Source organism: Pedobacter rhizosphaerae, from assembly GCF_900111155.1.
Classification (GTDB): Bacteria; Bacteroidota; Bacteroidia; order Sphingobacteriales; family Sphingobacteriaceae; genus Pedobacter; species Pedobacter rhizosphaerae.
This window is the reverse complement of record NZ_FOGG01000011.1, coordinates 57,672-115,342: the sequence shown is the minus strand read 5'-3', so window position 1 is coordinate 115,342 and position 57,671 is coordinate 57,672. Positions and strand designations below refer to the sequence as shown.

Genomic DNA, 57,671 nt, shown 5'->3' with positions numbered 1-57,671 from the left:
AGTTGGCAGTTTTCAGTTCAACAGTTCAACAATTAAGCAATTGGTCAATTAAACAGCTCACCGATTAACGGCTCACCAACTAAGCAATTTTTCAGTTACATTTTTCAGTTCAACAGTTCAACAATTAAGCACTTAGTCAATAAACACCTCACCAATCAAGCAATTAGTCACTTAAACAACTCACCAAACTACCCTTTACCCACATTATAACACGCCCTGCATCTAGGCTCGTAACTTTCTTTTTCACCCAAAAGCACAGTTGATTCATCGGCCACCGTGCGGTAGCTGTAGAGCGCTGGATTTCCGCAACAAACGCAAACTGCATTTACCTTGGTTACATGTTCTGCAATAGCCATAAGTGCAGGCATCGGGCCAAATGGTTTACCTGTAAAATCCATATCCAAACCTGCAACAATTACGCGTATGCCTCTTAAAGCAAGCTTATTACATACTTCAGGTAGTTCATTATCGAAAAATTGTGCCTCATCAATACCTACCACTTGCGTATTGGTTCCTAATAATAAAATAGCTGAGGAGCTATCAACAGGCGTAGAGGAAATAGAGTTTAAATCGTGAGAAACTACGGCCGATTCATGGTAGCGGGTATCTGTGCGGGGCTTAAAGATTTCGACGTTCAATTTAGCAATTTGGGCTCTTTTTAATCTTCTGATTAACTCTTCTGTTTTACCAGAAAACATGGAACCGCACACTACTTCTATGCTTCCAGAAAATTCGCCCCTTCTTCTAAAATTTTGTTCGCTAAATAACATTCCCGATCGTTTGTTGCCCTACGTAATTTCTATGAATTTTAAACCGAACAAATATGAGAATTATGTGTTATTTTTGAATACATAGTTACCAACATAAATCGATCAAAAATTCGTTTATAATTTATGATGAACCAGCAAGATATTTTCAAGAAGATAGGCCACATTTTAGCGGAATTGAATGAGCAGTACCAATTTTTAGCCCAAAATCCTCAACAATTAAATGATTTAGAGGTAGAACTTTTCCTCGCTAACGCCAATTTCCTTTCTGATCATGTCCACATCGTTAAAAAGTTAAATACACAGAATAAAGAAGCGGCTGTTGAACGTCCAGCGCCAATCGCTCAAGTCCCTACCATAGCAGAAGAGATTCTCGCAGAAAAACAACCTACACCCGCGCTTGTAGAAGAGCAAAACACACTCTCAGAATTAGAAGAAATTGCTACTGCCGAAGAAGAAGAGGAACGGGTAGACATCAAGCCTGAGCAGGAAGTACTGGAAGAACAGCATATTCAGGAAGAAACTGCAGATGCAGTTTTAAATAAGGACTTTTTTAAACCAGATCAGGACGATCATACTTTTGAATTTGTTCTCGGTACCCATAGCGAAAACGATCAGTTCGATTATGAAGCAAAGCCTGTAGAGGAAATTTTCGACCGCAAGTTGAGTAAAGAAGAAGAAGAAATTTTAGCGCAGAAGAAAAAGATTCAGGAGAAAGAATTGCTACCTGAGGCCGTACAATATGAAGCTTCGGTAACTGAGGATGATGAGATTGGACCAGAACCCTTTTTGATCGCCCAGGAAGAAGATGAAGAGCCTGATACGGTTGTAGAATCTAGGATAGAAGAAGATGTTGAGGCAGAAAAGGTTACAGTTGCAGAACCTATTGAAGCGCTAAAAGGTGTTGACCTGGATGAGCCTGTTATTTCAGCTCCAGTTGAAGAGCGACCAGTTTTTACACCTCAGGCTGTACCTGTTAAGCCAACGGTAGCGCCCATTGAAACAAAGGCAATTCCTACCTTAAATGACCTTTTGGCTAAGAGCAATAGCCCACAGGAAACTGTTAAAGCACCAATAGCAGATTTGAAACAAGCCATTAACTTGAACGAAAAGCTATTGTTTATTAAAGATCTATTTAACGGATATAATCTGGCTTATTCGGAAGCAATAGATATTGTAAATAAGATGAACAGCTTCGAAGCCGCAGATAGTTTCCTGCAAAGTAATTATGCTGCCAAGAATAACTGGGCGAATAAGCAATCTACTGTTGATCAGTTTTATGAAGTGTTGAATAGGAGATTTGCTAAATAACAGTTTTCAGTTGGCAGTTTTCAGTTGACAGTCTTTAGATAGCAGTTTTCAGGCCGTAGTTAACAGTTTACGCTGCATTCGGGAACTTTAATGTGATGAAACCATACTGGTCTAATCACCGCAAATGCATAATCCAATATCCCCTGCTTTGAAAAGTAGGGGGACAACAAATTTCCCTGCTTACTTTTGCTAAATATCCACCCTGTTGAAGTAGATTGCTTCAGCCCACACCACCCAGCTTCGCAATGACGTGATGGACTTTCTGTGCGCTTGTTTTCAGGAATTAAACAATTCAACAACAGATCCCCAGCTTCGCAACGATATTAAACGCTTTATTTACGCCTGGGTTTTCAACAATTAAACAGTTAAACAATTCAGCAATTAAACAATAGATCAATGGTCAACAATTAAGCAGGTGAACAAAACAACTCAGCACCTACACATCTCCCAACTCAGCCCCTAAATAAAACCCATCCTGTTAGAATCCAGTTTCAGGAAGATGAACAACAAGATGGTAAAGCTCCAGAGTGAAGAACCACCATAACTGATGAGTGGAAGAGGTATCCCGATTACGGGGATAATCCCGATGGTCATGCCGATGTTGATGAATACGTGGAAGAATAAAATACAAGCCACACTATAGCCGTAAACACGAGAAAAGGTAGATCGTTGACGCTCGGCCAGGTTGATGAGCCTTAAGAGCAGAAATATGTACAAGCCTATCACAACAGAGCAACCCGCAAAACCCCACTCTTCACCAATAGTAGAGAAAATAAAGTCTGTACTTTGTTCCGGAACATAACCATATTTTGTTTGGGTTCCCTGTAAAAAACCACGTCCGGTAGCTTGCCCCGAACCAATAGCAATCTGCGATTGGATCACATTGTATCCAGCGCCTTTATTATCCGTTTTTAAGCCCAGCATCAGCTCAATACGACTCCTCTGGTGCGGTGCCAGAACCTTTTCGTACGCTACTTTAATCAGAAATAAATAACCTATAGCCAGTACCGTAACCAAAATGGTCGAGAAAATAATTTTCTGCTTTCTTTGGTTATTGTAAATAAAAAGTCCGGCTATGAGGGCAATAATACTGATGAGTATGTAGGTTGGTACCAGGAAATCAGCAATAAACAACACAATCATTCCTAAAAATATCAATAGGAAATATCCCGATAAACCTTCGCGATAAAGTGGGAACATAAACGCTAAAAACACGAGCGCAGAACCTGTATCGGGCTGGAGCATAATGAGTAACAAAGGCGCACCAACAATCAACGCAGCAATGGCAATAGATTTAAAGTCTCTAAACTTGGGATTGAAGCTCCCCACATACCTGGCGAGGAGCAAGGCGGTTCCGAATTTAGCAAATTCTGCTGGCTGCAGTTTAAATGAGCCTATTGCAATCCAGGCCTGATTTCCGGCTACTTTATTTCCGATTACCAAAACGGCCATTAACAGTACAAGGGTACCCCCGTATATAAAAGGGGAAAAGACATTAAAGAGTCTTCCATCAAATAATAAAATGGACAATCCTAAAATTAATCCGGTAATTACATAAATAAGTTGCTTGCCATACAACGCATTAAAGCTGAAAACAGCAGATTGTTCAGGCGGAACAGATGCAAAAATGTTGATAAAACCGACTGAGCAGAGGGCCAGGTAGATAAGTACCGTAATCCAGTCTACATTAAAAAAGAACCGATTGCCTTGTTGTTGCATCATTGTTTTTGAATTTCGGTTTTAACTGCACTTAAATCAGGCGCTTTGAGCATGTTCGGTTTGGCTACCGAAGAGGTTTTTAAATTTGCCGATTTTATTTTTAAACTGTCTTTTAACCTTTTAAGTGAATCTGTTTTTTTAATGATTAAACTATCCGCCTTGGTTAATTTCATTTTTTTAGCTTTATCAATCAATGCTGGAAGTAAGTTTTGGTTTTTCATCCATTCTACCTGCGATGCCCTTGAACCGCTAACATTTCGCTTGATGTATTTTTCTACCATATAACTGGCTATAGGAGCAGCATAAGTACTTCCATATCCAGCATTTTCTACAATAACAGCAATGGCAATTTTCGGATTATCCCTTGGCGCAAAACCAATAAATACCGAGTGGTTTTTACCATGAGGGTTCTGTACTGTACCTGTTTTACCACAAAGAATGATATCCGGGATACGAGAAAGTGTTGCGGTTCCCCATGGACTGTTTACGCAATCTTGCATGCCATCAATTACTGGCTCAAAGTGTTTTGCATCAACACCCACATAATTTTTGGCCACATAATCCTTTTTAATCAGATTTTTATCGCCCATGGCCTTTATTAAATGTGGCTTGATGTAATAGCCCCTGTTGGCGATAATTGCCATGGCATTAGCAATTTGTAAAGGTGTAGCCGTAATTTCCCCTTGTCCAATGGCTTGAGAAATTACCGTTGTGTATCCCCAGCGCTTACCATAAATTTTGTCGTAATGATCGGCATTATAAAAATACCCTTTTCGTTCAAAAGGAATATCTACTTCCAGTTTACTGCCAAAGCCGAATTTAGCAATTTTGTCTCGCCATTCCTGATAAGTCTGCCTTTGGTTCTTCATGCCATTTTTGGTAATCAGCTTCTGGAAAACATTACAGAAATAGGTGTTGCAACTTCTGGCTATACCTTTTCTCATACTGATACTACCATCAACGTGCTCGCATTTAACCTTATGGTTTCCGGCCATATAATAGCCTGGGCAGAAGAAAGTGGTATTAGGATCAATTACACCATCTTGCAAGCCAATTAAGGCATCGATTGGCTTAAAAGACGATCCCGGAGGGTAGTATCCTTGTATAGGTCTAACTAAAGAAGGACGGTAGGGATTACCAATCAAATCCATGTAATTATTGCCCTGGTCGCGGCCCACCAGTAAATTAGGGTCGTAACCGGGACTGCTTACCAATGCCAGAATTTCTCCGGAAGAAGGTTCAATAGCTACAATAGCGCCAACCTTATTCTTCATAAGTTCTTCGCCTAATTTTTGGACTTGAATATCAATTCCTGAAATCAAGCGTTCGCCGGAAACGGCGTTAATATCATATTTCCCATCAGCATAACTTCCCTGTGGGGTATTTCGGGCATCGTAAACCGTATTAATCACCCCTCTTTCACCCCTTAAAACTTCTTCATAGGAGCGTTCCAATCCACTTTTACCTTTGTAATCGCCTGGTTTATAATACCCATCAGATTTTTCGATATCATCATCACTCACCTCCCTTACGTAGCCAAAAAGCTGACCAGCAACACTATCGGGGTAGTGGCGAACCGTTCTGTCCTGAGTTCTAAATCCTGGAAAACGATACATAATTTCCTGAAGACGGGCATAACTCTGAACAGAGATTTGCTTTAAGAAGGGGGTAGATTGATAACTGGACTTGCCTCTGGCTTTGCGTAAATTTTTGCGCACATCCTCAATGGTAATATCCAATGCTTTGGCTAAGGCTAAAGTATCAAAAGGCTTTACTTCGTTAGGGATAACCATTAAATCATAAACAGGCTCGTTTTGCACGATAACCTTCATGTTCCGGTCTAAAATGGCACCACGGGCAGGGTATTTATATATTTTGCGCAATACATTACTCTCGGCAGAAAGAAAATATTTATCACTTACAATCTGTATATAAAATAGCTTCCCCAATAAAATTAGGGCAACAATAATGAATAATCCTTGTACGGTATATTTTCGGTTAAATAATTGATCCATTAGCGCGCTGTTCTCCTATAGAATATAAACTCCACCAATAAAATAATAAGTAGCGTAAAGATACAACTTAAGCCGCATCTCATTAAGGTATAGCCAATTTCGGTTAACCTGAATGTTTCTAAGAAGAAAAGAACCAAATGGTGTGCTAAAACACAAAGTAGAGCATAAAGCGCAAACCATTGAAAGCCCATATAGCTCAACGAAGGTTCGGGATCGTCAATTGCATCCCGGTTTAAGCTAATGGAAATAAAGGCTATTCTTACAAAAGCCAGAACCACACAGGCTGTAGCATGTACACCCATGGTGTCGTAAAAAGCATCGAGCGTTAAACCTGTTCCAAATGCCAATAAATAGAGTAGGATATTCGGCATCCCAAAGGGAAGCAAAAGTAGAAAAAGCACATAAATAAACGGTGTAGACAGGTCGTAAAAACCCATATTCTTGAGTAAGAATATCTGCACAAAGAGCAAGATAAACCAACGGATTACATTTACGATTAATAGTCTACTGTTCATTGGTTTTTGCTACATTTTCAAGGTTCTTTTGTTCCGTTGCCAGTTTATCCTTAACTACATATACATACTGCAGGGTGCTAAAATCGGTAAAAAGATTTAGCTCTGCAGATAAGAAGTTATCGTTAGTTGCAACATTTGTTTTACTGATTCTCCCTACCAGTATTCCAGCCGGAAATGATGCATAACCAGAAGTGATCACCGTATCTCCAACCGACATTTTAATGTGGTTGGGTACCTCTTTGATGAAGGCTTTCTTAATATCAAAATTTCCATCTCCCCAAACCAAAGAGCCTAATGCGTGATTCTTTTTAAGGGTTACGCTAATTCTTGCATCTTTATGTAAAAGCGATTGGATGGTGGCTAAATGCTCGGAAACATCACGAATAAAGCCAACTATCCCTTTCTGAGGCGCAAGTACAGCCATGCCGCTCTCTATGCCGTCTAACGAGCCTTTATTAATCGTAATGATGTTATTCCTCAGTGTTATGGAGTTTTTAATCACTTTTGCCGGTAAGTAGGTGTACTGTTGTTGGGTGATGGTATCAACCACTTTTACATTTTTAGCCGTATCAATTGTGGTTAAAGCTAAAATTTGTGTTTTAAGCTTGGCATTTTCAGCCGCTAAGCTGTCATTTACCATTCCCAGATTTAAATACCTTTTAAAAATGTTTAACCGTTCATAAGCACTACCTACCACCTCATTGGTTGAGTTGAGTGTTACACTACGCTGATAGGCATTGTTTTTTACCGTGAGATAGATCCCAATCGTGAAAAAGATGATAAACAGGAAAAATGCGTTGTATCTGCTGATGAAAATCCAAAGGTTACGCATTTGAGTTGGGAGTTGTGAGTTAAAAGCTTGGAGTTTTGACTGGTTACTCCCAACTCAAAACCCCAAACTCCAAACTAAAGGTTATTGCATTAAAAATTTATATCCACCGATATTTTTAAGGGCGATACCTGTACCGCGAACTACGGCACGTAATGGATCTTCAGCAACGTGAACTGGTAATTTGGTTTTAGCAGCAACACGTTTGTCTAAGCCTCTTAATAAAGCACCACCACCTGTTAAATAAATACCAGTTTGATAAATATCTGCAGAAAGTTCTGGCGGAGTAATCTCTAAAGCTTTTAAAATCGCTTCCTCAATCTTCGAGATCGATTTATCTAAGCAGTGTGCAATTTCGGTATAAGAAACGGTGATCTGTTTTGGAACCCCTGTCATCAAATCACGGCCCTGAACAGCAAAATCTCCTGGAGCATCTTGCAACTCAGGAAGAGCTGCACCAACTTCGATTTTAATTTTCTCTGCTGTACGGTCACCAATCATGATATTGTGCTGGCGGCGGATGTAGTTAACAATGTCAGAATCGAAGTTATCTCCAGCCACGCGGATAGATTGATCGCAAACGATACCTGACAAAGCGATAACAGCAATTTCTGTTGTTCCACCACCGATATCGATGATCATGTTACCCATTGGCTCCTCCACATCAATACCAATACCTACAGCAGCAGCCATTGGCTCGTGGATTAAGTAAACTTCTTTTGCTCCGGCTATTTCAGCTGAGTCACGTACGGCACGTTTTTCTACCTCTGTAATACCTGAAGGAATACAGATTACCATTCGTAAAGAAGGGAACATCCATCCCTTGCCACCATTTAGCATGCGAATCATGCCTTTAATCATGGCTTCAGCAGCGTTAAAATCGGCAATTACACCATCCTTCAATGGCCTAACAGTTTTAATATTATCGTGGGTTTTACCCTCCATCTGCATCGCTTGGCGACCGATGGCAATTACTTTATTTGTAGTGCGATCAAAAGCAACAATCGAAGGTTCATCAACTACTACTTTATCGTTATGTATAATCAGGGTGTTCGCAGTGCCTAAATCGATGGCAACTTCTTGCGTAAACCAATTGAATAATCCCATGTAAGGTATGTTTCTTTGTTTTTAGTTTAAAACTATACTATTCCTAATGTAAAAATAGGCTTTTTATTGTATTAAGTTTTATTTTCTTCAGTCATTAAATTGTTTTTAAGGCAATTAAAATCTTTAGAAAATTAAAACCAGGCATCTTTTGTTTGTCGTGTCTCGTTATTCGGTGTTCATCCGCCCAAACTTTCAATTTTAAACTTAGGACTTAGAACTTTCAACTTAGAACGCCTTATACCTCTACTAGTGTTTAAAGTGCCTCACACCTGTAGTTACCATGGCAATACCTTTTTCATTAGCTTTCGCTACAGAATCAGCATCTTTAATAGAACCACCTGGTTGTAGAACCACGGCAATACCAGCATCAGCAGCAATTTCAACGCAGTCTGGGAAAGGGAAGAAGGCATCAGAAGCCATAGCAGCACCTTCAACACTAAATCCGAATGAAGCTGCTTTCTCAATCGCTTGTCTTAATGCATCCACACGTGAAGTTTGTCCAACACCACTGGAAATTAATACATCATCCTTAACTAACACAATCGTATTAGATTTAGTATGTTTAACAATTTTATTAGCGAAATATAAATCTTTTAATTCCTGAGCGGTAGGGGCTTTATCCGTTACAGTAGTCATTTGCTCAGGACCTTCGATAATCAAATCTTTATCCTGCTCAATTACGCCGTTCAATAAAGTTTTGAATTGTTTTTTGCTCAATTCAACTTCATTACGTTTTAATATTACACGGTTTTTCTTCTTGCTGAATAACTCAACAGCTTCTGCCTGATAAGAAGGAGCAATTAACACCTCAAAGAATAAATTGTTAATTTCTTCAGCAGTTGCCAAATCAACTTCACGGTTGGTAATTAAAACACCACCGAAAGCAGAAACAGGATCGCATGCTAAGGCATCAATCCAGGCTTGTTTAACTGTTGGGCGAGAAGCCACACCGCAAGCATTGGTATGTTTTAAGATCGCAAAAGTAGGCTCTTCAAATTCATCGATAAGTGCTACAGCAGCGTCAACATCTACTAAATTGTTGTAAGAAAGTTCTTTTCCGTTCAATTTGGTAAACATTGCATCTAAATCGCCGTAAAATACACCACCTTGATGAGGGTTTTCACCATAACGCAAAGTTTTAGCTTCGGTTACGCTCTGTTTGAAAACGTCTAGAGGCTCCTCTGTATTAAAATAGTTGAAGATTGCAGTGTCGTAGTGTGAAGAAGTATGGAAAGCTTTTTTAGCAAAGGCTTTACGCTGAGCTAAGGTGGTTTCTCCATTCTGTTCTTCCAACTGTGCCTGTAAAGTTGGATAATCGTTTTTAGAGGCAATAATCACTACATCGTTGAAGTTTTTCGCAGCAGCACGAATTAAAGAGATACCACCGATATCAATTTTCTCGATGATTTCTTCAGGTGTTCCGCCTGCTTTTACGGTTTCTTCAAAAGGATATAAATCTACAATTACCAGGTCAATCTCAGGGATTTCATATTCGGCAATTTGTTGTTGATCGCCTTCCAAACCTCTACGGTTTAAAATACCACCAAATACTTTTGGATGTAAAGTTTTTACTCTTCCACCTAAAATAGAGGGATAACCCGTTAAATCTTCAACAGCCGTAACCGGAAGATTTAAGTCTTTGATAAATTGCTCAGTTCCACCTGTGGAAAACAACTGTACACCTTGTGCGGCTAACAATTTTACCAATGGCGCTAAACCATCTTTATAATATACTGAAATTAAAGCGTTTTTGATTTTAATGGGTTGACTCATTCTACTCGAAATTTTGAGCCGCAAAGGTAGTAAAACAGTATGGTTTTTGAAATGGAAAGCCTATCAATATTTAATTTTTTTAATGTTTTAAATATTGATAGGCCGTTATTGTGCTAAGATACTGTGTAATCGCCTCAAATATTGAGTATTAACAGTCTTATTTCTTTATTTTTTTGACTAAAGTTTCTACAATGCGAGGGTAGTGCAGGTGTTCTAATTGTTGTCCTTTAAACTTAACCATTTCTAGATTGTCAGATTTATCAATCTTGTACCGCGCCTGGTAAATGTATTCTCCCTCATCATAGTTTTCATCAACATAATGGATGGTGATTCCTCCCTCGGGTTCGCCGGCAGCAATTACAGCATTATGAACATGATCTCCATACATGCCTTTGCCGCCAAACTTGGGAAGGATAGCAGGATGGATGTTAACAATACGGCCTGGATAAGCCTGAATCAAATTTTGAGGTACCAGCCAAAGGAAGCCTGCAAGTACAATAAAGTCAATATCTAAATTTTTAAGTAAATCAATAACCTCATCTGTTTTGTAGAATTCGTGCTTATCAAAAATGTGGCTCGGAATTTCGAAGTTGTCGGCTCTTTGCAATACATAAGCTTCTGCATTATTAGTTAAAACCAAAGAGATTTCGATTTCGTTACTTCTTTTAAAATGCTCCATAAGCTTTTGGGCATTAGACCCAGAGCCGGAAGCGAAAATGGCTATTCGTTTTTTCACTCAAAAATCGTTTTTCCCAAAAATAGTATTTTAATGTTTTAGTTGTAATACAAAATCCGTTTTTATTAAATTATGACCAGTTTACTTATGCCATAATTAAACTGTATTTTAGCGGCTTCTTAAGCGCTTTTATTTTTTCTTGAAAAAAAGTTAAAAGTGTTTTGTAAATTAAAAACATTACTCCTATATTTGCAACCCGAATTATAGGAAACGATTAAAAGAAAAATAAAGGCTAATAAAAATGGCAAATCATAAATCTTCATTAAAAAGAATTAGAGCAAACGCTACAAAACGTTTACGTAACAGGTATCAGGCAAAAACTACTCGTACTTTCATCAAAAGGTTACGTGCAGCTGAAGATAAAAATTCTGCTTCAGAGTTATTGCCTAAAGTAATTTCTATGTTAGATCGTTTAGCTAAAAAGAACGTTATTCATAAAAACAAAGCAGCTAACAATAAATCAAAATTAACGAAATTTGTTAACGGTTTAAAATAAGCTAACTTTTTACGATATTAGTAAAGGCATCCCAACCAAAAGTTGGGATGCCTTTTTATTTTGTAAAAAATGGCAAACTACGATCAGAAATTAGGCATTAAGCTTTGGGCAGAGGAAGACCGCCCTCGGGAAAAACTTTTACAGCATGGCCGAAGGCATTTAACAGATGCAGAGTTAATCGCAATCCTAATTGGCTCTGGTAATAAAACAGAAACTGCTGTTGATCTGAGTAAAAGGATTCTGCTTTTCTACGAAAACAATCTCGCCAGGCTGGGGAAGGCATCCATCCAGGATTTATCTAAATTTAAGGGGATTGGCGAGGCTAAGGCTTTAGCCATTGTTGCGGGTTTAGAATTAGGATTAAGGCGTAAGGAAACCCCAACGGAAGAAAGGGTTAAAGTAGTGGCTTCCAGAGACGCATATTTATACCTGCAAAATACTTTCTCCGATCTTAACCACGAAGAGTTCTGGGTGCTTTTACTCGATCGCTCCAATCACATTATGGGTAAGCACCTCATCAGTAAAGGTGGGCAGGCAGGAACAATTGCTGATCCCAAAATGATTTTTAAAGTCGCTTTAGAACATAATGCGGCAAGCATTGTTGTAGCTCATAATCATCCTTCAGGTAATTTAAATCCCAGTGAGAGTGATGATAGGATTACCCGATCATTGGTTGCATCCGGACAAATGCTCAATCTTTTAATCGCTGATCATCTGATATTCGGGCATAATAGCTACTATAGTTACCGGGATCAGGAACGGATCTGATAGTTGCTTGTCTCAATTATGTGATGTTTACACAGATTTAATGGGAAATCCGTATTATCGCATCAAACGAAACATGTAATGAACGCAGCAAAATTATCTATCCTTTTCTTATTCCTGAGCCTGTTTGCTTTTGCTCAGAAAAAGGCGGCACCAATTAATGTAATCACTTATAATATTAGGCTAAATGTAGCTTCTGATGGTGTTAATGCCTGGCCCAATCGCAAAGACAATGTTAAAGCGTTGGTTAAATTTCACGACGCAGATATTCTATGCGTACAAGAGGCGCTGCCAGAACAATTTGATGCCTTATTGGAAAATTCAAACTTTGATGTAGTGGGTGTTGGACGAGAAGATGGTAAGCGTAAGGGAGAGTTTTCTGCTGTTTATTTCGATAAGGACCGATTCACTAAGAAGGATGGAGGAACCTTTTGGCTTTCTCAAACACCCGATGTGCCTTCGAAAGGATGGGATGCGGCCTTAAATAGGGTGTGTAGCTGGGTAAAGCTTTACGATAAAATAAATAAGAAGGAGTTTATCATTTTTAATACCCACTATGATCATATTGGCGTACAAGCCAGAATCGAATCGGCTAAATTGCTTAAACAGAAAATTCAGCAAATAGCACCGAACCTTCCTGTAATATTTACCGGCGATTTAAATGTAACACCAGAAACTGAAGCCATTGCTACAATCAAATCCTTTCTCTCTGATGCCAAAGCTGTTTCCATTGAAGCACCATACGGGCCAGAAGGTACTTTCAATGCTTTCGATTTCAACAGCGACCTGAAAAACAGGATCGATTACGTTTTTGTGAATCAAAAATTCCAGGTTCAGAAATTTGCGGTGTTAACAGATAGTAAAGACAAACGTTATTTTTCTGATCATCTGCCAGTTTTTGTAAGGCTTTATATCAAGTAATCAGTTGAACTCAGCCCATCTCTTTCCTTTTAAGTTCGAACTTTTTGGTCAATCTTTTCACTACCACTATTTGTTCGAAACACTCGCCTTTATCATTGGTATAAGGGTTTATTATTATTTGAAGAAGGGAATAGTTGATCTCATTTCAGATGAGCACCGCCTTTGGATTATGCTTGGTGCCATGCTCGGAGCCCTGATAGGATCTCGGGTTATAGCCATATTGGAAACACCAGAAAACTTAAATCAGCTTAGTTTTTTAATGCTTTACCAAAGCAAAACCATTGTTGGGGGATTATTCGGTGGACTATTCGGGGTAGAGTTGATGAAAAAGATGATCGGTGTTACGGTTGCTTCGGGTGATATTTACGTTTTTCCTATTATCATAGCCTTATTTATTGGTAGAATTGGTTGCTTTTCTATGGGTATCGATGAACCAACTTATGGTATTCACACTTCTTTTTTTATGGGTATGGATCTTGGCGATGGTATTCGTAGACACCCGATAATGCTGTACGAAATGATTTTTCTAATTATCCTTTCCTTATTATTTATTTCCATAAAACGAGTGCCGCTAATCAATGGAGATCGGTTTAAACTCTTTATGGTTTTGTATTTTATGTTCCGTTTCTGGATTGAATTTTTGAAACCTTATCAACCCCTATTTCTAAATTTAAGCAGTATACATTGGTCGGGTTTATTTATTTTTCTGTATTATTATAAATTCATTCTTCGGATTGTCAGAACTACTTTTTACCCTAAAATTTTGAAACATGGCTAATACGAGAGATTATATCTATTACGATTACACCAAAAGTCTCTGTCCCGAATGTTTGCAACTCTGCGATGCAAAAATTGTTTTTCAGGATGCTAAGGTGTTTATGTTGAAGCAATGCAGAACTCATGGGGCAAGTAAAGTGATGATTGCCGATGATGTTGAATATTATAAACAGATCCGGAATTACAATAAGCAATCGGAAATTCCGCTAAAATTTAATACCAAAACCCATTATGGTTGCCCCTACGATTGTGGTCTTTGTACCGATCATGAGCAACATTCCTGCTTAACGGTTATAGAAGTTACCGATCGTTGCAACCTGGCTTGTCCCACTTGCTATGCCATGTCTTCACCCAACTACGGCAGGCACCGAACGTTAGAAGAGATCGAACGAATGATGGATATTGTGGTAGCCAATGAGGGTGAACCCGATGTGGTGCAGCTCTCTGGGGGCGAGCCAACAGTTCATCCGGAATTTTTTAAGATATTGGATTTAGCGAAAACAAAGCCAATCAAACACCTCATGGTGAACACCAATGGAATAAGGATAGCCAAAGATATTCACTTTGTAGAAAAGCTTGCCAGTTACATGCCCGACTTTGAGATTTATTTACAGTTCGATAGTTTCAGTGCTGAAGTGCTAACCAAGATGAGGGGAGAAGATTTAACTGCCGTGAGGCGAAAAGCCATTGACCATCTTAATCAGTTTAACATCTCTACAACCCTTGTTGTTACGCTTCAAAAAGGGCTAAATGATGGAGAAATTGGCAATATTTTAGATTATGCCTTGAAACAAAAATGTGTACGGGGAGTAACTTTCCAACCTACGCAGGTGGCTGGCAGGAACGATGATTATAACGACCAGCAAGGACGAATAACCCTAACAGAGGTAAGAAGGAAGATTTACGAACAATCGCCGGTTTTTACTCCGCAAGATTTAATACCCGTGCCTTGTAACCCAGACGCATTGTGTATGGCTTATGCCTTGAAAATAGGAGATGAGGTATTTCCGATGACCCATTTAATTAATCCCGAGGATTTATTGAACAATTCTAAAAATACCATTGTGTTCGAACACGACGAGAAGCTCAAGGAACATATGCTCAACTTATTCAGTACCGGAGTTTCGGTAGATTGTGCGGAAGATACTTTTGGAGAATTAATGTGTTGCTTGCCAAGGGTAAAATCAGACAGCCTGAGTTATGATAACCTGTTTAGGATCATTATCATGAACTTCATGGATCCCCTGGATTTTGATGTCAGGGCGGTAAAGAAATCATGCGTTCATATTGTAAGCGATAAATATAAGCTGGTTCCTTTTGAAACCATGAATATTTTTTATCGTGACAACAAAATTGATGCAATTAGAGAGAAATTAAACCTTAACTAATATGATTGTGCTTTTAATTTTCTATGCATTGGCCATTATTGGGCTATTTATCGGGGGGATTATCACCATTATCGTTAAGTCGTCACGAAATGAGCCTGTGAAACTTGGTGTTCAAATGCTTATTGCTTCGGTTATTTTGGTAATTGTTGGTTTTGGGGCATGCGTAGCCTTATTGTCAAATGGTTAATATTTAAATAAACTGAGGATGGAACTATTTATACTTTACTGGATCGCTGTAGTGGGTTTGTTTATTGTTGGAATCATTACCATGATTGTTAAGGCTTCAAAGAGCGAACCCATTAAAACAGGACTTAAAATGGTTATTGCATCTGTAATATTGTTCGTAATTGGTGCAGGAGCCTGTGCGCTTATGCTTTCTAACCTGGGAGGAATGCACTAACCTTAAATATTTACAGCATATAAATAAGGCTCTTTTCTTAATGAGGCAAAAACCGCGTCATATTTCAATTATTAATCACCTTTTGTAGAACGTTTACTTTAAACCTTTCGGCATTAATATTATCTTTGCGCATTATTTAACGGTATTGCATAAAGTGTAGGTCGATGCGCAATAAAATCTCGGTACTCATTACTCAATACGTCATACTTTTCAACAAATGAAAATATCATATAACTGGTTAAAACAATTCGTTCAAATAGACAAAACCCCTCAGGAACTCTCCCTGATTTTGACTAATATAGGCTTAGAGGTAGAAAGCGTAGAAAAGGTACAGCCTGTGGTTGGTGGATTAGAAGGTTTGGTTATTGGCGAAGTATTAACCCGTGTTCAACATCCAAATGCTGATCGTTTAAGCGTAACGACTGTGAGTGTTGGTGGGCCAGAAAACCTGCAGATTGTTTGTGGTGCACCCAATGTAGCTGCAGGCCAAAAGGTTGTGGTGGCTACTGTAGGTACAACTGTATATCCCTTAGAAGGAGAACCCTTCAAAATAAAAGAATCAAAAATTAGAGGCGAAGTTTCTAAAGGGATGATCTGTGCGGAAGATGAAATTGGTTTGGGTAAATCTCATGATGGAATTATGGTACTCCCTTCTGATGTGGAGATTGGTATACCGGCCAAAGAATACTTCCAAATGGAGGATGATTTTGTTTTTGAAATCGGATTGACCCCAAATAGGGCAGATGCTGCTTCTCACTTAGGTGTGGCCAGAGATCTAGCCGCCTATTTCAGGAGTGAATATGAAATGCCTGATTTGGCATCCTTCCAGGTCGAAAATGAGAATCTGGTTATCCCGGTAACCGTTGAAGATCTTGATGCTTGTCCACGTTACAGCAGCATAACGGTTTCTGGAGTTACCGTTAAAGAATCACCAGAGTGGTTAAAAGATAAATTGAAAGTAATTGGATTACGTCCGATTAATAATATAGTAGATATTACCAACTATGTATTGCATGGATTGGGGCAGCCATTGCATGCCTTTGATGCCGATAAAATCAGCGGTGGGAAGGTGATTGTTAAGAAGGTAGCCGAAGGAACTCCTTTTGTAACACTTGATGATGTAGAGCGTAAGCTGAGCGCAGAAGATTTAATGATCTGTAACGCAGAAGCACCGATGTGTATTGCTGGTGTTTTTGGAGGTAAAAGCTCTGGAGTAGATGCAGAAACTAAAAATGTATTCTTAGAAAGTGCTTATTTTAATTCCGTTTCAGTACGTAAAACGGCTAAAAGACATGGGTTAAAAACTGATGCTTCTTTCCGCTTCGAGCGTGGAACAGATCCGGAAATTACGGTTACCGCTTTAAAATATGCAGCTATTTTAATTAAGGAACTTGCAGGTGGCGAAATTTCTTCATCTATATCGGATATTTACCCAAGCCACATTAAACCATTTGAGTTTGAGGTGAGCTTTGCCAATATCAATAAGTTAATCGGAGCAAATATTCCATCAACTGAAATTAAACATATTATTACCGCTTTAGGGATTTCCGCTACGAATACCTCTCTGGATACTTTAGCATTAAGAGTACCTTCTTATAAAGTTGATGTAACCCGTGAGTGTGATATTACGGAGGAAGTATTGCGTATTTACGGATATAACAATATCGAAATTCCAACAAAGGTGAATGCTTCGTTATCTTATACGAACAGACCTGATAAAGAGAATACACAAAATGTAATTGCAGATATGCTTGCAGCCAATGGCTATGCAGAAATCTGGTGCAATTCATTAACCAAATCAGCTTATTCTAAGAATCTGGATGAAGCAGTATTCATTTTAAATCCTTTAAGCAGCGATTTAAATGTAATGCGTCAAAGCTTATTAATGCCCGCTTTAGAAAGCGTGGTGTATAACCAGAACCGTAAAAATGCTGATGTTAAGTTTTACGAATTTGGAAAAACCTATCACTTAATAAACGAGAAGTACGTTGAACGTCCACGCTTATTATTATTGATATCTGGTGCAAAACAAAACGAGCAATGGAACCAAAGCACTAAACCGGTAACTTTTTACAATTTAAAGGCTGCGGTAGATGCCATTATCTCTCGTTTAGGTATTTCAGCTTACCAAACAGATGTTTTAAACGACGAGAATTTTGCTTACGGCATTAAATATTTCAGAGGAGATAAAACGTTAGTGAGTTTTGGAGCGGCAAGCAAAGCCGATAGAAAATTGGCTGATGTGAATGCAGAAGTTTTTTATGCCGATTTCGATTGGGCTGGTTTGTTGGATATTGTAAGGAAGAATAAAATCGTCAATAAGGAAGTGTCTAAATACCCTCAGGTAAGAAGAGATTTATCACTACTGATTGATAAAGATGTTACCTTCGAATCATTAAAGAGCATTGCCTTTAAAACAGATAAAAAGCTGATTAAGGAAGTTGGTGTGTTCGATGTATACGAAGGAGACAAGCTGCCGGAAGGTAAAAAATCTTATGCTTTAAATTTTATTCTTCAAGATGAAGAGCAAACCCTTACTGATAAGCAGATTGAAAGCACCATGCAGAAATTGATGGCGAATTTAACCCAACAAGCAGGCGCAGAAATTAGGAAATAAAATATTAATTCGTATTTTTAGAAATAAATTCATGACTTCTGTTGCAGATCAATTAGATAAGGTACTACATAAAACGGCTCAGTTAATAGAGTTGTGTAATGCGTTGCAGGAAGAAAATGATTTATTAAAGCTTGAAAATCAATCGTTAAAGGTGGCGTTTGATACATCGAAAGTTAAAAATGCAGATCTTGAGGAAAAACTCAGGGTTACCAAATTGGCTAAGAGTATTGAAGGTACAAGCGAAAAATCGCTTGACATTAAACAAAAAATTAACGATTTTGTGCGGGAGATAGATAAAAGTATCGCACTGCTGAAGAAATAATAAGTAGTGTGGAAAATCGAAACTAAGCTAAACAATGGGAGAAATCTCGATTAAGATAACCATTTCCGACCGCATTTACCCTTTAAAGGTAAATATGGAAGAGGAAGAGATTGTGAGACGGGCAGCAAAAATGATCAATGAGCGCATAAAAGACTATCAGGAAAATTATGCGGTTAGAGATAAGCAAGATCTGCTTTCAATGGCTGTGCTGCATTATGCAACGGCTGTTTTAAGAACAGAGAATAAGGTGCAAAGCCAGGATACTGCAGTTGCTGATAAAGTAGAAGAGTTGGATGGTTTATTAAACGATTTCTTTAAGAAATAAAAAAGGTACGTTCTTTCGAAGTTTTATCAAGGCAGATTAAATTTAGCAGGATAACACTTCAATATATTAGCACAAAAATATAGCCGCAGCTAGTTTTTGAGTTTCAAAATTTATAAAACTTAACACTTCAATATCTATAGGGTTAAGAGGGCGGATTTCATTTGTTTTACATCTGAAAATGGCTTAAATCCTAATTATGCTTAGTTGAGGTTTAAAATGATGAGACTTTAAAAAATTAGATGCGGTTTTTTTTTACTTAAAAAACAAAATGGAAACAGTTGAAATATTAGGATACATATTTGCCTTAATAGCAGGCCTGGGTATCGGAATAGTGGTGGGGAGATTCCTGCTTCGCAACCTGTTAAAACAACAGGAAATTGCAGCTCAAAACAAAGTGAAGAAGATTTTAAAAGATGCAGAAAACAATGCTGAAATCTTAAAAAAGAATAAACTTTTAGAAGCAAAAGAGAAATTTTTACAATTAAAAGCAGAACACGAACAAGAAGTTAATGCAAAAAACAACAGCATTAATCAACGTGACAATACCATCAAACAAAAAGAACAATCGGTAAATCAACGTACTGAGAATTTACATAAAAAGGAGCAGGAATTAGATAAGGTTAAAGCTAATTTAGAAAAGCAAACCGATCTGGCTCTAAAGAAACAGGATGAGGTAGAGGTATTGAAAAACCAACACCTTAAACAATTAGAAAGTATCGCTGGCTTATCGGCCGAAGAAGCTAAAGATCAGTTGGTAGAAAACCTGAAGCAAGAGGCCCGTACGCAGGCGATGATGCAGGTTAAGGACATTGTTGATGAAGCTAAGCTTACTGCAAGTAAAGAGGCTAAGAAGGTGGTTATTCAAACCATTCAACGTACAGCTACAGAGGCTGCTATTGAAAACTCAGTATCTATCTTTCATATTGAAAGCGATGAAATCAAAGGTCGTGTAATTGGTAGAGAAGGTAGAAACATCAGGGCTTTAGAAGCGGCTACAGGTATCGAAATTATCGTTGATGATACGCCTGAAGCCATCATCCTATCTGGTTTCGATCCGGTAAGAAGAGAAATTGCGCGTTTAGCCTTACACCGTTTGGTTACCGATGGACGTATCCACCCGGCCAGAATTGAAGAGATTGTTGCCAAAACAAAGAAACAAATTGAAGATGAGATTATCGAAATCGGTGAACGTACCGTTATCGATTTAGGTATTCATGGTTTGCATCCGGAACTCATCCGTATGGTTGGCCGTATGCGTTACCGTTCATCTTATGGTCAGAACTTATTACATCACTCTCGTGAAGTAGCCAATTTCTGTGCTACTATGGCTGCAGAGTTAGGTTTAAATGCAAAGTTAGCCAAACGTGCAGGTTTACTACACGATATTGGTAAAGTTCCTGACGATAATCCTGAATTGCCACACGCTATCTTAGGTATGCAGCTGGCAGAGAAATATAAGGAGCATCCTGAAGTTTGTAACGCTATTGGAGCGCACCATGATGAAATCGAAATGACCTCATTAATTTCTCCAATTGTACAAGCTTGTGATGCCATTTCTGGCGCGCGCCCTGGTGCACGTAGAGAGGTAGTAGAAAGTTATATCAAGCGTTTAAAGGATTTAGAAGAACTGGCGCTTTCTTACCCGGGAGTAGAGAAAACATTCGCTATTCAGGCAGGAAGAGAGCTTCGTGTAGTAGTAGAAAGCGAACGCGTAACTGATGCTCAAGCAGAATTATTAGCAGCAGATATCTCTACCCGTATTCAAACCGAAATGACTTATCCTGGTCAGATCAAGGTTACAGTAATTAGAGAAACACGTTCTGTAGCCTTTGCAAAATAGGCAAGTTACTTATTTAGAATAAATGAAAGCGATGGTTAACCCCATCGCTTTTTTATTTTAGCTACAGGAGCATGATCAATACTAAAGAAAACAAGATTTAGCCACTACAATCCATGTAATATGCTTTGCTTTTGTTAATTTTACCGTAAATGAGCAAACCCAGTATGAAAACAGTAGAAGAGAAGCGCCCGGTAGACGTCCTTTTTGATAAATATGCAGAAAGCCATCAAAACCCAACCAATAAATTATTTCACTGGATTTGTGTGCCCTTAATTGTTTTTAGTTTACTCGGATTGGTTTGGCAAATTCCCTTTCCACATTTGAATTTCCTGGGAAGCTACAATGGCTACTTTAACTGGGCTTCATTTTTGTTGGCCTTCAGTTTATATTATTATTTCAGCCTCTCGCCAGTACTGTTTTTTTTAATGATTTGGGTAGTTGGGATCATGAGTTATGGGATTGTTCAACTCGAATATTGGGAAGCAGCTGGCGGACCATCGGTATGGCTGGTTTGCTTAATCATATTTGTACTCTCCTGGATCGGTCAATTTATCGGTCATAAAATTGAAGGAAAGAAACCATCATTTTTAGACGACATTAAGTTTTTGTTAATAGGTCCTATATGGTTATTGCACTTCATTTGCAAGAAAGTAGGAATTCGTTATTAATCTTTGACTTGGTAACATTAAGTTAACCTTTAGCTAAACAAATCTTAATTAACATCTAACATACAGCTAACATTGTGGTAATAGCTTTGCCTAAAATTAAATACAGGCAAATTGAACTCAATCACAATTCTTAAAAAATCGGCACTAACAGTTCTGATTTTATTTCTCGGCATAGTATCCTATGCGCAAACAGGTAAAATTTCAGGTACAGTAACGGATAAGAAAACTGGCGAAACTTTAATCGGGGTAACCGTTAAAATTAAAGGTACCACAAAAGGTATGGCTACAGATGTCGATGGTAAGTATACCATAGCAGGCGTTGCTACAGGTAAATATGCGCTGGTTTATCAGTACGTTGGTTATACAGGCAAGGAAATTAGTGATGTTGAAGTAACCAATGGTAAAATCACCACATTAAATGTAATTTTAGAAGAATCTAATTCACAAAACTTATCAGAAGTTGTAATTAAAGGATCTTTCAAAAAGGAAAGTATCAATGCTTTATATGCACAACAAAAGAATAGTATCAGTATTTCAAGTGGTATTTCAGCAGAAATTATCCAAAAGTCTCCAGATAGAAATACCTCTGAGGTTTTAAAAAGAGTTAGTGGGGCTAGTATTCAGAATAACAAATTTGTTGTTATCAGGGGTTTGGCAGATAGATACAATACATCTATGTTAAACAACTCTTTACTTCCATCGACTGAGCCGGATAAAAAAGCGTTTTCTTTCGACATTATCCCTGCTAACCTTATCGATAACTTGATCGTTTATAAAACAGCTTCTCCTGATCTGCCAGGTGATTTCGCCGGAGGTATTATCCAGGTGATTACTAAAGATGTACCAGATCAGAGTTACTTAAGCCTTTCTACAAGCTGGGGATACAACACTCAATCTACCTTTAAAGATTTTGTTTCAAATGAAAGAAGTGGAATCAATTATTTGGGTCTTGTTGATGGTGATCGTAAATTTCCTTCAAACTTCCCGAAATCTTTTCAAGATTATAATCCTCTGCCTGCTCAGCAAAAAGCTAATTTTTCTAAACTTTTGCCTAATCCATACGCAGAAAGAGTATATACAGCATTACCTTCACAAAATCACCAGATTACCTGGGGAAATCGTAAGGATTTCGAAAATGGTGGTTCTTTGGGTAGTGTGATTTCATTATCTTACAGGAACTCTCAAAATATTAATCCCGTTGAAAGAAATGACTATCAAAATGGTTTTAAGGATGTTTACTATGACTATAATGATACTCAAAATATTTTTAATACTAGTGTAGGGGTATTAGCAAATGTTACCTATAAAAAAGGTAAGAACAAGTTTGGTTTCAAGAATCTATTAAATAATGTTCTTGAAGATATATACACACAAAGAACAGGTTTCAATACGAACATTGATGCAAATCTGCGTTTTAATAACTCAGACCAAACTCGGAAAACCATCTATAATACCCAATTGGAGGGTGAACATCAATTTGGTAAGGCAGATCAAAAAATCAACTGGAATTTAAGTTATTCAAATATCAGCCGTGATCAGCCAGATCTTCGTTCAATCTACTATCGTCAGGTTGGCGGAAGCAACTCTTCTACTTATTCTTTAGTCGATAGAAATAGCCGTCGCTTCTTCGCTGATATGAAAGAGGATAATTATTCTGCATTGGCAAACTATACCTTGCCGTTTACTTTATTCAAAAAGAAAAGCACGTTTAAGTCAGGTTTCTTAAGTATGTATAAAACCAGAGATTTCAATGCTAGAATCTTCAATTATCTATACAATTCTTCGGGATCAGCTAGTTTTGACGAAAGTATCCTATCTATGCCAAAGGAAACGATCTTCTCACAAAACAATATTTCTACCAACGGAGGCTTCTACTTAAACGACTTTACCAGCAATACAGATTCTTATCAGGCACAAACGATGTTAAATGCAGGTTATGTAATGCTTGATAATCACATTGGTGAGAAATCTAGATTGACTTGGGGTGCAAGGGTAGAACACTATTTTCAAAACATTGATTATACCGATTTAAGCGGTACTGCTAGAAGCTTTGATCAGACTTTCTTTGATGTGCTGCCATCCGTTAATTACACTTACTCTATCAATGATAAAAGTAATTTCAGGATATCAGGTTCAAGAACGGTATCAAGACCAGAATTAAGAGAGTTAGCTCCTTTTACATTCTATGATTTTGTTAGTCAAACTTCAACGTTAGGTAATCCGATGCTGAAACGTGGTACAATCAATAACGGTGATTTGCGTTATGAAATTTATCCTGAAGCTGGTGAGGCGATAACATTCTCTGTTTTCTATAAGGATTTTAATAATGCTATTGAGCAAACACTTGATGAAGGCGGAACACCGGAGCGTCGTCAGGTTAATTATACTAATGTTTCAAAAGCATATTCGTTTGGTGCCGAGCTTGATGTAAGAAAGAAATTTGATTTTATCAGTGATGCTGAGTTCTTTAAAGACCTGACTTTCTTTGCTAATTTAAGTTATATCAAATCAGAAGTAAAACTTAATAGCATTGGCTTGCCTGCACGCCCATTACAAGGACAATCGCCTTATTTGATTAATGCAGGTTTACAATATTCAAATGTTCCTACAGGAATTACATTAACCGCGCTTTATAATCGTGTAGGTCAAAGAATTGCTTTTGTAGGTAATACACTAATTCCAAGTATTTGGGAGAACTCCAGAGATGTTGTGGATTTCCAGATCAGTAAAAAATTGCTTAAAAACAAGGCAGAGTTAAAGCTTAACGCTGGCGATATTTTTAACCAGAAAAGTATCTTTTATTTAAACATGGATGATAAGACAAGTTTTGACAGCAATGTTGATAAACAGTATATATCATCACGTTTCGGAAGTAATTTCACACTAAGCTTTAGCTATAATTTTTCATTCGCTAAATAATAACTTAACATAAACACTGGTAAAACTTAACCTTAGGTTAATCGACTCCTAACATTGTAAATATAATTTTGAAAAAAATAACAAACATGAAAATTAAAAACTCATTTGTTGCACTAGCACTTATTGCCTTTTCTTTTACAGCATGTAAAAAAGGTAACAATGGAACTGAAACAGGTACTGGTCAGGTAGAAATTGCAAATGGCGGGACGCTCTCAGGAACTTACAAGTCTGGTCAAAACGTTGTGGTTCGTAAAGGAACAATCACATTATCTGGTTATACATATTTTGAAGAAGGTTCTACCTTAACTATCGAGCCAGGAACAGTTATTAAATCTAGCGTAGCTAACAAAGGAGCTCTAATTATTGAGAGAGGTGCTAAGTTAATGGCAGAAGGAAGCGCTACTCAACCAATTGTTTTTACATCAGGAAAAGTTCCTGCTGAAAGAGCTCCTGGTGATTGGGGTGGAATTATCATTTTAGGTAAAGCTACCGTGAATGCAACTAACCCAACTATTGAAGGCGGAGTTGGTAAACAATATGGTGGTACTGTTGATAACGATAATTCTGGAATCTTAAGATATATTCGTATCGAATTCGCTGGTATTGCTGCAGAACCAAACTCAGAAATTAATGGTTTAACACTAGGTGGTGTGGGTTCTGGTACTACAATTGATCACATCATGGTTGCTTATGGTAATGATGACGCTTATGAATTCTTTGGTGGTACTGTAAACGCAAAATACTTAATCGCTTATGCAACTGCTGATGATGACTTCGATTTTGATAATGGATATAGCGGTAAAATTCAGTTTGCTATGTCATTAAGAGATCCTGCTTTCGTTGATGGTGGTGATGCTGGTAACGGTATCGAGTGTGATAACAACTCAACTGGTTCTGATGCTACTCCAAGAACAAAACCTAATCTTTCTAACTTTACTATCTTAGGTCCTAATGGAGCTGCTAACACTGCTGCTAACCATAACTTTGCTAACAGATGGAGAAGAAATACGGCCTTTATCTTGAATAACTCTATCATGTTAGGTCATCCAAAAGGAGGTTTGTCGTTAGAATCTAATGGTACATACAATTCATTTATTGATGGTACTTCACAATTCAATAATAATATTGTTTATGCTTTAACAGCCCCTTCCAAATTAGGATCTGACGTAACTGTTGCTGGCGCTTCTGTTGCTGCAATCGAAGCTAAAGCAACTGCATCTGGTACTGTAAGCATCACTTCTGCTGCCGCTGCTGGTTTAACTAGCGCATTCAACCTAACTGCTCCTAATTTATTGCCTGCTACAGGTTCAATCGCACTTACTGGTGCTGCATTTACTGGCGCTCAAACAGATGCTTTCTTTGATAAAGTAACTTACAAAGGAGCTTTTGGTGCTACAAACTGGACAACCGGTTGGGCTAGCTGGACACCTAAAACTAATGTTTACTAGTTTTAAGTTGCAGTAGAAAAATATAATAAAAAAGAGCCAGAAGAAATTCTGGCTCTTTTTGTTATAGGTTGCTATATCGAAAATATGTTTTTTGATTTTGCTGATAACATAGTGATAAAATTACCTTAATCTAAGTATGCTATAATTGTTATTATGAAAAATCTAAAAACAAGCGTAATCAAAATTGCAATAGTTGCAGTTGTGTTATCAACAACTCTAGATAGCTGTAAAAAAGATGAGGTTATTACACCCAACTCAACGACAGAAATTAAAGATAGTGTTAGTATTAATACACTGAAAGAATTTATGTCCAAAACTGGTGGGATACCAGTAGAATCCATCGGGTATAATGAAACTACAGAGCAATTTACCTGGCGAGGAAAAGATCAGATTAGTAAAACAGATCTAGTATATGCTTATAAACAAAGCCAATTAAAATAATTGTATTAAACTAAAGTTTGGAGTTCTTCATATCTTCATCGTAATATATATATATATCAACTCTGCATGCTTGGTGCCTTCCTCTTAGCGGCCTCTGCGGTAAAAAATAAAAGAAATAAAAAGGTGTCTATTTTATGGACACCTTTTTTGTGATATTATCTCATTAATACCGATAAAATTACGCTAATTCAATTGTTAAAATTAACTATCTTTCTTAACAGGGGCTTGCTTTTTAGCCTTAGGTTTAGCAATTTCCTCAATAGTTGCCAAAGGAATTACCGCTTCTGCAACAGGAGTATTTGCAGCTTGTTGCGCGGGAATGCTTATTTTTTTGGAGAGTTGTTTAGCAAATTTCTCAATCAATTTATCTGCCTTTTTAGCTTTGCCGTAGGTACTAACCACTTCGTTAAATGCAACTGCTAATTTTGATTCTAATTCTTTACGTTCTTTTTTGCTTGCCGAATGATTTTTCGACTTGGATTTGTTCTTTTTCATTAACTACCTCTGGGTTTTCCCAAAGATAGCCGATTGAGATATTAAATTAATATTATGATTATGTTAACTAAGTAAGTGATACTTAACATATAATAATTTTAAACTATCTTGGGTATAAGCAGTGATCAATCTTAAAAATAGAACTATGAATTACCCAATATTGATAGGTGTAGCGGTATTGATTGTATTGCTAATAGGCTACCTGATCAGAAAGAATCAGAAGGATAAAAAGGAATTTGAGGAGGAGTCTATTCAATCAGAACTACCTCCAGAGAAGGATGATAAAGAAAACCTTTAGAAATTAACACCAGGTGCAACATCTCCACCTAAATCTATAGTGTTTTGAAAGGCTTCCAAATAGCCGAATAGGTGCCTTTCTGCATTCGCATAAGAAGTAAATGTTGATGCAGGTACATTGGCCTCGCTATCACTATTTTTCTTAAAATAAGAACTAACCTGGAAGGTAAAGGTATTTTCATCTTGTATAGGCGAGATAATTCTAGCCTTAACAGGATGGCCATGAATTTCAGCATAAAACTCTTTGATAATAGAATAGATAGTGGCAGGCATACTTTTGTTTTAGTTTATTTAAACACAAAAATACTTTAAATAGGGCGAGATATAACTTGTTATCAGTAAGATAATGTTTTGTTAAAGTTAACTTAACATTGGGTTGGGTTTATTAGCGCCGGGGTTCATAGGCGTATACAATTTCAAACTTGATGTTTTTAAGATTATGCGGTAATTGTCCGATCTTTAGATCTTCTGTTTGGGGGGTAGGTTCGCAGAATGAATATTTATTACCATTGTAGACAATGAAATTTCCTAAGGGCTTATCAAACTGTACAGCCATGGTGAGGTGGGTAGGGTAGAGCACAGCAATCATGGGCAAATTGTAAATCTCCTTTACCAGGTAGAAAAATAAGGCTGCCCGATCATCACAATCACTGTACTTATTTAATAGGGTTTGTTCTGGAGACAACCTTTTTTCTTTTCCGAAGTTTTGTCCATCGTCTTCATAAAGGAATGCATATCGCGTAAACCGCATTAAATAGTCAACACCCTTTTTTTGATCCATCTTTTTTAAGTTTTCTCTCAAAATAGGAATCAGTGAACTATAGGTTTCTCTGCTCAAGGGTATGTTAAAATAGCTCTCGAAATCAACTACCGGATAATTTTTAAATAAGGTTTGAACATCATCATTAACTTTGAGTTGAAAGTGATATGTTTTTTGCTTGTAGTTAAAGGCGATATCTTTTACCTGATAATCTTCAGGTTTAAAATCAGGCATCTTGGTTACCTTATAAGAGAAGGCATTTTTTCCTTCGGGGATGGATATTTTTACCGGCAAATAAACTGATTGTTTAAAGAGCTTTCCGTAATCATGATAGTTTAAGCAGCTGTACTTCTTATTATCAATCATGAAAAATGGAATATCGCTGATATCCTCCTCGTTACGCACGTAAAATACGATCTGATCATTGCCAACCGCAATTCTGGCATCATAACCACACTTGTTTAATAAATACCATTTGTATAGGGTGTAACGGAAATAGTTCTCTGCCTTCGGACTAATCTGCTCTGCCGCTTTCCGAATCAGTTGATAATAAATCCAATCATTTAAATGGTATTGATTGCGATACCTCTGAAGCGCAGTAATGAGTGCTGTATCTTTGCTTTTACTTATTTTAGTGTAAAACTCAGCTACATCAGTATAGTTTGCGGTTTTCGAAACTTGAATAACAAAGGTTTCGTCGGCACTGAAATTAAATGTGCCATCATAAAAATCAAAAGAGTAGTTCTGTCCATTCGCTTTAATAGCAGGTATTGCCATCAAACAAATGAAGGAAATAATTGTGATATAATATTTAAGCATCCTACTTTTCAAACCGCACGATATTTGGTTATATTAAATTTACTTATTATTAACATAAAAGCAACAATTTCTTTATGTCAAGGTTTAAGTAGTTGGTTAACATTTTCTTAATATTCGACTATTTTTAAAGGAACTTTGTCTGTTAAATCGTAACCTAGGCTTAATATATCCTTAATGTGGTAGACTTACTTTTGCGGTATAAATATTTGGTTAGTATTTATAAAGTTTAGGTTAGTTGATAATAAAAAACCTCAGATGGATGTCTGAGGTTTTTTTGTTTTAATTATAAATTCTTTCCAAGCTTTTCCAGCATTTCTGGTGGAATATTATGGGTGTCTACCACCAAGAAACCATCCAAACAATCTGAGAACTTAGGGTCGATATTAAACGATATGATCTTAGCATTTAAGTTCATGTATTGTCTCAACAGCACTGGAATTTTAATATGTGTATTTTCAATATCGCCGATGATACTGTCTAAATCTTTGAATGATTCACTGCTGTCTACCAAAGCATCTGTTGCAATGGGTAATAAATCAGCTTTGAATTTGTTGCGGGGTTTAACATATTTGGCCATTTCATAATCGAAATGGTTTTTAGTAATGTAATCCACAATTAAGGCTTTGCTAAATTTAGAAAAGTTATTGCTGATACTTACCGGACCAAACATATAACGGTACTGTGGATTATCCAGAAGATACTTAAGAATACCTTTCCATAACAAGAATAGTGGTAAGGGTTTGCCCTGATATTCCTTTCTGATCCATGAACGACCTAATTCAATTCCTTGTTTTAACATCGGGTAGAACTGATCTTTCATTTTAAATAATTCTGAAAGATAAAAGCCACGACGCCCCATGCTCTCTAAAATTTCATCGCCCTTTCCTATGCGGTATGCACCAACAATATTTTCTAAATCTTTATCCCAAATAAAAAGGTGGTTATAATATATGTCGTAATTGTCGAGGTCGATTTTTTTATTGGTGCCTTCGCCAACTTCACGGAAGGTAATTTCCCGCAATCGGCCAATCTCCCTTAATACATTTGGGATTTTTAGCGTAGGTACGATGTAGACTTCATAATTTTTTTCGGTCCATACACGGAAATCCTCTAAATCCTGAACTTCGTTTTTAATTAAAGTCCTGGAGGTTTCTTCAATAATTTCTGCGGGTTTTTTCTTGATTTTGAAGAGTTTTAAAGGGTTGAAGAGTTTTTTCTCTGTATCTAAGCCCACACCCAATGCGTAAGTACGTGCACGCAAATAGTCCATGAGTTTATTCCCGCCACTCATTGCCGAAATCTCAGAAACAGTGATGGCTTTTCCGACCCTCACTTTAATGGTACGGCCGTGTTTATTCAAAAACTCCGAAGGCAATTTCGCTGTACGTAAAGTAGGGTGAATAAAACTCAATATATTAAAGAAAACACCATTGTTGCCATGGAAATAGATCGGCACAACCGGAACTTTTGCTTTGGCAATTAACTTTCCTACCACGGGATGCCACATCCTGTCAGTAACCTGTTGGGCATCTATTTTAAAGGTTGAAACTTCTCCCGCTGGGAAAATCCCGATAGGGACACCATTTCTTAATAAATCAAAGGTTGTTTTTAAACCGCTTATACTAGAAGAATGCTGTACATTTTCGAAAGGGTTAACCGCAACAAAGAATTCATTGAGGTTAGGGATTTTCTGTAATATAAAGTTAACCATAACCTTAGCATCTGGTCTTACGGTACATAAAAGCTTAACCAATGCTAAGCCTTCAACGCCACCGTAAGGATGGTTGGCTATGGCAATAAATGGACCTGTTTTAGGAATGGAATTTAAATCATCCTCATCAAATTCGATCGAAACGCCAATGGTTTCTAATATTTTATCTACAAACTCTAAACCTTTAAAGTGTTGATTTTGAGCGAAAACATCATTGATGTCGTTCAATTTCATAATCTCCATCAACAAACCTGCTAATCCGGGTACTCCAAGCTTATCAATCTTCGTCGCCTTAGCAAATTCTGAGGTAGTAATGATCTTCATATAAATAATTCGTTAGGTTGTTGCAACGAAACCGCTCCGTTTCGCAATCCCAAAAATAAGATTTATATTTATAATAAGGTATCTTAAAAATTGCATGTGAGAACTTGGCTCAATAAATACTTTGGTTTTAGTAAAGGAGAATTCAATGGATTGTTGTTTTTGGTCTTTATTATTATTGTATTGAAAAGCATACCTATTATATATGTATATATTAAACCGGTAGAAATAGACAGCCCTAATCTTATGGCTGAGATTAAAAGAATTAGCATTACAGAACAAGATAGATACGCTTCGGTAAGAGAAGACATATTAGATCTTGAGGCTAAGAAGGAGGCCCGGCTCTTCAGTTTTGATCCGAATACGCTCCCACAGTCAGGTTGGGAAACATTGGGACTTTCTCCTAAACAGGCCAAATCAATTGTAAATTATACCAGTAAAGGTGGGAGGTTTTATCAGCCTGAAGATCTTAAAAAAATGTATACCATTTCTCCAGATATGTATATCAAGCTTTTACCTTATGTAAAAATAGCAGATAAGGGTAATTCGCATAAGAGTTTGGTGTTCGAAAGGAAGGAGTTTGCAAAGAAGGTTTCTGTAATTGTAGATATTAATCGTGCAGATTCTGTTCAATTGGATGCTGTGAAAGGAATAGGACCTGCGTTCGCAAAACGGATCTTAAAATACCGCGAACGATTGGGCGGCTTTTACAAAAAGGAACAACTGTTAGAAGTTTATGGTCTGGATTCTGCAAAATATGCGGAGATTAAAGATCAGCTGATTCTTTCTAAAATTGATTTAAACACGGTAAATATCAATACAGCTACTTTTAATGAATTAAGAACGAATCCATACCTTTCCTATAAACAGATCAATGCGATATTGCAATATAGAAAACAACATGGGGATTATACGAGTAAGGAGGATTTAAGAAAAATAGTGATCCTAAACCCCGAGCTCATTGAAAAAATATTACCTTATATTTCTTTCAAGTAGCAAATTCAACTTTTTCTCAGGAGACTAAAAAAATATTTACTAAAAAAAATAAATACCTTTCAATCTTTTTATCAAGCTTTAAAATTAACAGGTTCAGTAATTATACTAAATACCATTTCATTCTAGGTTTTGCCTAATATTTAATGGTAACTAACTATCAAATAATTGATTATAATTGTCGAAACCAAAGCTATAATATATGAGCGTAAGCTTTAATTTTTCGGAAACAGAAACCCAACAAAGCGTGAGAGATATGGTTCGCGATTTTGCGGAGAAACACATTAGACCAAACGTGATGGAATGGGATGAGGCGCAACACTTTCCAATCCCCTTGTTTAAACAATTAGGAGAGTTGGGGCTGATGGGGGTATTGGTTCCTGAAGAATATGGTGGCTCAGGTTTAGGCTACCATGAATATGTAGATGTAATTGTAGAGGTTGCCAGAGTATGTGGTTCTATTGGTTTGTCTTTAGCTGCACACAATTCACTCTGTACTGGCCATATTCTGGCTTTTGCAAATGAAGAGCAAAAGCAAAAATGGTTACCTAAACTGGCGTCTGCAGAATGGATAGGTGCATGGGGATTAACAGAGGCCAATACGGGGTCGGATGCATTACGAATGATGACGACTGCTGTTGAAGATGGCGATGATTATATTATTAATGGTTCTAAAAACTGGATTACACACGGTAAAAGTGGCGATATAGCAGTGGTAATGGTTAGAACAGGAGAACAGGGGAGTTCGAAAGGAATTTCGGCAATTGTGGTAGAAAGGGGAACACCGGGTTTTGCCGCTGGCAAGAAAGAAAATAAATTAGGTATGAGGGCTTCTGAAACTACAGAAATGATATTTGATAACTGTAGGGTTCCTAAAGCTAATTTATTAGGTAATGTAGGAGAGGGGTTTAAACAGGCCATGAAGGTGTTAGATGGAGGGCGTATTTCTATTGCCGCATTAGGTTTAGGAATTGCAAAAGGAGCTTACGATGCCGCAGTTGCCTATTCTAAACAACGTCAGCAATTCGGGAAGCCAATTTCGAGTTACCAGGCCATTAGCTTTAAGCTGGCCGATATGGCTACTGAAATTGAAGCGGCAGAATTATTGATTCGCCAGGCGAGCGATTTAAAGAACCGACATCAGCCAGTTACCAAACAATCAGCTATGGCAAAATATTTTTCTTCAGAAGTTGCAGTTAGAGTAGCTACAGATGCTGTACAGATTTTTGGAGGATATGGATATACGAAGGATTTTCCGGTAGAGAAATTTTACAGAGATAGTAAACTCTGTACCATAGGTGAGGGGACATCAGAAATTCAGAAGATCGTTATTGCGAGAGAAATATTACAAGGGTAGAGTGGTAGGTAGTTTAAGGGTAAAGGCAAATGGCTGTTATCCTAAAGCTCATATCATATGCCTTTAACCTTATTAACAAACCAAATATATTATGAGGAATCCGGTGGGTTGAAATACCTCCGGATTTTTTTTGTCTTTCTTAAACCGGTTATCCTATGCCTTGTTCTCACTAATGACTAATGACTAATGACTAATGACTAATGACTAATGACTAATGACTAATGCCCGTCGCTACTGAATATCCCGAGTGGTTAATATGCTATCTACCACATAGACGCTAAATCCTCTCCAGGGAAGTGAATTTTTGTATTCCTTATAATGTAGTTCATAAAATTTACCACTGTTATTCATCATTTGATCTGCTATGGCTTTATTGGCAATGGAGAATTCAAATTCATTGCTTTGCAAGGTGCCCGTTTGTCGTGATTTTATTCCACTTTGAATGAGTTTGCCTTCATAAGTTTTAAAGACGTAACCTTTTTTAACCACATAATTGAGTTCTCCTGCTTTAACACCTTCACCAAAAACAAAGAAGTAGCGGTAATAACAAATTATTGCAAGGATAATTAAAAGTACTGTGGAAAGAATAGCGATTACTTTTTTGCCTGTTGTCATAGTTTTTATCTTATATATAAATGTAACAACTGTACATTATAACTTTACAACAAAAAAGAAATCTTTTTTATATATAAGATAATTTTTTCTTCTTAACTCTTTCTCATTCTCAATAAAATACTTACATTTGCATCCCCGAATAGAAGGGGAAATTTAAAAACCACGAGAGGAGGTATTTCAGCGTTATGATTATTATCAACATTAAAGACGGCGAATCATTAGATAAAGCCCTTAAACGTTTCAAGAAGAAATTCGAAAAAACTGGAGTTTTAAGAGAACTTCGTAGCCGTCAGGCATACGAGAAGAAATCTGTAGCTCGTCGTACTGAAATTAAACATGCTGTTTATATTCAAAATATGAATCAAGATACAACTGCATAGTTGTATACGATATAAAATTAAGGTGCCTTTAAGATTTTTCTTAAAGGCATTTTTTTTGCTTATTATTTTTTAACTATTTCTTAATACCAAAACTATTTGTAACTTCATATATAAGCCGGTGTAATCGATTTTGAATGTTGCTAAAGAGTTTTATCACATATTTATCCCACGAGAAGCGTTATTCTCAGCATACCATCACTTCCTATCAAACAGATTTAAGTCAGTTTAGGGAGTATATCCAAAAAACATTCGAATTAGATTTTTTAGAAGTTAAGCATACCCATTTACGCAGCTACATGGTTGACTTGATGGAGAATGACAAATCTACCCAGACCATAAACCGTAAGATCTCTACCTTAAGAAGCTTCTATAAATTCTTGCTTAGAGAAGATAGAATTGTTCAGGATCCTTCGGCCTTAATTAAAGCACCCAAAGTAGCGAAGCATTTGCCTGTATTTGTTGATGCGCAAAAAATGGATCATCTTTTAGATTCTGAAGAGTATTTTCAGACCAATTTTTCTTCCATAAGGGATCATTTAATTATTGAGTTGCTCTTCGGGGCAGGGTTACGGTTAGCAGAATTACTCCAAATTAAAGAAACAGATATTGATATTTATGCTAATACTATAAAGGTATTGGGCAAGCGGAACAAGGAAAGGGTAGTTCCAATAAATAAACAGCTTATAAATCAGGTAAATAAATACATTGAGTTAAAAAAGTTGCAGAATTTTAATAACAATTTACCTATATTAATCGTTACAAATACAGGAGCTGCCGCATATCCTAAACTGATATATCGCGCAGTTACTGAGCATTTAAAATTTGTATCTACACATGAGAAAAAAAGTCCCCATGTATTACGCCACAGTTATGCGACCTCATTACTTAATGCAGGGGCTGATTTAAATGCCATTAAGGAACTTTTAGGCCATTCCAGTTTAGCGGCCACCCAGGTTTACACACACAATTCGATCGAAAGATTAAAAACAATTTATAAACAAGCCCATCCAAAGGCATAAAAAAAGGAGGAAAAATGAAAATCGGAGTTCAATCAATCCACTTCAATGCAGACAGTAAGTTGTTAGATTTTATACAAAAGAGGGCGAACAAGCTCGATCAGTTTTTTGATCAAATCATCAGCGGTGAAGTGTATTTAAAGTTAGAGAACGTAGAGGATGAGGCCAATAAAATCAGTGAGATTAAACTGATTGTACCTGGAGGAACCCTTTTCGCTAAAGAACAATGTAAGTCATTTGAAGAGGCCACCGACCTGGCCATCGAATCATTAAGGAAGCAAATTACAAAACATAAAGACAAAACGAGAGCTAAATTAAGCGAGCATAAGGCAATTTTAAGCGAGAGCGAAGCTTCAGATTACTAAGAAATAGAAAAAAATAAAGTAAGCGGCAGCACGATTTATTATTGTGCTGCCGTTTTTTTTGAATAAATTTTGCTGAAATAGGAGAGGACAGAGGTGAAAAAGCCACTAAAAAATATTTTTTTTAATAAATGTTCGAGTCTTAAAACTGAGAACTGAGAAGCTGAACCGGGGAATTGCAAAATATTCTGAAAAAAAATGAAAAAATTATTCAATTTTTTAGCGCTAGCAAAGCGGCTGATTATGAAGATAATATTCGTTAAAGAACTTGGTTTGATATCGACTTGAGGTATATCTTCTCTATTTTTTTTTAAAAATAATTTTGAAGTGAAATATAAGTGTGTATATTTGCATTCCCTTTCGGAAAGGGCGTTACGCCAAGAAGAAAAGGTTAGTTCTATGAAAAGATAAAAGTTTTAAAAAAACACGTTAATAATAGGAAAAAAGAAGTTTTTTCGTATCATTGCACAAAATTTAAAGCCTCCTTAGCTCAGCTGGTAGAGCAACTGACTTGTAATCAGTAGGTCATTGGTTCGATTCCGATAGGAGGCTCTTTTTATTTTAAAGTGTTAACATTTTAAGATAAAGTTGGGGAGATACCAGAGCGGCCAAATGGGACAGACTGTAACTCTGTTGTCGTAAGACTTCGAAGGTTCGAATCCTTCTCTCCCCACACTTTAAAATGAAAGAATGACCAAATGTTTTAATGAAAGAATATTTCTCTCATTCTTTCATTTTATCAAACTCTAATTTTAGAAAGCGGAAGTAGCTCAGTTGGTAGAGCGATAGCCTTCCAAGCTATAGGTCGCGAGTTCGAACCTCGTCTTCCGCTCTTAGATGTTCATTAGTAAGTTTGTTCATCGGTTCATGGTTAGCCTTAGTGAACGAATGACCCTTGAACTAGTGAGCTAGTAAAAAGCCGAAGTAGCTCAGCGGTAGAGCACTTCCTTGGTAAGGAAGAGGTCGTGGGTTCAAGTCCCATCTTTGGCTCAAAAGAAAAAACTTTGTTAAGTCTGTTTTAGGTGCAGAGTGGACAAGGTTTTTTGCGTTACATTGTATCAAAACAATAAATAAAATTAATAAAAAAGTTAACCTACTAATTAGTTATAAATAAAATGGCAAAAGAAAAATTTGACCGCAGTAAACCGCACTTAAACATCGGTACAATCGGTCACGTCGATCACGGTAAAACAACTTTAACAGCGGCTATTACAAAAGTTTTGGCTGATGCTGGTTTAACTGAGGCACGTTCATTCGATTCAATTGACTCAGCTCCTGAGGAAAAAGAAAGAGGTATTACTATCAATACAGCTCACGTTGAGTATTCAACAGCTAACCGTCACTATGCACACGTTGACTGTCCAGGTCACGCGGATTACGTGAAAAACATGGTTACTGGTGCTGCTCAGATGGACGGTGCAATTATCGTTGTTGCTGCTACTGATGGTCCAATGCCACAAACTCGTGAGCACATCTTATTGGCTCGTCAGGTTGGTGTTCCTTCATTAGTTGTATTCATGAATAAAGTGGATATGGTTGATGATCCTGAATTATTAGAACTAGTAGAAATGGAAGTTCGTGAATTATTATCGTTCTACGAATTCCCAGGTGATGATATTCCAGTAATCCAAGGATCTGCTTTAGGTGGATTAAACGGAGATGCTAAATGGGTTGGTAAAATCATGGAGTTAATGGATGCTGTAGATAGCTACATTCCAATCCCTCCACGTTTAACTGATCTTCCATTCTTGATGCCAGTAGAGGACGTATTCTCAATCACTGGTCGTGGTACAGTAGCAACTGGCCGTATCGAGCGTGGTGTAATCAACTCTGGAGATCCAGTTGAAATCTTAGGTATGGGTGCTGAGAACTTAAAATCTACAGTAACTGGTGTTGAGATGTTCCGTAAGATCTTAGATTATGGTGAAGCAGGTGATAACGTAGGTTTATTGTTACGTGGTATTGAGAAAACTGATATCCGTCGTGGTATGGTAATCTGTAAACCAGGTTCAGTAACTCCTCACACAGATTTCAAAGCTGAGATCTATGTATTATCAAAAGCAGAAGGTGGTCGTCACACTCCATTCTTCAACAAATACCGTCCTCAGTTCTATTTCCGTACTACAGACGTAACTGGTGAGATCTCACTAGCTGAAGGTACTGAAATGGTTATGCCAGGTGATAACGTTACCATCACTGTTAAGTTGATCAACGCTATCGCAATGGAAAAAGGTCTACGTTTCGCTATCCGTGAAGGTGGTAGAACAGTAGGTGCTGGTCAGGTAACTGAAATCTTAGCTTAATTTTAAGCTTAACAATATAAAGGAGCTAGTTAAGGCTAGCTCTTTTTTAAACACGGGAATAGTTCAACGGTAGAATAGAGGTCTCCAAAACCTTTGATCAGGGTTCGAATCCTTGTTCCCGTGCCAAACAAAAATGATTGAATTAGTGAAAGTTTTAATGATCGAATGCAAATGCATTCTGTCGCTCACTAACTCAATCATTTAATCATTATAGTAAATATGGCTAAAGTAGTTCAATTTATAAAAGAATCATACGATGAAATGACCCAGAAGGTTACTTGGCCTACATGGGGCGAGCTTCAAAGTTCTGCGGTTCTTGTTTTAGTAGCTTCTTTAATTATTGCATTATTGATTTTTGCAATGGATAAAGGTTCTATGTTTGTGTTAGATACTTTTTATAAATCACTTTCTAATTAATATTTCTGAATGAGCGATCTAAAGTGGTATGTTGTAAGAGCTGTTAGCGGTAAAGAGAAGAAAGTAAAACAGTATATTGATGCTGAGATTAGCCGTTTAGGTTTCTCTCATTTGGTGCCTCAGGTATTAATCCCTATGGAGAAATACTACCAGATGAAAGATGGAAAAAAAATAGCCAAAGAACGTAACTTTTATCCAGGCTATGTTTTAATTGAAGCCATTTTAGACGGTGAGTTAGAGCACGTAATTAAAGGAATTAACAGTGTTATTGGCTTCCTGGGCGATAAGGCTGGAACTCCAATCCCAATGCGTCAGGCAGAAGTTAACCGTATTTTAGGTGTGGTTGATGAAATGAGCGAGCAGGGGGAGATGATGAATGTTCCTTACTACGTAGGAGAGAACATCAAAGTAATGGATGGACCATTCAATGGTTTCTCTGGTATTATCGAAGAGGTAAACGAAGAGAAGAAAAAGCTTAAAGTAATGGTTAAGATTTTTGGAAGAAAAACCCCATTAGAGCTTAACTACATGCAAGTAGAAAAAGAGTAAAAAATATTTTCAAAAATATATAGGAGGACTGCAAGATTATTCATATCTTTGCAGTCCTTTTGGTTTTGTATAGAACTATCTGGAAAATAAAATGTTACATGCTTCCAAATTTAACATTGAGTTTTAAATAAATAAAAACACAAAATGGCAAAAGAAGTCAGTGCAATGATCAAATTACAGATCAAGGGCGGAGCTGCAAATCCATCGCCACCAGTAGGACCTGCATTAGGTGCTAAAGGTGTGAACATCATGGAGTTTTGCAAACAGTACAATGCTCGTACCCAAGATAAAGCAGGTAAAGTATTGCCGGTTGTAATTACTGTTTATGCTGATAAGTCATTCGATTTCATCATCAAAACCCCTCCTGTAGCAGTTCAGTTGAAAGACGCGACTAAATTACAGAGTGGTTCTGCTGAGCCTAACCGTAAAAAAGTTGGATCGGTGACCTGGGACCAAATTAAAGTTATTGCTGAAGATAAGATGCCTGATTTAAATGCATTCACTATCGAATCAGCAATGAGTATGGTTGCTGGTACAGCACGCAGTATGGGAATCACCGTTTCTGGTGACGCACCCTGGAACAATTAATTAAAAAACAGTTTACAACAGTGGCGAAATTAACTAAAAATCAAAAAAAGGCACATGCTAAGATAGAGGCTGGTAAAGCTTATACTTTGAAGGATGCTGCTGCTTTGGTAAAAGAAATCACTACTACTAAATTTGATGCATCAGTTGATATTGATGTAGCATTAGGAGTAGATCCACGTAAAGCCAATCAAATGGTACGTGGTATTGCTACTTTACCACACGGTACAGGTAAAACTGTACGTGTTTTAGCTTTGGTAACTCCTGATAAGGAAGAAGAAGCAAAAGCAGCTGGCGCAGACTTCGTAGGTTTAGACGAGTATGTTGCTAAAATTGAAGGTGGTTGGACCGATGTAGACATTATTATCACTACACCAGCTTGTATGGCAAAAGTAGGTAAATTGGGACGTGTTTTAGGACCAAGAAACTTAATGCCAAACCCTAAATCTGGAACAGTAACTAACGAAGTTGGTAAAGCTGTAACAGATGTAAAAGGTGGAAAGATCGATTTTAAAGTAGACAAAACAGGTATCATTCACACCTCGATAGGAAAAGTATCATTCCCGGCAGAAAAGATTTATGAAAATGCTTTAGAAGTAATTCAAGTATTAGCTAAATTGAAACCATCTGCTGCAAAAGGAACTTATTTTAAAAGCATTCACGTGTCTTCTACAATGAGTCCTGGAATTGCAATCGAAACCAAATCAGTAGCGGGGATTTAATCATGAACAGAGAAGAAAAACACGAAGTAGTTTTAGAACTACAAGGACAAATGCAGGAGTATGGCAATTTCTATATTGCAGATACCTCTAGCCTTTCTGTTGAGAAGATCAATGAAATCCGTCGCAAATGTTTTGAGAGCGATATCATCATGAAGGTTGCTAAAAACTCATTAATCCGTAAAGCGATTGAGAGTTTAGATGGCGATTCATCTGAGATATTCGAAGCCTTAAAAGGTTCTTCATCATTATTATTCTCAAAAACAGCTAATGCTCCGGCTAAGTTGATCAAATCTTTGAGAAAAACAAGTGATAAACCATTGCTAAAAGCAGCGTACATCGATTCATCTATTTATGTTGGCGATGATCAATTAAATTCATTAGTAAGCTTGAAATCAAGAGAAGAGCTTATTGGAGATATCGTTGGTCTATTACAATCACCAGCTAAAAATGTTCTATCTGCGCTTCAATCAGGCGGTAGCAAAATTGCAGGAATTGTTAAAACTCTTCAGGAAAGAGAAGGTTAACGAACACCTTAAGTTCGCAAATTAAACAAAATTATTTTTACGTAAATTTTTAAAATCTTAATAAAATGGCAGATTTAAAAGCGTTTGCTGAGCAATTAGTAAACTTAACAGTTAAAGAAGTTAATGAATTAGCTCAAATCTTAAAAGATGAGTATGGTATCGAGCCTGCAGCTGCTGCTGTAGCGATTGCTGGTCCTGCTGGTGGTGGTGATGCACCTGCTGCTGCTGCAGAAAAAACATCTTTTGATGTAATCTTAAAAGAAGCTGGTGGTCAGAAATTAGCAGTTGTAAAACTTGTTAAAGACTTAACTGGTTTAGGTTTGAAAGAAGCTAAAGACTTAGTTGACGGAGCACCAAAAGAATTAAAAGCTGGTGTTGCTAAAGACGAAGCAGAAGCGCTTAAAAAACAATTAGAAGAAGCTGGAGCAGTAGTTGAGGTTAAGTAATCACTTAATTTAGCTTCGCTAAAAAAGTATCAGACACCGACTGAAAATGTCGGTGTCTTTACCTGTTTATAAACATCTCATTTTGCTTGGTTGATGAGATGCTTTAACCAAAGCCAAACAAATAGTTTATTCTTAAACTAAAAAACTTTTAGTCCATTGGCAAAGAAAGTCGAACAAAGAGTAAATTTTGCAACTAGTAAGCACATTATAGATTATCCTGATTTTCTTGACGTGCAATTGCAATCATTCAGAGAATTTTTCCAGATAGATACCACATCAGACGATCGCTCTAGCGAAGGTTTGTTTAAAGTGTTTGCCGAAAACTTCCCAATCACTGATTCAAGAAACATCTTCGTACTAGAATTTCTTGATTATTTTGTGGATCCACCTCGATATGATATACATGAGTGTATCGAGCGTGGCTTAACCTATAATGTCCCATTAAAAGCAAAGCTGAAGCTTTCTTGTAATGACGAAGAGCATGAGGATTTTGAAACCATCATCCAGGATGTTTACTTAGGTACCATCCCTTACATGACACCTAAAGGTACATTTGTAATCAACGGAGCTGAGCGTGTTATCGTTTCGCAATTACACCGTTCTCCAGGAGTGTTCTTCGGCCAAAGCCGTCACACTAACGGAACCAAATTGTACTCTGCTCGTGTTATTCCTTTCAAAGGTTCATGGATTGAGTTTGCTACAGACGTTAACAACGTGATGTATGCTTACATCGATCGTAAGAAAAAGTTCCCAGTTACCACCTTATTACGTGCAATTGGTTACGATTCTGATAAAGACATCTTAGAATTATTTGATCTTGCCGATGAGGTTAAGGTTAGTAAGTCTGGTTTGAAAAAATATATCGGACGTAAACTTGCTGCAAGGGTATTAAGAAAATGGGTAGAGGATTTTGTTGATGAAGATACTGGTGAGGTAGTTTCTATCGATCGTAATGAAGTGATTCTTGAAAGAGAAACCATTTTAGAAGACGAACATATCGATATGGTAATCGAAGCAGGTGTTAAAACTATTATCTTATCTAAAGATGATGGTGCTAGCCAGGCCGATTATACCATTATTTATAATACATTACAAAAAGATACATCAAACTCTGAGAAAGAGGCTGTAGAAAACATCTATCGTGCTTTGCGTAACGCAGAACCACCTGATGAGGAAACTGCACGTGGTATCATTGATCGTTTATTCTTCTCAGATAAACGTTACGATTTAGGAGATGTTGGTCGTTACCGCATCAACCGTAAATTGAAAATGGATACTCCGGATGATGTAAAAGTTTTAACAAAAGCAGATATTATTGCTATTGTTAAATATTTGATCAAATTGATCAACTCTAAAGAAGAGGTGGATGATATTGACCACTTATCAAACCGTCGTGTACGTACGGTAGGTGAGCAGTTATATGCACAATTCGGTGTTGGTTTAGCGCGTATGGCTAGAACAATCCGTGAGCGTATGAACATTCGCGATAACGAGGTATTTACACCTACTGATTTGATCAACGCTCGTACGTTGTCATCAGTAATTAACTCTTTCTTTGGAACAAACCAGCTATCTCAGTTCATGGATCAAACGAATCCATTAGCAGAGATTACACACAAGCGTCGTTTATCAGCGTTAGGCCCAGGTGGTCTTTCACGTGAGCGTGCTGGTTTCGAGGTTCGTGACGTTCACTATACGCACTACGGTCGTTTGTGTACTATCGAAACTCCAGAGGGACCAAACATTGGTTTGATTTCATCACTTTGTGTACACGCGAAGATCAATAATTTAGGTTTCATCGAAACACCTTACAAACGTGTTGAAGAAGGAAAAGTGGTTGTTGATTCTGACGTAATCTATCTTTCTGCTGAAGATGAGGATGGTAAAACTATCGCTCAGGCAAATGCAGAGTACGACGATCAGGGTAATTTCATTACTCCACGTGTTAAAGCGCGTTACGAGGGTGACTTCCCGATTATTGAGCCTGAGAAATTAGACTTAATGGACGTTGCGCCAAACCAGATTACTTCAATCGCTGCTTCATTAATTCCGTTCTTAGAACATGATGATGCGAACAGGGCCTTGATGGGATCGAACATGCAACGTCAGGCCGTACCATTGTTACGTCCTGAGGCACCAATTGTAGGTACAGGTTTGGAAGGTCGCGTTGCTCGTGACTCAAGAACTTTGATCAACGCAGAGGGTGATGGTGTTGTAGAATATGTAGATGCTAATGAAATCACCATTAAATATGAACGTAACGAAGACGATCGTTTAGTTTCATTTGAAGGTGACAGCAAAACTTATAGATTAATCAAATTCAAGAAAACCAACCAGAATACTTGTATCAACTTGAAACCAATCGTTAAGAAAGGTCAGAAAGTTACTAAAGGGCAAGTACTTTGCGAGGGATATGCAACAGAGAATGGTGAGCTTGCTCTAGGAAGAAACTTGAAAGTGGCATTCATGCCTTGGCAAGGTTTCAACTTTGAGGATGCGATTGTAATCAACGAGCGTATTGTTCGTGATGACGTTTTCACTTCATTGCATATTGAAGAGTTTGAATTAGAAGTACGTGATACTAAACGTGGAGAAGAGGAATTGACACCAGATATTCCTAACGTTTCTGAAGAGGCTACTAAAGACCTTGATGAAAACGGTATTATCCGCATTGGTGCTGAAGTAAAAGAAGGTGATATTTTAATTGGTAAGATTACTCCTAAAGGTGAGTCTGATCCTTCACCGGAAGAGAAATTACTGCGTGCAATCTTTGGTGATAAAGCAGGTGATGTTAAAGATGCGTCTTTAAAAACTCCTCCTTCAATCCAGGGTGTGGTAATCGATACTAAGTTATTCAGCCGTGCTAAGAAAACTTCAAAAGCTGAAGAGAAATCTGCAATTGAGAAGTTAGATAAAGACTACAACAAGGCAACAGAGAAGTTAAAAAATGAATTAGTAGACAAATTATTCACTATTGTAAATGGCAAAACATCTCAAGGTGTATTTAACATTTACAAAGAATTATTAGTACCAAAAGGTGCTAAGTTTACGCAGAAAATTTTAGCTGAGCTTAGTTATGAGCACATTAGCCCTAACAAATGGACTACTGATGATGACAAAAACGAGCTGATTAAAATGTTGCTTCACAACTATGGTATCCGTGTTAACGAGGAACTTGGTGCTTACAAACGTGATAAATTTGCGATCAGTGTAGGTGATGAGCTTCCATCGGGAATTGTACAGATGGCCAAAGTTTATGTTGCTAAAAAACGTAAGTTAAAAGTAGGTGATAAGATGGCAGGACGCCACGGTAACAAAGGTATTGTTGCACGTATTGTACGTGACGAAGATATGCCTTTCTTAGCTGATGGTAGCCCGGTTGATATCGTGTTGAACCCACTGGGTGTACCTTCACGTATGAACTTGGGTCAGATCTATGAAACTGTATTGGCTTGGGCTGGTAAAGAATTGGGTGTTAAATTTGCAACTCCAATCTTTGACGGTGCTAAACACCATGAGGTAGAAGAGTGGATCGCTAAAGCAGGTGTTCCGGCTTCAGGAAAAACTTACTTATATAATGGTTTAACAGGTGAGCGTTTCGATCAGACTACAACTGTGGGTATTATCTACATGTTGAAATTAGGTCACATGGTTGATGATAAGATGCACGCCCGTTCAATCGGACCATACTCATTAATTACACAACAACCATTGGGTGGTAAAGCTCAATTCGGGGGTCAGCGTTTTGGTGAGATGGAGGTTTGGGCATTAGAGGCATTCGGTGCTGCTAACATCCTTCAAGAGATCTTAACCGTTAAATCGGATGATGTTATTGGAAGAGCTAAAACCTACGAAGCCATTGTTAAAGGTGAGAACCTACCAACTCCAGGCGTACCAGAATCGTTCAACGTATTGGTACACGAGTTACGCGGCTTAGGTTTAGATATTACGTTAGACTAATTGAATGAAAGAATGAGTGAATGAGTGGATGATGGGTAACTGTCATTCTCTCATTCAATCACTCAATCCTTCGATCATTAAAGAAAGAGATATGTCTTACAAAAAGGATAATAAATTAAAAAGCAATTTCACATCTATTACCATTAGCTTATCGTCTCCGGAGATTATTTTGGAGCGTTCTAGCGGTGAGGTGTTGAAACCAGAAACCATTAACTACCGTACTTACAAACCTGAACGTGATGGTTTGTTCTGTGAGCGTATTTTTGGTCCGGTAAAAGATTACGAATGTCATTGCGGTAAGTACAAACGTATCCGTTATAAAGGTATTGTTTGCGACCGTTGTGGTGTTGAAGTAACTGAAAAGAAAGTGCGTAGAGAGCGTATGGGGCACATCAGTTTGGTGGTTCCTGTTGCGCATATCTGGTATTTCCGCTCTTTACCAAACAAAATCGGTTATTTATTAGGTTTACCTACTAAAAAATTAGATTTAATTATCTATTACGAGCGTTACGTAGTTATTCAGGCAGGTTTAATGGCTGAAGAAGGTATCAGTTATATGGACTTCTTAACGGAAGAAGAATATTTAGATATCTTAGATAAATTACCTAAAGAAAACCAATATTTAGATGATAAAGATCCTAATAAATTCGTAGCCAAAATGGGTGCGGAGGCATTAGAAGATTTGTTAAAACGTATTGATTTAGATACTTTATCTTACGATTTACGTCACCAGGCAGCTAACGAAACTTCTCAGCAACGTAAAAATGAGGCTTTAAAACGTCTTCAGGTTGTTGAAGCTTTCCGTGGCGCTAATACACGTATTGAGAATCGCCCTGAGTGGATGATTGTTAAAATCGTTCCGGTTATTCCACCAGAATTACGTCCTTTAGTTCCATTAGAAGGTGGTCGTTTCGCTACTTCAGATTTAAATGATTTATACCGTCGTGTAATTATCCGTAACAACCGTTTAAAACGTTTGATCGAGATTAAAGCACCAGAGGTAATTTTACGTAACGAGAAACGTATGTTACAGGAAGCTGTAGATTCGTTATTCGATAACTCACGTAAAGTTAATGCGGTTAAAACTGAAGGTAACCGTGCTTTGAAATCACTTTCAGATATCTTGAAAGGTAAACAAGGTCGTTTCCGTCAGAATTTATTAGGTAAACGTGTGGATTATTCAGCTCGTTCGGTAATTGTTGTAGGGCCTAGCCTTAAATTACACGAGTGTGGATTGCCAAAAGATATGGCTGCTGAGCTTTACAAACCATTCATCATTCGTAAAATGATTGAAAGAGGTGTGGTAAAAACAGTAAAATCAGCCAAAAAAATTGTTGATAGAAAAGACCCGCTAGTTTGGGATATCCTGGAAAACGTATTAAAAGGTCACCCGGTATTATTAAACCGTGCACCTACGTTACACCGTTTGGGTATTCAGGCTTTCCAACCTAAATTGGTTGAGGGTAAAGCGATCCAATTACACCCATTAGTGTGTACGGCATTTAACGCGGATTTTGACGGTGACCAGATGGCTGTCCACTTACCATTAGGTAATGCAGCAATTTTGGAAGCCCAAGTTTTAATGTTAGCTGCTCACAACATCTTAAACCCTGCTAACGGTACGCCAATTACTGTACCTTCTCAGGATATGGTTTTGGGTCTTTATTACATTACTAAAGGCCGTAGAACAGATGAAACACGGGTAGTAAAAGGACAAGATGCATCATTCTATTCTCCAGAAGAAGTTATCATTGCTTACAACGAGAAACAATTAGACTTACACGCATTTATCAAAGTAAAGGTAAATGTTAAACAAGCTGACGGTTCTATCGTTAATAAGTTAACTGAAACTACTGTTGGTAGAGTATTGTTTAACCAAATGGTACCAGAAGAGGTAGGTTATATCAATGAATTATTAACTAAAAAATCGTTGAGAGATATCATCGGTGAGGTAGTTAAGATGACTGGTATGGCACGTGCTTCAAGATTCCTGGATGATATCAAAGAATTAGGTTTCAAAATGGCATTCCAGGGAGGTTTATCGTTCAACTTACAAGACGTAAACATTCCGGTAGAGAAACATACTTTATTAGAGCAAGCTGCTGCTGAGGTTGAAGAGGTAAGAAACAACTATAACATGGGTTTCATTACCAACAACGAGCGTTACAACCAGATTATCGATATCTGGACACGTATCAACAACAGATTGACTACTTTCGTAATGAACCAGTTATCTAGTGATAACCAAGGTTTCAACTCGGTGTACATGATGCTTGATTCAGGTGCGCGTGGTTCGAAAGAGCAGATTCGTCAGTTGTGCGGTATGCGTGGTTTGATGGCAAAACCTCAAAAATCAGGTTCAGGTGGTGATATCATTGAAAACCCGATCTTATCAAACTTTAAAGAAGGTTTATCGGTATTAGAGTACTTTATCTCTACTCACGGTGCGCGTAAAGGTTTGGCGGATACGGCGTTAAAAACGGCGGATGCGGGTTACTTAACTCGTCGTTTACATGATGTTGCTCAGGATATGATCGTTAACGATGTAGATTGTGGAACCTTAAGAGGTATGTACACCACTGCATTGAAAGATAACGAAGATATTGTTGAACCTTTATATGATAGAATTTTAGGTCGTACTTCACTACATGATGTTTATAATCCGTTGGATAACACATTATTGGTAGGTGCGGGTGAAGATATTAACGAGGAGGTTGCCAGAGCAATCGATGAATCTCCTTTAGATGGTATCGAAATTCGTTCGGTATTAACGTGTGAAGCTAAACGTGGTGTTTGTGCATTATGTTACGGACGTAACTTAGCTTCTGGTAAACGTGTTCAAAGAGGTGAGGCTGTTGGTGTAATTGCTGCACAGTCAATCGGTGAGCCGGGTACACAGTTAACCCTTCGTACGTTCCACGTGGGTGGTACTGCATCAAACATTGCTGCAGAATCAAACATTGTAGCGAAATTTGATGGTGTTATTGAGTTCGAAAATATCCGTACAGTTGATACACAAACTGAAGATGGTAAAGTACAGGTTGTATTGGGCCGTTCAGGTGAGTTCAGAATTGTAGAGCCAGGATCAGGTCGTGTTATCGTTACTAACAATATCCCTTACGGTGCATTCTTATTTGTACAGGAAGGTGATAAAGTTGCTAAAGGCGACAAGATTTGTTCATGGGATCCATATAACGCGGTTATCATCTCAGAATTTGCTGGTAAAGCAGAGTTTGATGCTATCATTGAAGGGGTAACCTTCCGTGAAGAATCAGATGAGCAAACTGGTCACCGTGAAAAAGTAATTATTGATACTCGTGATAAAACAAAGAACCCTTCAGTTAAAATTGTTGATAAGAAAGGTGAATTTGTTAAAGGTTATAACATTCCGGTAGGTGCTCACGTTTCAGTTGATGAAGGTGAAACTATCCAAACTGGTCAAATCATCGCGAAAATCCCTCGTGCAACTGGTAAAACCCGAGATATTACGGGTGGTTTGCCTCGTGTAACTGAGTTATTTGAGGCTCGTAACCCTTCTAATCCGGCTGTAGTAACAGAGATTGATGGTGTGGTAACACTTGGTGGTGTTAAACGTGGTAACCGTGAAATCACAATTGAATCTAAAGATGGTGAAGTTAAAAAATACTTGGTTCCATTGTCTAAACACATCCTTGTACAGGATAATGACTTTGTGAAAGCAGGTATGCCATTATCAGATGGTTCAATTTCTCCAGCAGATATCTTAGCAATTAAGGGTCCTGCGGCGGTTCAAGAGTATCTTGTTAATGGTATCCAAGAGGTTTACCGTTTACAAGGGGTAAAAATCAACGATAAGCACTTTGAAGTAATCGTTCACCAAATGATGCAAAAAGTTCATATCGAAGATCCGGGAGATACTATTTTCTTAGAAAATAACGCTGTAGATCGTTGGGATTTCGCAGAAGAGAATGATGAAATCTATGACAAGAAAGTTGTTGTAGAGGCCGGAGACTCAACTGAATTCAAGCCAGGTCAAATTGTTTCATTACGTAGATTAAGAGATGAAAATTCTCAATTGAAACGTAAAGACTTAAAACAAATTGAGGTGCGTGATGCAAGACCAGCAACTGCGAGTTCAATCTTACAAGGTATCACTCGTGCATCGTTAGGTACTAAATCGTTCATTTCTGCGGCTTCGTTCCAGGAAACTACGAAAGTATTAAATGAAGCAGCGATTGCAGGTAAACGCGATAATATGTTAGGCTTGAAAGAAAACGTGATCGTGGGTCACTTAATTCCTTCTGGTACTGGTGTACGCGGTTACGAACGTATCATTGTAGGTTCACAAGAAGAGTACGATAAATTATTGGCCTCTAAACAAGAAGAAGTAGAAGCATAATAGCTTATCTGATCAAATACTTAAAACCCTTCAGGATTAATTTCCTGAAGGGTTTTTCTTTATAAAAGCGATTGGGATGTCGTATTGGCCAGAGAATTTTGTGAAAAGCGGTTATATTTGGACTAAACATTTTGATCACTTTTCGTATGAAGCGCTATTTTCTCTTTTTAGTCTTTTGCTTATGTACTGTAGTCTCTTTTGCTCAATCTAAGCGTCCCAATATTATTTTTATCTTATCAGATGACCATGCTTACCAGGCCATTAGCGCCTATGGAAACAAGCTAATTTCGACTCCTAACATCGATCGAATTGCAAAATCAGGAGCACTATTTAACAATGCTATTGTAGCCAACTCTATTTGTGGTCCAAGTAGAGCTTGTTTGTTAACAGGTCAGTATAGCCATAAAAACGGATATAAGGTTAATGATGGTGTTTTAGATACTAATCAGCGTTTTCTTCCTCAGGTATTAAGTGAAAGCGGCTACCAAACTGCTTGGATTGGTAAATGGCACCTCGGAAGCTTGCCGCATGGTTTCGATTACTGGAATGTGATGCCGGTTCAGGGGCACTACTTTAACCCCGATTTTATTAACCAGAAAAATGATACCGTACTGTTTCAGGGTTATGTAAGCGATGTGATTACGCAACTGACTAAAAGTTATCTGGAAAAAAGAGATACCAATAAGCCTTTTTTTCTTGTGGTTGGTGAGAAGGCCACACATAGAGAATGGCTCCCCGATTTACAGGATCTTGGTACCTATGATGCCCTCAAATTTCCCCTCCCAAGCACTTTTTATGATGATTTTAAAGGTAGATCTGCCGCGGCTAAACAGTTAATGGGGATAGGAGCGGTGATGACCCTCAAAACAGATTTGAAAATTAAACAACCATTCGGTGAAAAACCTAGTGTGAATAATCAGCCTCAGCAAAAAGCAGTAAAAGGAAAGGAGATAGAGGAATCTATTTTGAGGTATTATCAGCAGGGGGAATATGCCAGGATGGACAGTATCCAGAGTAGGGCATACCGCAGTTATTATGGTCAAATTACGAAAGAGTTTGAAAAGCTTAACTTATCTGGCAATGCTTTGAAAGAATGGAAATTTCAACGTTACATGAAGGATTATTATGCCACAGCCAAATCCCTGGACAGAAATATTGGGGAGATTTTAGATTACCTGGATCAAAATGGATTGGCTGAAAATACCATTGTTATCTACGCTTCCGATCAAGGTTTTTACCTGGGAGAGCATGGATGGTTTGATAAACGATTTATGTATGAGGAATCTCTAAAAACCCCGTTAATTATACGCATTCCACAATTGCCTCAACTTAAGGATAAAAAGCTTAATCAAGTAGTTTCCAATGTAGATTGGGCTCCAACTATTCTGGATTTGGCGGGTATTTCAAAACCTCATTTTATGCAGGGAAAATCATTCTTACCCGTCTTAAAAAATCCTGATATCAAAAACTGGAAAAAGGAGGGTGGCTATTATCATTACTACGAATATCCCGGCCCACATCATGTTTCTCCACATTTTGGCATCAGAACAGATAATTATGTGTTAATCAGGTTTTATAAAGGCGTTGAGGCCTGGGAACTCTACGATTTAAAAAGCGACCCTAAAGAATTAGATAACCTTATCGATAATAAAAAATATAGTGCAGTTAAGGAAAAACTTAAAGAGAAGCTAAAAGCACTGATTCTGACAAATGAGGATAAAGAAGCTTTGGCGATTTTTAATCAACAACTTTAGGTTTCAGGCTTGTGATTTAAATCTGTGAAACGCTTTTAAACTATTTTTTTAAAACTCTTCATAAAGATGTGTGTTTACACCATTCATAACCGAAGATTTTTTACTTTTGAATATCATGGAAGAACAACAAAACGATAACCAATTGAATATAGAACTATCAGAAGAGATAGCAGAAGGAATTTTTTCTAACCTAGCCATTATCACGCACTCTAATACCGAGTTTGTATTGGATTTTATCCGGGTAATGCCTGGTATCCCTAAAGCAAAAGTAAAGTCACGAATTATATTAACACCCGAGCATGCGAAACGCTTATTATCTGCATTGGAAGATAATATTGCCAAGTTTGAAGCTATAAATGGACGCATTAAAACACAGGAGGAACCCCCTTTCCCAATGGGCTTTGGAGGACCTACTGCTCAGGCATAATGCTTTTTAGTATTGTTTAAAACAAATGTTTGTCTGCTATGTTAGCATAGTATGTATTTGTTTTACAAGCGTCTATAAGCATGAAAAAAATTTTATTGAGCGTATTACTATCTACGCCCTTCTGGGTTTTTGGGCAAGGATTTCAGGTTAATTTACAAGGACAGAAGCAAATTGGTATGGCCGGAGCAGGTTCTGCTTTGGCTTTAGATGAGGCTTCTGTTTTCTTTAATCCAGGGGCAGTAACTTTCCTGGAAAAGAATTCTATCTCAGCAGGAGTTAATCCCCTCCTTTTTAAATCTGCATTTAGGCAAACTGGATCAAATATTACTGAAGACGTAAAGAATAAGATTGCTCCGCCATTTGAATTTTACGCCGTATGGGGGCCAAAATCACAGAAATGGAAGCTGGGTTTAGGTGTATATACCCCTTTTGGGGGCTTGGTAGACTGGGGTGATAACTGGTCGGGAAAATATACCTTAACTTCATTAAACCTAAAGGCTATTTATTTTCAACCCACTTTGAGTATTAAAATTACCGATAGAATTGGTATTGGAGCGGGCTTTGTTTACAACCATGGAGATGTGAATTTGCAAAGGGCTCTTCCGGTCAATTTTCCTGACGGTCGATCGGGTAAGGCAACATTGGATGGTACCGGCACTGGTTACGGCTGGAATGCTGGTATTTACATCAATACTTTAAGTAACATTACCTTTGCGGTAGTTCACAAATCAAAAGTGGTTACTAAGCTTAATGGCGGAAGTGCTGAATTTGAAGTGCCCAATTCCTTACAATCATCTTTTCCTGCTGGGAATACTTTTAATGCCGAGCTTCCCTTACCCGCTACTACTACACTGGGAATAGGTATTCCATTATCTTCTTCTACTAAGTTGGCTTTTGATGCCAGTTGGGTACAGTGGCATGTTTATAAAGAACTAGCCTTTGATTATGCAACCAATACATCTGCTTTGGCAGATACAAAATCAGCACGTAATTATCGTGATGGTTCTTCGTTTAAATTAGGGATTAATCATCAGGCGAGTGATAAGCTTGCCTTAAGGGCAGGCGTTGGTTATGCTTTTTCCCCGGTACAGGATGGATATGTAACGCCCGAAGCGCCAGACGCTGACCGTTATATTTTAAGTGCTGGTGTGGGCTATGCCCCAACAAGCCACTTTGAAGTAAATGCCTCATTTTTCTTTGAAGATGTGAAGTCGCGCAAGCAGAAAAATATAGAGACTGGCTTAGACGGTACTTTCAAAACACTCGTATATGCCCCAGGCCTTTCATTAACTTATAAATGGTAGAGGAAAAGTATTATGAAAAAATATATATTAAATAGTTTTATTGCTGTTACCTTACTTTTTGCGGCATCTTGTAAGCCTGAAATTGATACTCCTGCAGGAACCAGCGCTGGTACTGCTAATTTCAGTAAATATATTGCAGTGGGAAATTCTTTAACCTCTGGTTTTGCTGATGGAGGTTTGTATTTAGAAGGACAAATGGTAGCCTATCCCAATTTGATGGCAGAGAAGATGGCTTCAGTTGGTGGTGGGAGTTTTACTTCTCCGTTTTTCACCGAGGCACAGGCTAACGGGTCGGGATACGCCAGTTTAACTGCTTTAGTGAATGGAACACCCACTATTGGAAAAGTAACCAATAACTTGGCTTTTCGTGATGCTGCAGGCCATTTAACTAAATATACAACAGAGGTACAAAATCTGGGCGTTCCTGGGATGCGGGTAGATCTGGCCTTTGCTGGTCAGTTCAGCGCTTTAAATCCTTATTTCGAGCGGCTATTGCCGGATGCACAAGTAGGTAATACCACTTATTTTCAGTTTGTTCAAGGACGAAATCATACTTTCTTTTCTTTGTGGTTAGGAAATAATGATGCCTTGGGAAACGCGTTAAATGGCGGGGTAACAGTACTAACAGATCCGACAACTGTTTTAACTGATAAGGCCTCTTTCGCCTTGTTATATTCCAACTTAATTAACTCCTTAACTGCAAATGGCCAAAAAGGTGTTGTAGGCACTATTCCTGACGTTACGGCGGTGCCTTATTTTAATACAGTAACGGTTAGCGCATTATTAGGTGCGGCTAAAGCCATTAATCCCGCGGCAACAGCAGTTTATATCCAAACGGGAACAGGGGCAGTTAGGGCTGCTACCAACGAAGATTTAATTCGGTTACCTTTCCAAAACGAAGGATTGTTTGGCGTGCCTACAGGAGGAATTCCTTATGGTTTGCACCCGTTAAATCCAATTACCAACAACTGGGTATTAGATAAAGACGAGGTAGCTAAGATTAAGGATTATGTAAATAGTTATAACAGTACCATTAAATCGTTGGCTACGAGCAAAGGCTTAGCTATTGCAGATACATATGCTTACTTTAATCAGGTCAAAACCGGTGTCATGATACAAGGGGTGGGGATTAATTCTGCCTTTATTACAGGTGGAGCGTTCTCTTTGGATGGTATACACCTTACACCACGCGGAAATGCCGTAATTGCCAATGTGTTTATAGATGCGATTAATGCTACATACGCTTCAACTGTTCCCAATATTGATATTACGCAATACAGGGGCGTTAAATTTCCAAATTAATAGAAATTAATAGTTGTATTTCTATTTAAAATAGCTCTAAAATTGAGAAGTTAAGGGAATTAAGATTTGCCTTAGTTTATCTTAACTTCTCATTATTGAAATTTTACATCTCAGGCGTTTCCAATGTTTTTAACTTAAGGAGAAAACTAAAATGGATTGTCAGACTGACAGCATTTAGCTTAAGTTAATAGCATTGCAGGCGTTTCCGCAAGCTCAAAGTGAGTATACATCCTTTTATTTAAGTCTTTCCCTGATATAAGCAATTACATTCTGTAGATCATTAGGCTCGAACCAGGTAATTTCCTCATCTCGCCTAAACCACGTTAATTGTCGTTTGGCAAAACGACGGGTATTTTGTTTTACTGCAGCTATGGCATCTTGCAATTTAACTTTTCCATCAAGATAATCGAAAATCTCACTATAGCCTACAGTATTCAGCGCATTGTAGTTTCGAAAGGGCAGGAGTGATTTTACTTCATCAATTAAACCCTTTTCCACCATCAAATCAACTCTTCGGTTAATGCGGTCATAGAGAACAGCCCTATCCGTATTTAAGCCTATTTTGATGATATTGAAGGGTCTTTCTTTTTTTGTGGAGGAAAGCATTGAAGAGAGTTTCTGTCCGGTAGAGAGAAAAACTTCTAAACCTCTTATCATGCGTTGCGGATTATTTTGATCAACTTTGGCAAAATACTCGGGGTCTAGTTCCGCTAATTGACTCTGAATAGCGGATAGCCCTTCAGTTTCAAATTTTTTATTTAATTCCTCCCTGATCGTCAGATCGATTTCAGGCATTTCGTCTAGTCCATTCAATAATGCATTTACATAAAGGCCCGAACCACCCACCATAATGGCAATGTTATGTGCTTCGAAGATTTGCTCCAGTGTTTTTAAGGCTTCCTGCTCAAAATCGCCTGTACTAAATAACTTGGTTACCGAATGGGAGTCGATAAAATGGTGTTTTGCAGCTGCCAACTCAATCGCATCAGGCTTGGCTGTACCAATTTCCATTTCTTTGAAAAACTGCCTTGAATCTGCAGAAATAATTTCTGTTTCAAAATGTTGAGCAAGTTCTATAGCCAAAGCAGTTTTACCAATGGCCGTAGGGCCTACAACTGATATTAAGGTCTTTGTTAAAGGCATGGGCATAAAAAATAAAAAGTCAGATGGATTTCATCTGACTAATTTTGTTGTTAAGTATCGGGTTATTGTCCGATGGTATATGGGTTAAGATAATTAATAATCGTCTCTACGGCTATCATCATCGTAATTATCGTCGTCAGAGAATTCATCGCCAAATTCATCCTCTTCTTCACTTTCATCCTCATCATCCCTTTCTTTTTCATTGATTCCCATTTCGCCCATAGCTTCCAGTTCATCAGTGTCTTCTGGTACAAAGTTCATTTCATTTAAGAAATCGAACTCTCCTGCAGTAGCACTTGCACCACGCGGATCTACAGCCTGAGGACTGTTCTGTTCCATGATTTTAGGTGCCTCACCACTACTTTTTGCTAAAAATGGATATTCAATGTTAGGATCTGCATCCAAAATAATTTTCACCAGTTCAACGTGAAAATCGTAAGGGCGATCAAAATTGTAAGTGTAATAGAATTTCTGATGAGGATCTTCAATGAAACCGCTCAATTTGGATTTTTCCATTAATACAACCCGATCTTTCTTGCGCTCAGTAGGCAAATAAGCTATTTCATCTCCTTTTAACCAATTATCTGTACTTACATAGAATGAAGAAGATTTTTCGGCATTATATCCCGTAGATTTATGGATAGCCTTATGCAGGTCTTCAAAGGTTTGGTTTGATTTAATGTCGATCTCTCTTACAACATCATCAAAATCTTCAAAAGTAATTCTAAATTTATAAATAGCCATTTTTGTATTTTGGAACCGTAAAATTAAAGTTAATTTACATCAACGCAAAACAGCAAATGCAACAAATGCAGTCGGAATTAATGTTTTCTGATGAATTAATTTTTATTAACAGGTTTTAAACCCATTTGTTTTGCCTGATTGAGCATAAAATTAAACGCTTCATTATAGTCGTTTGTTATTTCCCCTTCTAAAATAGCTTCCCGAATGGCATTTTTAATCAAGCCTACTTCTCTTCCCGCAGCTAATCCAAAAGTTTCCATAATGTCATTTCCTGTAATGGGAGGTTGCCAGTTACGGATTTTATCCCGCTCCTCTACATCTTTTAATTTCTGCTTTACGAGTTCAAAGTTGTTTCTGTACTTCGTCTTTTTGTATTCGTTTTTCGTCGTCACATCTGCATTACAAAGCATCATGAGCGACTCAATTTCTTCTCCGGCATCAAAAAGTAGTCTGCGAACAGCCGAATCGGTAACTACATCCTGAGCCAGAACAATAGGGCGCAGGTGAAGCTGTACCAGTTTTTGCACAAACTTCATTTTTTCGTTTAAGGGTAGCTTCAGCTGGGCAAAAATTTTCGGCACCATTCGGGCACCTTTGTCCTCATGGCCATGAAATGTCCAGCCGTGCCCCTCTTCAAAGCGTTTGGTGGCTGGTTTGGCAATATCATGTAAAATGGCAGCCCATCGTAACCACAGATCATCTGTGTGTTCACAAATATTATCAAGTACTTCTAAGGTATGGTAGAAGTTATCTTTATGACCTTTTCCCTTAATCACATCAACGCCATAAAGTTGTGCCATTTGAGGGAAAATTAATTGCAGAAGGCCAGTATCGAAAAGATGTTTAAAGCCAATGGATGGTTTTGGAGAGAGAATAATTTTATTCATCTCATCCGTAATCCTTTCTTTAGAAACAATGCTGATGCGCTGTTTTTGAGATTTGATGGCATTAATTGCCTGCTCGTCGATGTTAAAATTCAGTTGTGTGGCAAAACGGATAGCCCTCATCATCCTGAGTGGATCATCCGAAAAAGTTATCTCCGGATCTAGTGGGGTACGGATTAGCTTGTTTTCCAAATCTTTTACACCATCAAAAGGGTCGAGAAGTTCGCCAAAATTTTGTGCATTTAAATTGATTGCCAATGCATTTATGGTAAAGTCTCTTCTCATCTGGTCATCAGCCAGGCTACCATCCTCCACAATTGGTTTTCTCGAATCAGAACGGTAAGATTCTTTTCTTGCCCCTACAAATTCGACCTCTAAATCCTGGTGTTTTAGATTTGCTGTTCCGAAGTTTTTAAAGATAGCAACTTTGGTGTTTAACTTTTTACCCACTGCTTCCGCATAATTGATTCCACTACCAATTACCACCACATCAATATCCTTTGAAGGTCTATTTAAAAATAAATCGCGTACAAAACCACCAATAACATAAGCTTCGGTGTTATTCTTATCTGCAATAGCAGACAGCGTTTTGAATATCGGATTTTGTAAGTGTTGCTGCATGATTTCTGGAGTAGTCCAACCGAAATATATTAAGGTGTGCCTTAGCCTGGTTGCAGGTTGGCATCTTTTAGCGTAGCAACCCAAAAATAAATTTGAGCTGATCAGCCAGGTTTAAACTTTATGCAAAAGTAATAAAATTACTTCCTAATAAACTCAAATTGACCTGACGGCCCTAATTTAATTATGGTTGAAGGTTTTTTATTGCTTTGATTTTCCTGTTCAAAATCGACCACATAATCTACCTGATCAACAATCTGCGGGTCGATATCATCGAAATTCTTAGGAGATGGTGCTCCACTAAGGTTCGCAGAAGTGGAAACAATGGGGCTTCTGAATCGTTGAATCAGCGGTGTACAGAAATCATGCTTTACTACTCTGATACC

At 37.7% G+C, this 57,671-nt stretch carries 52 protein-coding genes and 5 tRNA genes (1 of these 57 only partly in view); 40 read left to right on the top strand and 17 right to left on the bottom strand.

The genetic code is table 11. The features are described 5' to 3' along the window. Nucleotides 1–188: 188 nt before the first annotated feature. Nucleotides 189–770: a thymidine kinase gene (locus tag BMX11_RS11105; RefSeq protein WP_090884191.1), complete on the bottom strand. Its 582-nt coding sequence runs from the start codon at nucleotides 768–770 to the stop codon at nucleotides 189–191. 123 nt (nucleotides 771–893) lie between these two features. Between BMX11_RS11105 and BMX11_RS11100 the strand changes: the two genes are divergently transcribed. After that, nucleotides 894–2,078, top strand: a complete 1,185-nt coding sequence (locus tag BMX11_RS11100) for a hypothetical protein (RefSeq protein ID WP_139180168.1) — start codon at nucleotides 894–896, stop codon at nucleotides 2,076–2,078. 459 nt (nucleotides 2,079–2,537) lie between these two features. Here the strand turns inward: BMX11_RS11100 and rodA are convergent, their stop codons facing one another. From rodA to purN, 7 genes are all read right to left on the bottom strand, one after another. Further along, nucleotides 2,538–3,800: a rod shape-determining protein RodA gene (gene rodA / locus BMX11_RS11095; RefSeq protein ID WP_175474535.1), complete on the bottom strand. Its 1,263-nt coding sequence runs from the start codon at nucleotides 3,798–3,800 to the stop codon at nucleotides 2,538–2,540. Next, nucleotides 3,797–5,812 carry a penicillin-binding protein 2 gene (gene mrdA, locus BMX11_RS11090; RefSeq protein WP_090884186.1) on the bottom strand — a complete coding sequence of 672 codons (2,016 nt, stop codon included), beginning with the start codon at nucleotides 5,810–5,812 and terminating at the stop codon, nucleotides 3,797–3,799. Before mrdA ends, rodA begins: the two co-directional genes overlap by 4 nt. Then, nucleotides 5,812–6,327 (bottom strand): rod shape-determining protein MreD, encoded by a 516-nt coding sequence (locus BMX11_RS11085; RefSeq protein WP_090884184.1) that lies wholly within the window; start codon nucleotides 6,325–6,327, stop codon nucleotides 5,812–5,814. Before BMX11_RS11085 ends, mrdA begins: the two co-directional genes overlap by 1 nt. Next, nucleotides 6,317–7,159 carry a rod shape-determining protein MreC gene (gene mreC, locus BMX11_RS11080; RefSeq protein WP_090884182.1) on the bottom strand — a complete coding sequence of 281 codons (843 nt, stop codon included), beginning with the start codon at nucleotides 7,157–7,159 and terminating at the stop codon, nucleotides 6,317–6,319. Before mreC ends, BMX11_RS11085 begins: the two co-directional genes overlap by 11 nt. A gap of 81 nt (nucleotides 7,160–7,240) precedes the next feature. After that, nucleotides 7,241–8,263: a rod shape-determining protein gene (locus BMX11_RS11075; protein WP_090884180.1), complete on the bottom strand. Its 1,023-nt coding sequence runs from the start codon at nucleotides 8,261–8,263 to the stop codon at nucleotides 7,241–7,243. Nucleotides 8,264–8,509: 246 nt separating this feature from the next. Further along, the gene (gene purH, locus BMX11_RS11070) at nucleotides 8,510–10,036 is read right to left on the bottom strand and encodes a bifunctional phosphoribosylaminoimidazolecarboxamide formyltransferase/IMP cyclohydrolase (protein WP_090884178.1); all 1,527 of its coding nucleotides are present in this window, start codon (nucleotides 10,034–10,036) and stop codon (nucleotides 8,510–8,512) included. A gap of 157 nt (nucleotides 10,037–10,193) precedes the next feature. Beyond that, nucleotides 10,194–10,772, bottom strand: a complete 579-nt coding sequence (gene purN / locus BMX11_RS11065; RefSeq protein WP_090884176.1) for a phosphoribosylglycinamide formyltransferase — start codon at nucleotides 10,770–10,772, stop codon at nucleotides 10,194–10,196. 241 nt (nucleotides 10,773–11,013) lie between these two features. Here purN and rpsT point away from each other — a divergent pair, with 241 nt between their 5' ends. The 15 genes from rpsT to BMX11_RS10990 all read left to right on the top strand — a co-directional run bounded on the left by rpsT (nucleotide 11,014) and on the right by BMX11_RS10990 (nucleotide 26,099). After that, the gene (rpsT, locus tag BMX11_RS11060) at nucleotides 11,014–11,268 is read left to right on the top strand and encodes a 30S ribosomal protein S20 (protein WP_090884174.1); all 255 of its coding nucleotides are present in this window, start codon (nucleotides 11,014–11,016) and stop codon (nucleotides 11,266–11,268) included. A gap of 69 nt (nucleotides 11,269–11,337) precedes the next feature. Then, the gene (gene radC / locus BMX11_RS11055; protein ID WP_090884172.1) at nucleotides 11,338–12,036 is read left to right on the top strand and encodes a RadC family protein; all 699 of its coding nucleotides are present in this window, start codon (nucleotides 11,338–11,340) and stop codon (nucleotides 12,034–12,036) included. A 78-nt stretch (nucleotides 12,037–12,114) separates the two neighbouring features. Then, on the top strand, nucleotides 12,115–12,954 hold the full coding sequence (locus BMX11_RS11050) for an endonuclease/exonuclease/phosphatase family protein (protein WP_090884170.1): 840 nt from the start codon (nucleotides 12,115–12,117) through the stop codon (nucleotides 12,952–12,954). Between the two features lie 4 nt (nucleotides 12,955–12,958). After that, nucleotides 12,959–13,732 (top strand): prolipoprotein diacylglyceryl transferase, encoded by a 774-nt coding sequence (locus tag BMX11_RS11045; RefSeq protein WP_090884168.1) that lies wholly within the window; start codon nucleotides 12,959–12,961, stop codon nucleotides 13,730–13,732. Beyond that, nucleotides 13,725–15,119: a radical SAM protein gene (locus tag BMX11_RS11040; protein ID WP_090884166.1), complete on the top strand. Its 1,395-nt coding sequence runs from the start codon at nucleotides 13,725–13,727 to the stop codon at nucleotides 15,117–15,119. The genes BMX11_RS11045 and BMX11_RS11040 overlap by 8 nt, the downstream gene beginning before the upstream one ends. Nucleotide 15,120: 1 nt before the next feature. Beyond that, on the top strand, nucleotides 15,121–15,306 hold the full coding sequence (locus BMX11_RS11035) for a hypothetical protein (protein ID WP_090884164.1): 186 nt from the start codon (nucleotides 15,121–15,123) through the stop codon (nucleotides 15,304–15,306). Between the two features lie 18 nt (nucleotides 15,307–15,324). Next, nucleotides 15,325–15,519: a hypothetical protein gene (locus BMX11_RS11030; protein WP_090884162.1), complete on the top strand. Its 195-nt coding sequence runs from the start codon at nucleotides 15,325–15,327 to the stop codon at nucleotides 15,517–15,519. A gap of 217 nt (nucleotides 15,520–15,736) precedes the next feature. Continuing rightward, on the top strand, nucleotides 15,737–18,136 hold the full coding sequence (gene pheT / locus BMX11_RS11025) for a phenylalanine--tRNA ligase subunit beta (RefSeq protein WP_090884160.1): 2,400 nt from the start codon (nucleotides 15,737–15,739) through the stop codon (nucleotides 18,134–18,136). A gap of 31 nt (nucleotides 18,137–18,167) precedes the next feature. Continuing rightward, nucleotides 18,168–18,458, top strand: coding sequence for a hypothetical protein (locus BMX11_RS11020; RefSeq protein WP_090884158.1), 291 nt, complete (start codon nucleotides 18,168–18,170; stop codon nucleotides 18,456–18,458). Between the two features lie 34 nt (nucleotides 18,459–18,492). Then, the gene (locus BMX11_RS11015; RefSeq protein ID WP_090884156.1) at nucleotides 18,493–18,783 is read left to right on the top strand and encodes a cell division protein ZapA; all 291 of its coding nucleotides are present in this window, start codon (nucleotides 18,493–18,495) and stop codon (nucleotides 18,781–18,783) included. 268 nt (nucleotides 18,784–19,051) lie between these two features. Next, the gene (rny, locus tag BMX11_RS11010) at nucleotides 19,052–20,623 is read left to right on the top strand and encodes a ribonuclease Y (RefSeq protein WP_090884154.1); all 1,572 of its coding nucleotides are present in this window, start codon (nucleotides 19,052–19,054) and stop codon (nucleotides 20,621–20,623) included. 149 nt (nucleotides 20,624–20,772) lie between these two features. Next, nucleotides 20,773–21,291 carry an Mpo1 family 2-hydroxy fatty acid dioxygenase gene (locus BMX11_RS11005; RefSeq protein ID WP_090884152.1) on the top strand — a complete coding sequence of 173 codons (519 nt, stop codon included), beginning with the start codon at nucleotides 20,773–20,775 and terminating at the stop codon, nucleotides 21,289–21,291. 111 nt (nucleotides 21,292–21,402) lie between these two features. After that, complete coding sequence (locus tag BMX11_RS11000) at nucleotides 21,403–24,210, top strand: TonB-dependent receptor (protein WP_090884150.1); 2,808 nt, start codon at nucleotides 21,403–21,405, stop codon at nucleotides 24,208–24,210. An 86-nt stretch (nucleotides 24,211–24,296) separates the two neighbouring features. Then, nucleotides 24,297–25,658 (top strand): hypothetical protein, encoded by a 1,362-nt coding sequence (locus tag BMX11_RS10995; protein WP_090884148.1) that lies wholly within the window; start codon nucleotides 24,297–24,299, stop codon nucleotides 25,656–25,658. Nucleotides 25,659–25,811: 153 nt separating this feature from the next. Then, nucleotides 25,812–26,099 (top strand): hypothetical protein, encoded by a 288-nt coding sequence (locus BMX11_RS10990; RefSeq protein ID WP_090884145.1) that lies wholly within the window; start codon nucleotides 25,812–25,814, stop codon nucleotides 26,097–26,099. A gap of 201 nt (nucleotides 26,100–26,300) precedes the next feature. Here BMX11_RS10990 and BMX11_RS10985 read toward each other — a convergent pair whose 3' ends face one another. Further along, on the bottom strand, nucleotides 26,301–26,594 hold the full coding sequence (locus tag BMX11_RS10985) for a hypothetical protein (RefSeq protein ID WP_090884143.1): 294 nt from the start codon (nucleotides 26,592–26,594) through the stop codon (nucleotides 26,301–26,303). A 145-nt stretch (nucleotides 26,595–26,739) separates the two neighbouring features. Between BMX11_RS10985 and BMX11_RS24300 the strand changes: the two genes are divergently transcribed. Then, complete coding sequence (locus tag BMX11_RS24300) at nucleotides 26,740–26,892, top strand: FeoB-associated Cys-rich membrane protein (RefSeq protein ID WP_175474534.1); 153 nt, start codon at nucleotides 26,740–26,742, stop codon at nucleotides 26,890–26,892. Here the strand turns inward: BMX11_RS24300 and BMX11_RS10980 are convergent. From BMX11_RS10980 to BMX11_RS10970, 3 genes are all read right to left on the bottom strand, one after another. After that, complete coding sequence (locus BMX11_RS10980) at nucleotides 26,889–27,164, bottom strand: hypothetical protein (RefSeq protein WP_090884141.1); 276 nt, start codon at nucleotides 27,162–27,164, stop codon at nucleotides 26,889–26,891. The genes BMX11_RS24300 and BMX11_RS10980 overlap by 4 nt on opposite strands. A 112-nt stretch (nucleotides 27,165–27,276) precedes the next feature. Continuing rightward, nucleotides 27,277–28,428 (bottom strand): hypothetical protein, encoded by a 1,152-nt coding sequence (locus BMX11_RS10975; protein ID WP_090884139.1) that lies wholly within the window; start codon nucleotides 28,426–28,428, stop codon nucleotides 27,277–27,279. A 325-nt stretch (nucleotides 28,429–28,753) separates the two neighbouring features. After that, nucleotides 28,754–30,505, bottom strand: coding sequence for a lysophospholipid acyltransferase family protein (locus BMX11_RS10970; protein WP_090884137.1), 1,752 nt, complete (start codon nucleotides 30,503–30,505; stop codon nucleotides 28,754–28,756). Nucleotides 30,506–30,748: 243 nt separating this feature from the next. Between BMX11_RS10970 and BMX11_RS10965 the strand changes: the two genes are divergently transcribed. Both BMX11_RS10965 and BMX11_RS10960 read left to right on the top strand, forming a co-directional pair. Further along, complete coding sequence (locus BMX11_RS10965) at nucleotides 30,749–31,498, top strand: ComEA family DNA-binding protein (RefSeq protein ID WP_139180167.1); 750 nt, start codon at nucleotides 30,749–30,751, stop codon at nucleotides 31,496–31,498. A gap of 199 nt (nucleotides 31,499–31,697) precedes the next feature. Beyond that, complete coding sequence (locus BMX11_RS10960; protein ID WP_090884133.1) at nucleotides 31,698–32,852, top strand: acyl-CoA dehydrogenase family protein; 1,155 nt, start codon at nucleotides 31,698–31,700, stop codon at nucleotides 32,850–32,852. Between the two features lie 231 nt (nucleotides 32,853–33,083). Here BMX11_RS10960 and BMX11_RS10955 read toward each other — a convergent pair whose 3' ends face one another. After that, complete coding sequence (locus BMX11_RS10955) at nucleotides 33,084–33,467, bottom strand: hypothetical protein (protein ID WP_090884131.1); 384 nt, start codon at nucleotides 33,465–33,467, stop codon at nucleotides 33,084–33,086. A gap of 185 nt (nucleotides 33,468–33,652) precedes the next feature. Here BMX11_RS10955 and rpsU point away from each other — a divergent pair, with 185 nt between their 5' ends. The 21 genes from rpsU to BMX11_RS10850 all read left to right on the top strand — a co-directional run bounded on the left by rpsU (nucleotide 33,653) and on the right by BMX11_RS10850 (nucleotide 53,896). Beyond that, nucleotides 33,653–33,847 (top strand): 30S ribosomal protein S21, encoded by a 195-nt coding sequence (gene rpsU, locus BMX11_RS10950; RefSeq protein ID WP_086549247.1) that lies wholly within the window; start codon nucleotides 33,653–33,655, stop codon nucleotides 33,845–33,847. 134 nt (nucleotides 33,848–33,981) lie between these two features. Next, nucleotides 33,982–34,866 (top strand): tyrosine-type recombinase/integrase, encoded by an 885-nt coding sequence (locus BMX11_RS10945; protein WP_090884129.1) that lies wholly within the window; start codon nucleotides 33,982–33,984, stop codon nucleotides 34,864–34,866. Nucleotides 34,867–34,880: 14 nt separating this feature from the next. Beyond that, nucleotides 34,881–35,228 carry a ribosome hibernation-promoting factor, HPF/YfiA family gene (gene hpf / locus BMX11_RS10940; protein WP_090884127.1) on the top strand — a complete coding sequence of 116 codons (348 nt, stop codon included), beginning with the start codon at nucleotides 34,881–34,883 and terminating at the stop codon, nucleotides 35,226–35,228. A 476-nt stretch (nucleotides 35,229–35,704) separates the two neighbouring features. Continuing rightward, nucleotides 35,705–35,777: transfer RNA gene (locus BMX11_RS10935), tRNA-Thr, on the top strand. 38 nt (nucleotides 35,778–35,815) lie between these two features. After that, nucleotides 35,816–35,898, top strand: a tRNA-Tyr gene (locus BMX11_RS10930). Between the two features lie 86 nt (nucleotides 35,899–35,984). Further along, nucleotides 35,985–36,057: transfer RNA gene (locus tag BMX11_RS10925), tRNA-Gly, on the top strand. A gap of 86 nt (nucleotides 36,058–36,143) precedes the next feature. Next, nucleotides 36,144–36,215, top strand: a tRNA-Thr gene (locus BMX11_RS10920). Nucleotides 36,216–36,340: 125 nt separating this feature from the next. Continuing rightward, on the top strand, nucleotides 36,341–37,528 hold the full coding sequence (gene tuf, locus BMX11_RS10915; RefSeq protein ID WP_010601091.1) for an elongation factor Tu: 1,188 nt from the start codon (nucleotides 36,341–36,343) through the stop codon (nucleotides 37,526–37,528). Nucleotides 37,529–37,580: 52 nt separating this feature from the next. Beyond that, nucleotides 37,581–37,654: transfer RNA gene (locus BMX11_RS10910), tRNA-Trp, on the top strand. A gap of 93 nt (nucleotides 37,655–37,747) precedes the next feature. Continuing rightward, nucleotides 37,748–37,945: a preprotein translocase subunit SecE gene (gene secE, locus BMX11_RS10905; protein WP_090884125.1), complete on the top strand. Its 198-nt coding sequence runs from the start codon at nucleotides 37,748–37,750 to the stop codon at nucleotides 37,943–37,945. Nucleotides 37,946–37,954: 9 nt separating this feature from the next. Continuing rightward, complete coding sequence (gene nusG, locus BMX11_RS10900; protein WP_090884123.1) at nucleotides 37,955–38,494, top strand: transcription termination/antitermination protein NusG; 540 nt, start codon at nucleotides 37,955–37,957, stop codon at nucleotides 38,492–38,494. Between the two features lie 144 nt (nucleotides 38,495–38,638). Further along, nucleotides 38,639–39,082 carry a 50S ribosomal protein L11 gene (gene rplK, locus BMX11_RS10895; protein ID WP_090884121.1) on the top strand — a complete coding sequence of 148 codons (444 nt, stop codon included), beginning with the start codon at nucleotides 38,639–38,641 and terminating at the stop codon, nucleotides 39,080–39,082. Between the two features lie 20 nt (nucleotides 39,083–39,102). After that, the gene (gene rplA, locus BMX11_RS10890; RefSeq protein WP_090884119.1) at nucleotides 39,103–39,801 is read left to right on the top strand and encodes a 50S ribosomal protein L1; all 699 of its coding nucleotides are present in this window, start codon (nucleotides 39,103–39,105) and stop codon (nucleotides 39,799–39,801) included. Nucleotides 39,802–39,803: 2 nt separating this feature from the next. Beyond that, complete coding sequence (gene rplJ, locus BMX11_RS10885; RefSeq protein WP_090884117.1) at nucleotides 39,804–40,325, top strand: 50S ribosomal protein L10; 522 nt, start codon at nucleotides 39,804–39,806, stop codon at nucleotides 40,323–40,325. Between the two features lie 65 nt (nucleotides 40,326–40,390). After that, a complete protein-coding gene (gene rplL, locus BMX11_RS10880) occupies nucleotides 40,391–40,771 on the top strand; it encodes a 50S ribosomal protein L7/L12 (RefSeq protein ID WP_090884114.1) in 381 nt (126 codons plus the stop codon). A gap of 156 nt (nucleotides 40,772–40,927) precedes the next feature. Further along, nucleotides 40,928–44,731 carry a DNA-directed RNA polymerase subunit beta gene (gene rpoB, locus BMX11_RS10875; RefSeq protein ID WP_090884112.1) on the top strand — a complete coding sequence of 1,268 codons (3,804 nt, stop codon included), beginning with the start codon at nucleotides 40,928–40,930 and terminating at the stop codon, nucleotides 44,729–44,731. Nucleotides 44,732–44,822: 91 nt separating this feature from the next. After that, nucleotides 44,823–49,109 (top strand): DNA-directed RNA polymerase subunit beta', encoded by a 4,287-nt coding sequence (gene rpoC / locus BMX11_RS10870; RefSeq protein WP_090884292.1) that lies wholly within the window; start codon nucleotides 44,823–44,825, stop codon nucleotides 49,107–49,109. Nucleotides 49,110–49,255: 146 nt separating this feature from the next. Further along, the gene (locus BMX11_RS10865) at nucleotides 49,256–50,863 is read left to right on the top strand and encodes a sulfatase family protein (RefSeq protein WP_090884110.1); all 1,608 of its coding nucleotides are present in this window, start codon (nucleotides 49,256–49,258) and stop codon (nucleotides 50,861–50,863) included. A gap of 115 nt (nucleotides 50,864–50,978) precedes the next feature. Then, nucleotides 50,979–51,290, top strand: coding sequence for a DUF3467 domain-containing protein (locus tag BMX11_RS10860; protein WP_090884108.1), 312 nt, complete (start codon nucleotides 50,979–50,981; stop codon nucleotides 51,288–51,290). Nucleotides 51,291–51,370: 80 nt separating this feature from the next. Further along, nucleotides 51,371–52,594 (top strand): OmpP1/FadL family transporter, encoded by a 1,224-nt coding sequence (locus tag BMX11_RS10855; protein ID WP_090884106.1) that lies wholly within the window; start codon nucleotides 51,371–51,373, stop codon nucleotides 52,592–52,594. 12 nt (nucleotides 52,595–52,606) lie between these two features. Beyond that, a complete protein-coding gene (locus BMX11_RS10850) occupies nucleotides 52,607–53,896 on the top strand; it encodes an SGNH/GDSL hydrolase family protein (protein ID WP_090884104.1) in 1,290 nt (429 codons plus the stop codon). 234 nt (nucleotides 53,897–54,130) lie between these two features. Here the strand turns inward: BMX11_RS10850 and miaA are convergent, their stop codons facing one another. From miaA to BMX11_RS10830, 4 genes are all read right to left on the bottom strand, one after another. Next, nucleotides 54,131–55,039, bottom strand: coding sequence for a tRNA (adenosine(37)-N6)-dimethylallyltransferase MiaA (gene miaA, locus BMX11_RS10845; protein ID WP_090884290.1), 909 nt, complete (start codon nucleotides 55,037–55,039; stop codon nucleotides 54,131–54,133). Between the two features lie 93 nt (nucleotides 55,040–55,132). Continuing rightward, nucleotides 55,133–55,783, bottom strand: coding sequence for an IS1096 element passenger TnpR family protein (locus tag BMX11_RS10840; RefSeq protein WP_090884102.1), 651 nt, complete (start codon nucleotides 55,781–55,783; stop codon nucleotides 55,133–55,135). A 95-nt stretch (nucleotides 55,784–55,878) separates the two neighbouring features. After that, complete coding sequence (locus BMX11_RS10835) at nucleotides 55,879–57,288, bottom strand: CCA tRNA nucleotidyltransferase (protein ID WP_090884100.1); 1,410 nt, start codon at nucleotides 57,286–57,288, stop codon at nucleotides 55,879–55,881. A gap of 137 nt (nucleotides 57,289–57,425) precedes the next feature. Beyond that, nucleotides 57,426–57,671: the final stretch of an L-threonylcarbamoyladenylate synthase gene (locus tag BMX11_RS10830; RefSeq protein ID WP_090884098.1), read on the bottom strand. It continues 321 nt past the right edge of the window; only the last 246 of its 567 coding nucleotides appear in the window; its start codon lies off the right edge, out of view; its stop codon occupies nucleotides 57,426–57,428.

Coding starts and splice junctions, on each gene's coding strand:
- rplK (WP_090884121.1), top strand. CDS start 38,639: ATGGCAAAAGAAGTCAGTGCAATGATCAAATTACAGATCAAGGGCGGA.
- rpsU (WP_086549247.1), top strand. CDS start 33,653: ATGATTATTATCAACATTAAAGACGGCGAATCATTAGATAAAGCCCTT.
- tuf (WP_010601091.1), top strand. CDS start 36,341: ATGGCAAAAGAAAAATTTGACCGCAGTAAACCGCACTTAAACATCGGT.
- BMX11_RS11100 (WP_139180168.1), top strand. CDS start 894: ATGATGAACCAGCAAGATATTTTCAAGAAGATAGGCCACATTTTAGCG.
- BMX11_RS10990 (WP_090884145.1), top strand. CDS start 25,812: ATGAAAAATCTAAAAACAAGCGTAATCAAAATTGCAATAGTTGCAGTT.
- BMX11_RS10865 (WP_090884110.1), top strand. CDS start 49,256: ATGAAGCGCTATTTTCTCTTTTTAGTCTTTTGCTTATGTACTGTAGTC.
- nusG (WP_090884123.1), top strand. CDS start 37,955: ATGAGCGATCTAAAGTGGTATGTTGTAAGAGCTGTTAGCGGTAAAGAG.
- pheT (WP_090884160.1), top strand. CDS start 15,737: ATGAAAATATCATATAACTGGTTAAAACAATTCGTTCAAATAGACAAA.
- BMX11_RS11030 (WP_090884162.1), top strand. CDS start 15,325: ATGGAACTATTTATACTTTACTGGATCGCTGTAGTGGGTTTGTTTATT.
- BMX11_RS10975 (WP_090884139.1), bottom strand. CDS start 28,428: ATGGCAATACCTGCTATTAAAGCGAATGGACAGAACTACTCTTTTGAT.
- BMX11_RS10945 (WP_090884129.1), top strand. CDS start 33,982: ATGTTGCTAAAGAGTTTTATCACATATTTATCCCACGAGAAGCGTTAT.
- BMX11_RS10855 (WP_090884106.1), top strand. CDS start 51,371: ATGAAAAAAATTTTATTGAGCGTATTACTATCTACGCCCTTCTGGGTT.
- BMX11_RS10965 (WP_139180167.1), top strand. CDS start 30,749: ATGGCTGAGATTAAAAGAATTAGCATTACAGAACAAGATAGATACGCT.
- BMX11_RS11005 (WP_090884152.1), top strand. CDS start 20,773: ATGAGCAAACCCAGTATGAAAACAGTAGAAGAGAAGCGCCCGGTAGAC.
- BMX11_RS10955 (WP_090884131.1), bottom strand. CDS start 33,467: ATGACAACAGGCAAAAAAGTAATCGCTATTCTTTCCACAGTACTTTTA.
- BMX11_RS10960 (WP_090884133.1), top strand. CDS start 31,698: ATGAGCGTAAGCTTTAATTTTTCGGAAACAGAAACCCAACAAAGCGTG.
- rodA (WP_175474535.1), bottom strand. CDS start 3,800: ATGATGCAACAACAAGGCAATCGGTTCTTTTTTAATGTAGACTGGATT.
- radC (WP_090884172.1), top strand. CDS start 11,338: ATGGCAAACTACGATCAGAAATTAGGCATTAAGCTTTGGGCAGAGGAA.
- rny (WP_090884154.1), top strand. CDS start 19,052: ATGGAAACAGTTGAAATATTAGGATACATATTTGCCTTAATAGCAGGC.
- rplJ (WP_090884117.1), top strand. CDS start 39,804: ATGAACAGAGAAGAAAAACACGAAGTAGTTTTAGAACTACAAGGACAA.
- hpf (WP_090884127.1), top strand. CDS start 34,881: ATGAAAATCGGAGTTCAATCAATCCACTTCAATGCAGACAGTAAGTTG.
- BMX11_RS10840 (WP_090884102.1), bottom strand. CDS start 55,783: ATGGCTATTTATAAATTTAGAATTACTTTTGAAGATTTTGATGATGTT.
- BMX11_RS11015 (WP_090884156.1), top strand. CDS start 18,493: ATGGGAGAAATCTCGATTAAGATAACCATTTCCGACCGCATTTACCCT.
- BMX11_RS10985 (WP_090884143.1), bottom strand. CDS start 26,594: ATGAAAAAGAACAAATCCAAGTCGAAAAATCATTCGGCAAGCAAAAAA.
- mreC (WP_090884182.1), bottom strand. CDS start 7,159: ATGCGTAACCTTTGGATTTTCATCAGCAGATACAACGCATTTTTCCTG.
- rpsT (WP_090884174.1), top strand. CDS start 11,014: ATGGCAAATCATAAATCTTCATTAAAAAGAATTAGAGCAAACGCTACA.
- BMX11_RS11085 (WP_090884184.1), bottom strand. CDS start 6,327: ATGAACAGTAGACTATTAATCGTAAATGTAATCCGTTGGTTTATCTTG.
- BMX11_RS10835 (WP_090884100.1), bottom strand. CDS start 57,288: ATGCAGCAACACTTACAAAATCCGATATTCAAAACGCTGTCTGCTATT.
- purH (WP_090884178.1), bottom strand. CDS start 10,036: ATGAGTCAACCCATTAAAATCAAAAACGCTTTAATTTCAGTATATTAT.
- rpoC (WP_090884292.1), top strand. CDS start 44,823: ATGTCTTACAAAAAGGATAATAAATTAAAAAGCAATTTCACATCTATT.
- BMX11_RS11050 (WP_090884170.1), top strand. CDS start 12,115: ATGAACGCAGCAAAATTATCTATCCTTTTCTTATTCCTGAGCCTGTTT.
- BMX11_RS10860 (WP_090884108.1), top strand. CDS start 50,979: ATGGAAGAACAACAAAACGATAACCAATTGAATATAGAACTATCAGAA.
- BMX11_RS10980 (WP_090884141.1), bottom strand. CDS start 27,164: ATGCCTGCCACTATCTATTCTATTATCAAAGAGTTTTATGCTGAAATT.
- rplL (WP_090884114.1), top strand. CDS start 40,391: ATGGCAGATTTAAAAGCGTTTGCTGAGCAATTAGTAAACTTAACAGTT.
- secE (WP_090884125.1), top strand. CDS start 37,748: ATGGCTAAAGTAGTTCAATTTATAAAAGAATCATACGATGAAATGACC.
- BMX11_RS24300 (WP_175474534.1), top strand. CDS start 26,740: ATGAATTACCCAATATTGATAGGTGTAGCGGTATTGATTGTATTGCTA.
- miaA (WP_090884290.1), bottom strand. CDS start 55,039: ATGCCTTTAACAAAGACCTTAATATCAGTTGTAGGCCCTACGGCCATT.
- BMX11_RS11075 (WP_090884180.1), bottom strand. CDS start 8,263: ATGGGATTATTCAATTGGTTTACGCAAGAAGTTGCCATCGATTTAGGC.
- BMX11_RS10970 (WP_090884137.1), bottom strand. CDS start 30,505: ATGAAGATCATTACTACCTCAGAATTTGCTAAGGCGACGAAGATTGAT.
- mrdA (WP_090884186.1), bottom strand. CDS start 5,812: ATGGATCAATTATTTAACCGAAAATATACCGTACAAGGATTATTCATT.
- BMX11_RS10850 (WP_090884104.1), top strand. CDS start 52,607: ATGAAAAAATATATATTAAATAGTTTTATTGCTGTTACCTTACTTTTT.
- BMX11_RS10995 (WP_090884148.1), top strand. CDS start 24,297: ATGAAAATTAAAAACTCATTTGTTGCACTAGCACTTATTGCCTTTTCT.
- BMX11_RS11105 (WP_090884191.1), bottom strand. CDS start 770: ATGTTATTTAGCGAACAAAATTTTAGAAGAAGGGGCGAATTTTCTGGA.
- BMX11_RS11040 (WP_090884166.1), top strand. CDS start 13,725: ATGGCTAATACGAGAGATTATATCTATTACGATTACACCAAAAGTCTC.
- BMX11_RS11035 (WP_090884164.1), top strand. CDS start 15,121: ATGATTGTGCTTTTAATTTTCTATGCATTGGCCATTATTGGGCTATTT.
- BMX11_RS11020 (WP_090884158.1), top strand. CDS start 18,168: ATGACTTCTGTTGCAGATCAATTAGATAAGGTACTACATAAAACGGCT.